Annotated in this window: 55 protein-coding genes and 1 pseudogene (2 of these 56 only partly in view); 29 read left to right on the top strand and 27 right to left on the bottom strand. The window is 54.3% G+C overall.

Annotated elements, in window-relative coordinates:
• Positions 1-511 carry the 3' portion of a response regulator transcription factor gene (locus F4555_RS11420; protein WP_115326059.1) on the top strand. 59 nt of this gene lie to the left of the window's left edge, so the window shows 511 of its 570 coding nt (coding positions 60-570); its start codon lies off the left edge, out of view; its stop codon occupies positions 509-511.
• A 118-nt stretch (positions 512-629) separates the two neighbouring features.
• On the opposite strand, the gene F4555_RS03950 is transcribed toward F4555_RS11420, so the two are convergent.
• Positions 630-2,474 carry an RNA polymerase sigma factor gene (locus F4555_RS03950; protein ID WP_115326060.1) on the bottom strand — a complete coding sequence of 615 codons (1,845 nt, stop codon included), beginning with the start codon at positions 2,472-2,474 and terminating at the stop codon, positions 630-632.
• Positions 2,475-2,570: 96 nt separating this feature from the next.
• Here F4555_RS03950 and F4555_RS03945 point away from each other — a divergent pair, with 96 nt between their 5' ends.
• On the top strand, positions 2,571-3,653 hold the full coding sequence (locus F4555_RS03945) for a polyprenyl synthetase family protein (RefSeq protein ID WP_004014938.1): 1,083 nt from the start codon (positions 2,571-2,573) through the stop codon (positions 3,651-3,653).
• A gap of 31 nt (positions 3,654-3,684) precedes the next feature.
• On the opposite strand, the gene F4555_RS03940 is transcribed toward F4555_RS03945, so the two are convergent.
• Positions 3,685-4,047, bottom strand: coding sequence for an Rv2175c family DNA-binding protein (locus F4555_RS03940; RefSeq protein WP_115326061.1), 363 nt, complete (start codon positions 4,045-4,047; stop codon positions 3,685-3,687).
• Positions 4,048-4,127: 80 nt separating this feature from the next.
• On the opposite strand from F4555_RS03940, the gene pknB reads away from it, so the two are divergent.
• On the top strand, positions 4,128-6,287 hold the full coding sequence (gene pknB, locus F4555_RS03935) for a Stk1 family PASTA domain-containing Ser/Thr kinase (protein ID WP_263475960.1): 2,160 nt from the start codon (positions 4,128-4,130) through the stop codon (positions 6,285-6,287).
• On the opposite strand, the gene F4555_RS03930 is transcribed toward pknB, so the two are convergent.
• From F4555_RS03930 to F4555_RS03920, 3 genes and pseudogenes are all read right to left on the bottom strand, one after another.
• Entirely contained in the window at positions 6,284-7,690 is a 1,407-nt protein-coding gene (locus tag F4555_RS03930) for a class II 3-deoxy-7-phosphoheptulonate synthase (RefSeq protein ID WP_004014935.1), read from the bottom strand. The two genes, pknB and F4555_RS03930, sit on opposite strands and share 4 nt — an antisense overlap.
• An 80-nt stretch (positions 7,691-7,770) precedes the next feature.
• Positions 7,771-8,970, bottom strand: a complete 1,200-nt coding sequence (locus F4555_RS03925) for a pyrophosphate--fructose-6-phosphate 1-phosphotransferase (RefSeq protein WP_036342295.1) — start codon at positions 8,968-8,970, stop codon at positions 7,771-7,773.
• Between the two features lie 55 nt (positions 8,971-9,025).
• Positions 9,026-9,718: pseudogene (locus F4555_RS03920) on the bottom strand (lysophospholipid acyltransferase family protein); the annotation flags it as partial.
• A 49-nt stretch (positions 9,719-9,767) separates the two neighbouring features.
• Between F4555_RS03920 and F4555_RS03915 the strand changes: the two are divergent.
• On the top strand, positions 9,768-10,100 hold the full coding sequence (locus tag F4555_RS03915) for a hypothetical protein (protein ID WP_004012489.1): 333 nt from the start codon (positions 9,768-9,770) through the stop codon (positions 10,098-10,100).
• 16 nt (positions 10,101-10,116) lie between these two features.
• Here the strand turns inward: F4555_RS03915 and F4555_RS03910 are convergent, their stop codons facing one another.
• The 6 genes from F4555_RS03910 to F4555_RS03885 all read right to left on the bottom strand — a co-directional run bounded on the left by F4555_RS03910 (position 10,117) and on the right by F4555_RS03885 (position 15,026).
• Positions 10,117-10,521 (bottom strand): DNA-binding transcriptional response regulator, encoded by a 405-nt coding sequence (locus F4555_RS03910; protein WP_004014933.1) that lies wholly within the window; start codon positions 10,519-10,521, stop codon positions 10,117-10,119.
• Positions 10,522-10,591: 70 nt separating this feature from the next.
• Positions 10,592-11,653: an FKBP-type peptidyl-prolyl cis-trans isomerase gene (locus F4555_RS03905; protein ID WP_004012491.1), complete on the bottom strand. Its 1,062-nt coding sequence runs from the start codon at positions 11,651-11,653 to the stop codon at positions 10,592-10,594.
• A gap of 20 nt (positions 11,654-11,673) precedes the next feature.
• A complete protein-coding gene (locus tag F4555_RS03900; RefSeq protein WP_004012492.1) occupies positions 11,674-12,558 on the bottom strand; it encodes an FKBP-type peptidyl-prolyl cis-trans isomerase in 885 nt (294 codons plus the stop codon).
• A 126-nt stretch (positions 12,559-12,684) separates the two neighbouring features.
• Positions 12,685-13,032: an iron-sulfur cluster insertion protein ErpA gene (gene erpA / locus F4555_RS03895; RefSeq protein WP_036342453.1), complete on the bottom strand. Its 348-nt coding sequence runs from the start codon at positions 13,030-13,032 to the stop codon at positions 12,685-12,687.
• Between the two features lie 201 nt (positions 13,033-13,233).
• The gene (locus F4555_RS03890; RefSeq protein ID WP_004012494.1) at positions 13,234-13,665 is read right to left on the bottom strand and encodes a hypothetical protein; all 432 of its coding nucleotides are present in this window, start codon (positions 13,663-13,665) and stop codon (positions 13,234-13,236) included.
• The gene (locus F4555_RS03885) at positions 13,662-15,026 is read right to left on the bottom strand and encodes a M20/M25/M40 family metallo-hydrolase (protein WP_004012495.1); all 1,365 of its coding nucleotides are present in this window, start codon (positions 15,024-15,026) and stop codon (positions 13,662-13,664) included. The genes F4555_RS03890 and F4555_RS03885 overlap by 4 nt, the downstream gene beginning before the upstream one ends.
• 66 nt (positions 15,027-15,092) lie before the next feature.
• Here F4555_RS03885 and F4555_RS03880 point away from each other — a divergent pair, with 66 nt between their 5' ends.
• The 3 genes from F4555_RS03880 (at position 15,093) to F4555_RS03870 (ending at position 17,121) form a co-directional block, all read left to right on the top strand.
• Positions 15,093-15,731: a DUF3043 domain-containing protein gene (locus F4555_RS03880; RefSeq protein WP_004014928.1), complete on the top strand. Its 639-nt coding sequence runs from the start codon at positions 15,093-15,095 to the stop codon at positions 15,729-15,731.
• A gap of 183 nt (positions 15,732-15,914) precedes the next feature.
• A complete protein-coding gene (locus tag F4555_RS03875; protein WP_039886085.1) occupies positions 15,915-16,397 on the top strand; it encodes a hypothetical protein in 483 nt (160 codons plus the stop codon).
• Complete coding sequence (locus tag F4555_RS03870; protein ID WP_231282793.1) at positions 16,390-17,121, top strand: hypothetical protein; 732 nt, start codon at positions 16,390-16,392, stop codon at positions 17,119-17,121. Before F4555_RS03875 ends, F4555_RS03870 begins: the two co-directional genes overlap by 8 nt.
• Positions 17,122-17,214: 93 nt before the next feature.
• On the opposite strand, the gene F4555_RS03865 is transcribed toward F4555_RS03870, so the two are convergent.
• Positions 17,215-17,850 carry a hypothetical protein gene (locus F4555_RS03865; RefSeq protein WP_255312908.1) on the bottom strand — a complete coding sequence of 212 codons (636 nt, stop codon included), beginning with the start codon at positions 17,848-17,850 and terminating at the stop codon, positions 17,215-17,217.
• 367 nt (positions 17,851-18,217) lie between these two features.
• Here F4555_RS03865 and F4555_RS03860 point away from each other — a divergent pair, with 367 nt between their 5' ends.
• The 4 genes from F4555_RS03860 to F4555_RS03845 all read left to right on the top strand — a co-directional run bounded on the left by F4555_RS03860 (position 18,218) and on the right by F4555_RS03845 (position 20,042).
• Positions 18,218-18,640 carry a transposase gene (locus F4555_RS03860; RefSeq protein WP_115326062.1) on the top strand — a complete coding sequence of 141 codons (423 nt, stop codon included), beginning with the start codon at positions 18,218-18,220 and terminating at the stop codon, positions 18,638-18,640.
• 110 nt (positions 18,641-18,750) lie between these two features.
• A complete protein-coding gene (locus F4555_RS03855) occupies positions 18,751-19,191 on the top strand; it encodes a DDE-type integrase/transposase/recombinase (protein ID WP_160151215.1) in 441 nt (146 codons plus the stop codon).
• A 9-nt stretch (positions 19,192-19,200) separates the two neighbouring features.
• Entirely contained in the window at positions 19,201-19,404 is a 204-nt protein-coding gene (locus F4555_RS03850; RefSeq protein WP_115326064.1) for an integrase core domain-containing protein, read from the top strand.
• Positions 19,405-19,565: 161 nt separating this feature from the next.
• Positions 19,566-20,042: a hypothetical protein gene (locus F4555_RS03845; RefSeq protein WP_115326065.1), complete on the top strand. Its 477-nt coding sequence runs from the start codon at positions 19,566-19,568 to the stop codon at positions 20,040-20,042.
• Here the strand turns inward: F4555_RS03845 and F4555_RS11640 are convergent.
• Positions 20,032-20,331 (bottom strand): hypothetical protein, encoded by a 300-nt coding sequence (locus tag F4555_RS11640; protein WP_487362596.1) that lies wholly within the window; start codon positions 20,329-20,331, stop codon positions 20,032-20,034. The genes F4555_RS03845 and F4555_RS11640 overlap by 11 nt on opposite strands.
• A gap of 74 nt (positions 20,332-20,405) precedes the next feature.
• Entirely contained in the window at positions 20,406-20,579 is a 174-nt protein-coding gene (locus tag F4555_RS03835) for a hypothetical protein (RefSeq protein WP_184076195.1), read from the bottom strand.
• Between the two features lie 810 nt (positions 20,580-21,389).
• Here F4555_RS03835 and F4555_RS03830 point away from each other — a divergent pair.
• On the top strand, positions 21,390-21,962 hold the full coding sequence (locus F4555_RS03830) for a hypothetical protein (protein WP_004012502.1): 573 nt from the start codon (positions 21,390-21,392) through the stop codon (positions 21,960-21,962).
• A gap of 215 nt (positions 21,963-22,177) precedes the next feature.
• On the opposite strand, the gene F4555_RS03825 is transcribed toward F4555_RS03830, so the two are convergent.
• Positions 22,178-22,882, bottom strand: coding sequence for a response regulator transcription factor (locus F4555_RS03825; protein WP_115326066.1), 705 nt, complete (start codon positions 22,880-22,882; stop codon positions 22,178-22,180).
• A 228-nt stretch (positions 22,883-23,110) separates the two neighbouring features.
• Here F4555_RS03825 and F4555_RS03820 point away from each other — a divergent pair, with 228 nt between their 5' ends.
• Complete coding sequence (locus F4555_RS03820; protein WP_115326067.1) at positions 23,111-24,139, top strand: quinone-dependent dihydroorotate dehydrogenase; 1,029 nt, start codon at positions 23,111-23,113, stop codon at positions 24,137-24,139.
• A 69-nt stretch (positions 24,140-24,208) separates the two neighbouring features.
• Here the strand turns inward: F4555_RS03820 and F4555_RS03815 are convergent, their stop codons facing one another.
• A complete protein-coding gene (locus tag F4555_RS03815; RefSeq protein WP_248613687.1) occupies positions 24,209-24,865 on the bottom strand; it encodes a hypothetical protein in 657 nt (218 codons plus the stop codon).
• A 107-nt stretch (positions 24,866-24,972) separates the two neighbouring features.
• On the opposite strand from F4555_RS03815, the gene F4555_RS03810 reads away from it, so the two are divergent.
• The 3 genes from F4555_RS03810 (at position 24,973) to F4555_RS03800 (ending at position 27,456) form a co-directional block, all read left to right on the top strand.
• The gene (locus F4555_RS03810; protein WP_004017925.1) at positions 24,973-25,896 is read left to right on the top strand and encodes a TrmH family RNA methyltransferase; all 924 of its coding nucleotides are present in this window, start codon (positions 24,973-24,975) and stop codon (positions 25,894-25,896) included.
• A gap of 238 nt (positions 25,897-26,134) precedes the next feature.
• Positions 26,135-27,061 (top strand): hypothetical protein, encoded by a 927-nt coding sequence (locus F4555_RS03805; RefSeq protein WP_115326068.1) that lies wholly within the window; start codon positions 26,135-26,137, stop codon positions 27,059-27,061.
• A gap of 140 nt (positions 27,062-27,201) precedes the next feature.
• Positions 27,202-27,456 carry a DapH/DapD/GlmU-related protein gene (locus F4555_RS03800; protein WP_004016891.1) on the top strand — a complete coding sequence of 85 codons (255 nt, stop codon included), beginning with the start codon at positions 27,202-27,204 and terminating at the stop codon, positions 27,454-27,456.
• A 79-nt stretch (positions 27,457-27,535) separates the two neighbouring features.
• Here F4555_RS03800 and F4555_RS03795 read toward each other — a convergent pair whose 3' ends face one another.
• The 4 genes from F4555_RS03795 to uvrC form a co-directional block, all read right to left on the bottom strand.
• A complete protein-coding gene (locus F4555_RS03795; RefSeq protein WP_115326069.1) occupies positions 27,536-28,315 on the bottom strand; it encodes an HAD-IIB family hydrolase in 780 nt (259 codons plus the stop codon).
• Positions 28,316-28,548: 233 nt separating this feature from the next.
• A complete protein-coding gene (locus tag F4555_RS03790; RefSeq protein WP_115326070.1) occupies positions 28,549-29,727 on the bottom strand; it encodes a methyl-accepting chemotaxis protein in 1,179 nt (392 codons plus the stop codon).
• Positions 29,724-31,001 (bottom strand): methyl-accepting chemotaxis protein, encoded by a 1,278-nt coding sequence (locus tag F4555_RS03785; protein WP_039886083.1) that lies wholly within the window; start codon positions 30,999-31,001, stop codon positions 29,724-29,726. Before F4555_RS03785 ends, F4555_RS03790 begins: the two co-directional genes overlap by 4 nt.
• 3 nt (positions 31,002-31,004) lie before the next feature.
• A complete protein-coding gene (gene uvrC / locus F4555_RS03780; protein WP_115326071.1) occupies positions 31,005-33,113 on the bottom strand; it encodes an excinuclease ABC subunit UvrC in 2,109 nt (702 codons plus the stop codon).
• Between the two features lie 81 nt (positions 33,114-33,194).
• Between uvrC and F4555_RS03775 the strand changes: the two genes are divergently transcribed.
• From F4555_RS03775 to F4555_RS03765, 3 genes are all read left to right on the top strand, one after another.
• Positions 33,195-34,643, top strand: a complete 1,449-nt coding sequence (locus F4555_RS03775; protein WP_115326072.1) for a leucyl aminopeptidase — start codon at positions 33,195-33,197, stop codon at positions 34,641-34,643.
• A 78-nt stretch (positions 34,644-34,721) separates the two neighbouring features.
• On the top strand, positions 34,722-36,122 hold the full coding sequence (gene lpdA, locus F4555_RS03770) for a dihydrolipoyl dehydrogenase (protein WP_004012518.1): 1,401 nt from the start codon (positions 34,722-34,724) through the stop codon (positions 36,120-36,122).
• A gap of 55 nt (positions 36,123-36,177) precedes the next feature.
• Entirely contained in the window at positions 36,178-37,812 is a 1,635-nt protein-coding gene (locus F4555_RS03765) for a biotin/lipoyl-containing protein (RefSeq protein ID WP_114990824.1), read from the top strand.
• A gap of 38 nt (positions 37,813-37,850) precedes the next feature.
• On the opposite strand, the gene F4555_RS03760 is transcribed toward F4555_RS03765, so the two are convergent.
• Positions 37,851-39,524, bottom strand: coding sequence for a protein kinase domain-containing protein (locus F4555_RS03760; RefSeq protein WP_244854367.1), 1,674 nt, complete (start codon positions 39,522-39,524; stop codon positions 37,851-37,853).
• A 125-nt stretch (positions 39,525-39,649) separates the two neighbouring features.
• Between F4555_RS03760 and F4555_RS03755 the strand changes: the two genes are divergently transcribed.
• From F4555_RS03755 to F4555_RS03735, 5 genes are all read left to right on the top strand, one after another.
• Positions 39,650-40,375 (top strand): DUF4191 domain-containing protein, encoded by a 726-nt coding sequence (locus F4555_RS03755; RefSeq protein WP_231282786.1) that lies wholly within the window; start codon positions 39,650-39,652, stop codon positions 40,373-40,375.
• A 106-nt stretch (positions 40,376-40,481) separates the two neighbouring features.
• Entirely contained in the window at positions 40,482-41,426 is a 945-nt protein-coding gene (locus F4555_RS03750) for a transporter substrate-binding domain-containing protein (protein ID WP_004014906.1), read from the top strand.
• Between the two features lie 61 nt (positions 41,427-41,487).
• Positions 41,488-42,396 carry an amino acid ABC transporter permease gene (locus F4555_RS03745; RefSeq protein ID WP_004012524.1) on the top strand — a complete coding sequence of 303 codons (909 nt, stop codon included), beginning with the start codon at positions 41,488-41,490 and terminating at the stop codon, positions 42,394-42,396.
• Positions 42,393-43,259, top strand: a complete 867-nt coding sequence (locus F4555_RS03740) for an amino acid ABC transporter ATP-binding protein (RefSeq protein ID WP_004014904.1) — start codon at positions 42,393-42,395, stop codon at positions 43,257-43,259. Before F4555_RS03745 ends, F4555_RS03740 begins: the two co-directional genes overlap by 4 nt.
• A 74-nt stretch (positions 43,260-43,333) precedes the next feature.
• Complete coding sequence (locus F4555_RS03735; protein WP_036383906.1) at positions 43,334-43,831, top strand: DUF4190 domain-containing protein; 498 nt, start codon at positions 43,334-43,336, stop codon at positions 43,829-43,831.
• Positions 43,832-43,914: 83 nt separating this feature from the next.
• On the opposite strand, the gene F4555_RS03730 is transcribed toward F4555_RS03735, so the two are convergent.
• The 5 genes from F4555_RS03730 to glgA form a co-directional block, all read right to left on the bottom strand.
• Positions 43,915-44,619 (bottom strand): histidine phosphatase family protein, encoded by a 705-nt coding sequence (locus F4555_RS03730; RefSeq protein WP_004012527.1) that lies wholly within the window; start codon positions 44,617-44,619, stop codon positions 43,915-43,917.
• A gap of 100 nt (positions 44,620-44,719) precedes the next feature.
• Positions 44,720-47,986: a bifunctional [glutamine synthetase] adenylyltransferase/[glutamine synthetase]-adenylyl-L-tyrosine phosphorylase gene (locus tag F4555_RS03725; RefSeq protein ID WP_004014901.1), complete on the bottom strand. Its 3,267-nt coding sequence runs from the start codon at positions 47,984-47,986 to the stop codon at positions 44,720-44,722.
• A gap of 12 nt (positions 47,987-47,998) precedes the next feature.
• Positions 47,999-49,342 carry a glutamine synthetase family protein gene (locus F4555_RS03720; RefSeq protein ID WP_004012529.1) on the bottom strand — a complete coding sequence of 448 codons (1,344 nt, stop codon included), beginning with the start codon at positions 49,340-49,342 and terminating at the stop codon, positions 47,999-48,001.
• 89 nt (positions 49,343-49,431) lie between these two features.
• Positions 49,432-50,220 (bottom strand): ABC transporter ATP-binding protein, encoded by a 789-nt coding sequence (locus F4555_RS03715; RefSeq protein ID WP_004016899.1) that lies wholly within the window; start codon positions 50,218-50,220, stop codon positions 49,432-49,434.
• Positions 50,220-51,446: a glycogen synthase gene (glgA, locus tag F4555_RS03710; RefSeq protein ID WP_004012532.1), complete on the bottom strand. Its 1,227-nt coding sequence runs from the start codon at positions 51,444-51,446 to the stop codon at positions 50,220-50,222. Before glgA ends, F4555_RS03715 begins: the two co-directional genes overlap by 1 nt.
• Before the next feature lie 139 nt (positions 51,447-51,585).
• Here glgA and glgC point away from each other — a divergent pair, with 139 nt between their 5' ends.
• The 5 genes from glgC to F4555_RS03685 all read left to right on the top strand — a co-directional run bounded on the left by glgC (position 51,586) and on the right by F4555_RS03685 (position 56,247).
• On the top strand, positions 51,586-52,824 hold the full coding sequence (glgC, locus tag F4555_RS03705) for a glucose-1-phosphate adenylyltransferase (protein ID WP_004014899.1): 1,239 nt from the start codon (positions 51,586-51,588) through the stop codon (positions 52,822-52,824).
• Between the two features lie 10 nt (positions 52,825-52,834).
• Entirely contained in the window at positions 52,835-53,884 is a 1,050-nt protein-coding gene (gene serB / locus F4555_RS03700) for a phosphoserine phosphatase SerB (RefSeq protein ID WP_255312910.1), read from the top strand.
• Between the two features lie 82 nt (positions 53,885-53,966).
• Positions 53,967-54,485, top strand: a complete 519-nt coding sequence (locus tag F4555_RS03695; RefSeq protein WP_211579579.1) for a thiamine pyrophosphate-dependent enzyme — start codon at positions 53,967-53,969, stop codon at positions 54,483-54,485.
• 163 nt (positions 54,486-54,648) lie between these two features.
• Positions 54,649-54,984 carry a helix-turn-helix domain-containing protein gene (locus tag F4555_RS03690; protein WP_004014897.1) on the top strand — a complete coding sequence of 112 codons (336 nt, stop codon included), beginning with the start codon at positions 54,649-54,651 and terminating at the stop codon, positions 54,982-54,984.
• A gap of 15 nt (positions 54,985-54,999) precedes the next feature.
• Complete coding sequence (locus tag F4555_RS03685) at positions 55,000-56,247, top strand: type II toxin-antitoxin system HipA family toxin (protein WP_004014896.1); 1,248 nt, start codon at positions 55,000-55,002, stop codon at positions 56,245-56,247.
• A 725-nt stretch (positions 56,248-56,972) separates the two neighbouring features.
• On the opposite strand, the gene F4555_RS03680 is transcribed toward F4555_RS03685, so the two are convergent.
• Positions 56,973-57,671: the 3' portion of a hydrogen peroxide-inducible genes activator gene (locus F4555_RS03680; RefSeq protein ID WP_004016904.1), read on the bottom strand. 246 nt of this gene lie beyond the right edge of the window; 699 of the gene's 945 nt are visible here — the last part of the coding sequence; its start codon lies off the right edge, out of view; the stop codon is at positions 56,973-56,975.

Here is a 57,671-nt window from a genome sequence, read left to right as displayed (position 1 = left end):
CGACGTAGTCCTAATGGACGTGGAAATGCCGAAAATGGACGGCATCGAAGCCACCAGGCAAATCAAGGAACGTTTCCCCAATCTAGGTGTCATCATGCTGACGAACTTCCGCCACGACACCTGGCTGAAAGAAGCCCTAGAAGCCGGAGCCGACGGATTCCTAACCAAGGATGCCCCAAGGGCAGACCTGTCCGCCGCCATCAAACAAGTCGCCAAGGGCGGACGTTTCATGTCCACCAAGCCACTCAACATGCTGATAGCCAACTACGAAGACCCCAACTTCACCCCCGACCCCAAGTACACCGCCGGGAAACAAGCCCTGACACCCGCAGAACGTGATGTCTGGCAAGAAGTCCTCAAAGGCAAAAGCAACGCCCAAATCGCCAAAACCCTACACAGCCAAGAAAGCACCATCAAAACCCACATGACCTCCATCATGCAAAAATTCCAAGTCCGCTCCCGCGCCGAACTCCTAGTATTCAGCGCCAAAAACGGCGCCATCCACGAATAATTGCGCTTGTCGCGATGTGAAACCTACGCCAAATTTCCCGACTAGCACCTCATGAACCTGCCGCAACGCAAGCAGACCACGGCAGTAGTCATAGCGAATCTAAAGAACCCAGACGGGGCTAGTTCAGGTAGTCGCGCAGGGACTGGGAGCGCGCGGGGTGGCGCAACTTCGACATGGTCTTGGACTCGATTTGGCGAATCCGCTCGCGGGTCACCCCGTAGCGATGCCCAATATCGTCCAGAGTCTTCGGCACCCCATCGTTGAGTCCGTAGCGCATGGCGATAACCCCCGCCTCGCGCTCGCTCAAGGTATCCAACACACGCTGCAACTGTTCCTGAAGCATTACGAAAGACACCGCGTCAGCCGGAACCACAGCCTCGGAATCCTCAATCAAATCCCCGAACTCGGAATCCCCGTCCTCACCCAGCGGGGTGTGCAGAGAAATCGGTTCACGCCCGTATTTCTGTACCTCCACGACCTTTTCCGGGGTCATATCCAGCTCGCGAGCCAGCTCGTCCGGGGTGGGTTCGCGCCCTAAATCCTGCAGCATCTGGCGCTGCACCCGCGCCAGTTTATTGATAACCTCTACCATGTGCACCGGCACGCGGATGGTGCGCGCCTGGTCGGCCATAGCACGGGTAATCGCCTGGCGAATCCACCAAGTAGCATAGGTCGAAAACTTGTATCCCTTGGAATAGTCGAATTTCTCGACCGCGCGAATCAAGCCCAGGTTGCCTTCCTGGATTAAATCCAAGAACAGCATCCCGCGCCCGGTATAGCGCTTTGCCAAGGACACCACCAGACGCAGGTTCGCCTCCAACAGGTGATTCTTGGCATTTACCCCGTCTTGCACCACCCAGTGCAGTTCCCGGGCGTGCTTCGGGGTCATCGAATCTTGTTCGGTTTTCAACAGGTGCTCGGCATAGAGCCCCGCCTCGATACGCTTGGCCAGATTGACTTCTTGTTCAGCGTTCAACAGGGCGACTTTACCGATTTGCTTCAAATAATCCTTGACCGGATCCGAAGTCGCCCCTGCCACCGTGACTTTCTGGGCAGGTTCGTCGGTTTCGTCTTTTTCCGAAATCACGAATTCGGCGGTTTTGGAGCCCTTCTTGTGCTTAGAGTCCCCTGAATAATCTGCTGTGTCGTCCTCGATATCGTGGTCTTGTTCGCCATCGGTGTCGTCGTCAAGGTCGTCTTCGTCACCTTCCTCGAAGTCATCCAGGTCGGTTTCTTCGATGTCTTCCTCGTCCAGTTCGACATCATCAGGTTCGCTATCCTCGTTTAATTCTTCTTCCTCGTCCAGAGGCAAATCTTTAGGAATCTCGGTATCCGCGTCCTTAGGCTTATGTCCGCGCCGCGTCGCTGTGGTCTTTCGCGCTGTAGTGCCCTTTTTAGAGGATGAGGCACCAGTTTTAGTGGTATCAGCCTGTTTCTTTCCCGCAGCAGTTTTCTTAGCTGCTGCCCCACTGGTTTTGGGGGACTTGCTGCCAGTTTCCTTAGCAGCAGAAGCTTTAGTGCCAGCCGCCTTGGCGGTTTTAGCACCGGAATTTTTCGTGGTTTTAGTACCAGCAGTCTTAGCACTAGCGGCCTTGTTACCTGCCGCTTTGGTGGTCTTACTACCGGACGCTGCCACTTTTTGGGCTGAAGTTCCGGATTTTGCGGTGGCGGTTTTAGTGCTACCGGTCTTGGAACTGGCGGTTTTGGGTGCCGTAGTCTTGGCGTTTGCTTTACTTTTCACTGCTTTCGCAGCAGCAGATTTCGTCGCCGTGGTCTTGGCGACAGAGGTTTTCTTGGCAGCAACTTTACTTGCGGTCTTAGCTGCGGTTTTCGCGGCTCCACCACTCGCGGTTATTGCAGTGGTGCCGGTGGTTTTGCTGGCAGTTTCCCTTGCTGTGGTGACCCTCTTTTTCTGGGTAGTTTCGCTTTGAACTTCGTCAGATTTTTGCTTTGTCGTAGACACCCCGAACCTTTCTCACGCTAAGTCATCTTCAACGTCCGAGGTTCAATTATAATTTTATGCTACCAGATTTTCATCTTACATGGTAAAATTTGCCACATGATTGAGGAAATTCCACTTGCCGACGAGATTCGTACTGGCGTAGGCCACCGACTCAACCACCCCTGGCAGCATTGCACTAGCGCAGCGCTGAGTGAAAAACAGCTCGATGATTTTTCCGATTCCACCATAGGTTTACTGTTACGCGGCAAGCGTTTTCGCGCTATCGGAGCCTATATCGGATGGATTGCGTCCGGCGGCACGGTCAGCCCTCAGATTCCCGGTTGCCTGTTGGATTTGGGGACTTGTCTGGAGCTGTTCCAGGCCTCTGCCATTGTCCACGATGACATTATTGATGAAGCCCGGATTCGTCGCGGTTTACCATCAGCTCAGATTGCTTTCATGACTTCCTCGCCGGCGGGCGGCCCGAAGTTTGGGGAATCGGCAGCAATTCTGTGGGGGGATTTACTCTTCGCGGCGGCAAACTCTTATTTCGCCAGCGCGGTGAAAGGCCTGGATTCCGCAAGACTCCAGGCACTGGGACAGCTCTACGTGACAATGCAAGCTGAGGTAGCCTACGGCCAGTACCTGGATCTTTTCGCGGAAAGTCGGGATTTAACTGCTGATGTTCCGCCTTCTAAGGAAAGCGCTATGGAGGTGATTCGCCACAAAACGGCACGTTATTCCGTGGTGATTCCAATTCTGATTGGAGCAGCCTTGGCTGGTGCCACCCCCGATTTACTGGTTAAACTAGAGGACTTTTCGACGCCGCTGGGGATTGCCTACCAGTTGCGTGACGATGATTTGGGGATTTTCGGCAGCCAGGAGTTAACTGGCAAGCCCAGTGGGGACGATATTTGCGCCGGTAAACGCACAGTGCAACTAGCGGTAGCTTGGGAAATGACTGATGACGAGGGTCGCGAATACCTGCAACGCTACTGGGGGGCTCCGGATTTGACCCCGCCGATTTTATCTAATATCCAAGCGATTATTACCGGTTCGGGGGCACGGGCGGCGGTAGCGAAGCTTATGAATCAGCATCTGAATCAGTCCCAGTTGATTCTCGATGCTCTCGATGTTCCGTTGGAGATTAAACAGCAGCTCTGTGCTTTTGGCTCGGCTTTGGTTAATCGCGAAAACTAGGGTTTTCCGTCGGGTTCATGAGGTGCCATCTTCACAGCGCCAATGCGCCCGCGATTCGTCTCACCGCTTTCTTTTTCCCAGTCAGCAGAGCTTGTAGCGGGGTCTCCCCCAGTGTCTCCTCGATCGAAAACAGCCAGCCTACTATCTCTGTATCTGTTAATCCGCAATCACGAAGCAAAGTAATAGTGCCTTTCAAAGTTTCAAGTGGCCCGACGTAATCTTCCCTTTTAACCAGGAATCCCCGGGGAATCATGTGTTTACCGTCAGTGGGGTTTTCTAAGGCTACCAGGGAGCCGTCTTTTGTCCAGGTGCGTATCTGTTTAGGTTCCACTTCTAGAAAAGCGGCGGCTTCCTTAGGTGTGAGCCATTCCAATTCCGTCCAAATATCATTCATGAAACAAAACTACGCTGAAAAGTGTTACTTCTCGGGGAGGGACACAGAAATCCGAGCATTTTTATCATAGACTTACCGGCGTGACGGAATCTCATGAACCCAGGTCTGCAGACCTCCCAACATCCTCCCGGAACGGCGATAGTGCCGATAAGCCCGCTAGTCAGGACAGAAACGCTGCTACCACGAAGATTCCAGCACCCGTTGTGCGGCCAAATCGCAACGGTAAACACCTGGCAGAAGATGATTCCGACGCTTTACCACCATTGACTGTTCCTCACCCGGGTTCCGTCGTGCCGGTTGGCGGCCAAGCCCAGCCGGACAGTCTGGTGGGAACCACGGTTGATTCCCGCTACGTTATCGAGGCGCGAATTGCGCGTGGCGGTATGGCCACGGTTTATCGGGCCAAAGACACACGCCTCGATCGTCCGGTGGCTTTGAAAATCATGTACCCCCACTTAGCTGAATCACAGGATTTCGTGGCGCGGTTTCGCCGCGAAGCTCGTGCTGCTGCTCGTTTGACCCACCCGGGAGTGGTCGCAGTCTATGATCAAGGCACCACCGAGGGCTCAAGCTATCTAGTGATGGAACTGGTGCAAGGCCCCAATCTGCGTACCTATTTGCGTTCCCAAGGCTGTTTGCCCCTAGGGGAAGCCCTTAGAATCACCACGGAGATTTTTGATGCCCTGGCCGCCGCGCACCGTAGTGGATTTGTGCACCGCGATGTCAAACCAGAAAACGTGCTTATCCCCAAGTCCGGTCCGGTAAAAGTGGCTGATTTCGGCCTAGCACGTGCAGCTTCCGAAGCTACCGCTGCCACTACGGGTTCTATTTTGGGAACAGTAGCCTATCTAGCTCCTGAAACCGTCTCGGGCGAGACTGCTGACGGACGCGTAGATGTGTATGCTACCGGAATCATGCTTTATGAACTGTTGGCAGGGGTACCGCCTTTCACTGGGGATTCCCCTATCCAGGTCGCCTATGCGCATGTACACAACGATTTGCCTCACATTCGCCAAACTGAACCGTGGGTTCCCGAAGCGGTGGACGAACTGATTACGAAGCTCACGGAAAGGGATCCGGCACACCGCCCGGTGGATGCGGCGGCAGGCAAGGCTTTGGTAGAAGATGTTCTGGCCGAGCTTAACCCCGAGGAACTGACTCTGCGAGGTTCGGCAAAACCAACGCTGGAAGATTCCGAGCCTATGGATGCGGTTATGGCAACCCCGACTTTAAACCAGGTGCCGTTAGCCATGACAGGAACCCAGAAAAAAAGATGGTTTGGTCGTAAGGCTAAGGGTACAACCCCGTTGGCACCTCATGAACCCGCCACCCCCACGAACCACCCCACGCAAGCCCACAGACGAGGCCGACTTATAGCACTCATAAGCGTTTTAGTGGTAATGCTGTGCGCTCTGGGTGCGGCATGGTTTTTCCTGTGGGGACCGGGATCGTATCGCCCCATGGTGGATTTGACTAACCAGCAGTGGTCGGGAGCTTCTAAGGCACTACAAGACAACGATATAGCTTTCCAGCGACAAGACGTTTTTGATGACGAGGTACCCGCTGGCAATGTAGTTCGCACCCAACCGGCCGCTAACCAGCCCTTGGGACGCTTCCAAAAAGCCACGATTTATGTGTCCAAAGGCATTGAGATGCTGCGAATGCCTGACTTGTCTGGGAAAACCGCGCCGCAAGCAACCGAGTTGGTAACCAAAGCACGTTTTACCGCCCCGCAAATCAGCGAAGACTACTCGGATACGGTGCCTCAAGGCACGGTGATTAGTCAAGACCCAGCTCCAGGCACCACCATCCCGCACAACACAGTGGTGAAGGCTGTTATCTCGAAGGGACGTGAACCGGTTACTGTACCACACCTGGTCGGGAAGACTCGGGATGAGGCCAATGCTTTACTAGCGCAATCCGGCTTGAGTTCCAATATTAGCGAGGATTACTCCGACACGGTAGCTAAAGGCTTAGTTATCAGCCAAAATACTAAGGGCGGTTCCACCGTTTATCGGCACGACGAGATTTCCTTCGTGGTGTCTAAAGGACCGCGAACCGTGGCGGTTCCCAATGTGCAACGTAAATCTCAAGCGGATGCCACCGCGATTTTACAAGGCCTAGGTCTGAAAGTCCGTGTTGAGCGAGTGTTCAATGTGGCGGGTATTGTTGCTGATACTAACCCCAGAGCTGGGACGGTAATCCCGGTGGGGTCAACTGTCACAATACGGATGATTTAGAAACCCATTTCAGGGAAATCCACCAGGTCAGTGTTTTGCAATCCGGGACGCAGTTTCGCCAGCATTTCCGCCACCATAAAAGCCAGCTCCAAGGATTGCTGGTGATTTAGGCGCGGATCTACCAGAGTCTCGTAGCGTTTCGCCAAGGCGGCTTCATCCACGGTTTCAGTACCACCCACGATTTCGGTAACATCATCGCCGGTCAACTCTACGTGAATGCCACCGGGAATCATCCCTTCGGCTTCGTGAACCTCGAAAAATGCGCGCACCTCGTCCAGAACCGTTTCAAAGTGACGAGTCTTATAGCCACTCGCAGTTTTCACCGTGTTACCATGCATCGGGTCACACATCCACACAATGGGTTTGCCCGTGGCTTTACCGGCACGCAATAAACCGGGCAGAATCTCGCGCACCGAAGCATTCCCCAGACGGGAAATCAGGGTGAGTCGTCCGGGGATACCCTCCGGGTTGAGTCGCTCTGCCAGGTGTGTTACGTCTTCTGCGGTGGCAGAAGGCCCCAGTTTCACTCCAATCGGATTTTTCACCCGCGAAAGCATTTCCAGATGTGCACCATCAAGTTGCCGAGTACGTTCCCCAATCCACACAAAGTGCGCTGAAGTATCGTACAAGTCCTCGGAAATAGAATCGACACGAGTCAAAGCGTTTTCATATTCCAAGAGAAGCGCCTCATGAGCCGAATAGAAATCCACTGTACGCATCGCATCGGCAGGCACCCCAGTTGCTTTCATGAACTGCATCGCCGCATCGATGGATTGAGCCAGGGCATCGAAACGGGCATAGGCTGGATTGTTCACAAACCCCTTGTTCCATTCGTGAACCCGGCGCATATCGGCATATCCACCCTGAGTAAAGGCTCGAATCAGGTTCAGCGTAGCGGCCGAATATTGGTAGGTTTCCAGCAGACGCTTGGGATTTGGGGTGCGAGATTCCCGGGTAAACTCGTGACCATTGACCGCGTCCCCACGATAAGATTCCAGGGTCACGCCATTACGAGTCTCGGTGTCAGCCGAACGCGGCTTGGCGTATTGCCCGGCCATCCGACCCATCTTGACCACCGGTAACCCTGCCCCGTAAGTCAAGACCACCGCCATTTGCAAAATCGTCTGAACCTTCAGTTTCAAGTGGTCGGCGGTGGATTCCGCGAAAGTTTCCGCGCAATCCCCGCCGGTCAGCACGAAAGCCTCGCCCTTGGCAGCCTTACCCATAAGTTCGCGCAGTTCATTGACTTCCCCAGCGAAAACCAGGGGTGGACGGCGTTTGAGTTCCACGCAGACTCGCTGGACTTCGACCACATCGGGATAAGCCGGCTGTTGAACGGCGGGACAGGCACGCCACGCCGCTTCGAAGTCTTGCAGATGAAGTTGTTCTACGCTGTGTTCCACGCTGATTATTGTCCTTGTACCCCAGTTGTAACTTGGTCCAGGCTACCATTGGTGGCCTGGACCAAGATTATCAGCAATCTCTAGATTTGGCCGATTTCAGACAGCAAGGTTTGGAACCATGGTGTGGTCACATCGAAAGGCTTGCCACCTTTAATCCGTTTGAAATCAATGCAGCTAAGAACATCGTGGTTTTCTTCGTCGTGCCCAATAACCCCAGATTTGCCAGCAAAAGCGCTCTGTACCGCCAAGTCCACCATGCCCTTTATCAGCAACAAATCCTGTTGATTAGATGGAGCAGAGCGTGCGAAGTATCCGGATTTTTGCACCAAAACCTTTTCGGCTTGCAAATCCGTGGCGAAATGCTTGGCGAAATACTGACCCGGGTTGATTTCATCAAGGCGCACATGCCCGAAAGCGTCGCGGTTAACCGTCTGTCCAGCCGCTTCCATCTCAGCCACAATATCCATCACACCCGCACCCTCGGACAGGAAAATATTGACATTTCCTACCCGATTCATAATCTCTTTGAGCCGTTTGGCTTCCGCTTTGATATCCATCTTCATTTCTGGGACATATACCCCGTGAATCTCCCAGTGGGAGCGATCCAAACCTACGCTGGGGACGAATTGCTGTTGATCCAACCACTCCCGGTAGAGCTTTGCGGAATAGGCGGTTAGCCAGCCACAATTTCGACCCATCACCTCATGAACGATGAGCATCCGGGGCGACACGCGCGACTCAGAAATAATGTGCGAGGCGTAAAGCGCAGTGTTTTCCGCTGCGGTATACGCACCCAGCGACTGGCGAATCGGTACCACATCGTTGTCAATAGTCTTAGGCAAACCCACCACGGTCAGGTGATAGTTATTGGTCTCCAGGTATGCAGCCAAGTCGGCGGCGGTAGTATTCGTGTCATCACCACCAATGGTGTGCAGCACATCAACCCCGTCCTTAACCAGACGATTGGCAGCAACCTGTAAAGCATCCTCCCCTTCCTTGATGAGGCCACGCTTGACTAAATCAGCGGTGTTGGTAAGCTTTACGCGAGAATTACCAATCGGGGAACCGCCGTAGTTCTGCAGGCGAACGGCATGGGCGCGAGCCTCGGCATCTATTACGAAATACTTGCCGGTCAACAGGCCGTGATAGCCGTGCTCGTAGGCAATAATCTCGACATTCGGGTCGGACTCCGTGTATCTCTCAATTAGCATTCCCACTGCCGTAGACAAGCAGGGCGCGAAGCCTCCTGCGGTCAGTAGCGCTACTCGTTTTAAACTCACTGTGTCACCTTTCTTTCTAGTGTTTTTCGGGTTTTCAAGCCTATTTTTAAGAGGCATCCTTGGAAGCCTTTTTGGCTTCTTCAAGCTTTTTCTTTACGTTCGCGGCGTATTCATCAACGTATTCCTGTCCTGACAGCAACATCAGCGCATACATGACCTCATCAGTGATGGAACGCAATGCGAAACGATCATTCTCCATCCCAATATAGCGGGAAAAATCCAGGGGTTTACCAACAATAACCCCGATTCGTTCCGGACGTGGCAGACGCTTGCCAATGGGCTGAGATTTATTCGTCCCCACCATCGCCACCGGAATAATTGGTGCCCCAGATTCCAAGGCCAGCCGGGCAATCCCAGTTTTACCACGATAGAGTCGTCCATCCGGGGAGCGGGTTCCCTCGGGATAGATTCCAAATAAATCTCCCCGCTTAAGTACCTCCAGGCCTTTATCCAGGGCGGCCTGGGAGGCTCGTCCCCCCGAACGATCCATAGGAATCACTCCCACGGATTGCATGAAGTGTTTCACCATCCAGCCTTTGAAGCCGGTACCGGTGAAATAATCAGATTTACCGACGAAGGTAATCTCACGTTTGGTCATGAGTGGCAAAAAAATGGAGTCTATAACGGCTAGATGGTTGGACGCGAGAATAGCCGGCCCCTCGTCCGGGATGTTTTCCCCACCGCGAATCCACGGTTGAAACAGTAAATGCAGCAACGGGCCCGCTACAAACTTTGCAAACCTGTACATTTTGAACCTCCGCTTGCCTGATTAGTAATTTCTGTATAGCTTGGGCATTATGTCTTTGTTTAAGAAAGGCCACCGGGATGATGTTCCCGACGATGATGAAATTGAACGCCGGTTCGAGGAACTAGCCTTGGCAACCCCGGAACTCGGTGGCGTGGGACCTCGCGACTGGTCTCCGGCAGAAGATACCGAGGGTTTCGTTCAGCCTGATCCCCCTCTGCCCCATTTACGTCCCTCCACAGTGAGAGGATGGGTTCTGCTGGTCATCAGCCTAATGGGTCTGTGCGTACTGGGCTTTGCACGCCCCGCTTTTTCTGCTGTCATAGCCTGTGTGTGTCTCCTGATTTTGTTATGGAGCTTGTACCTCCTGATTATCAAGAAATAGTTCGCACAATCTTCCATTAGTGCGCGGGTGCAAGCACTTTCTGGATGGCATCAACTACAGTGTCGGCGTGGAACGGCGCCTGAATACACTGCGCTGCTCCCGACCAGCGAGCTAGCCACTCGTCTTGGGGTCGCGCCACCAGCATAATAACCGGAGGAACTTTATCATGATGGTCATGTAACCAGCGAGACAGAGATTCCCCGCCTTCCTGGGTGGTCTCCGCATCCAAGACCAACGCCGCGAAACGGTTTTCTTCGAAGCTCAACTTCGCGGCCTTCGCGGTGGCTACTTCTAGCCAGTTAATCGGCGGCAAGCCAAAGGCTCCACTGATTCCGGCTGCGTCCATAATAGTTTCACGCGTGTGCAAATCACTGCTGAAAAGCATAATTTCGGCCGCATCGGGTTTAGTCTTCGCATCCATAGGCAACTCCTTCATATTGCTAAATTCATTCTAGCCTGGCCTGTCTTAGGAGCAAAAACCCCACCCTAGGTTATTTCGCGGGCGTGTTGCCTTTCTCCGAGAGGCTAATTGCATCGACAATATCAACAATCTGAACCACGCCGCGTTTAGCCGCTTCGTTTGGTGGTCCAACCAAAACCACACGGGAGCCTACTTTCTTGCCCACAGCCTTGGCATCTTCAGCTTTTACCCAAGTCACCGAACTGCCATTCGTCCAGGTGGATTGGGGGGCATCACCCCATGACCCATAGACCAGCACGTATCCTACTTGATCACCGGCTTCGATGGTGCGCCCCTGTCCTTCCATTGTCCACACAGTAACAGGCTGGGAGGGAATCTTGGCTCCCTCGACATATGCAGGTTGAGGTTCCTCACCAGGTTGGCAGTAAATCTTAAGGCCATCGGGCAATTTCGCGTCAGTAGGTTTAGACTTCGAAAGTACCTGGGTGTAGGCCGCCAACTGGGGTTCGTTCAAAACTGGTGGAGAGAACACAATATCAACTACAAAAACCAAGGTGTCACCGGCCAGCTTGGGCTTGCCAGCAATCCCCTTGCCCGCTGCCTTCTGGGCTTGTTCCTCAGGGGTGAGTTCCCCGTAGCCAAGCTTGGGAGGAATAACCAGCTCGACCCGATCGCCCACATGCGCTCCCGCTAATCCCCAACGCCAACCTTGCACCACTTCACGCAGGTTGAAAGTAGCGGTTTTGCCACGCTTCCAGGAACTGTCAAAGACTTTCCCGTCCCAAGTTTGCCCCACGTAGTTCACCACCACATCCGCATTGGCAGATACCTCGGAACCACTGCCTTTAATCAGGATACTGCGAATAAAATCATTGGACGGTGCCCCACTACCCGGGGCTATGGTCGGTTCCTGGCCAAAATCTTTGCCGGCCGTTGCCTCCGGGACGGGAGCATTTTCGGCGGGTTTGACTTCAGGGACTTCCCCGGATGAAGCCGGGGTAATTGTCTTGACGCAAGCCTTAGGCTTTGCCAACGGAGCATTAGATTCTTTATCGGCCTTAGAACACGCACTCACCCCTGCAATCAAAGGAATCAGCGCCAATACTGCCAGGAATTTCTTTGAGACTCGCATAAAATCCACTCCCTAAATCTTTAGCGTTTGGTGTCATATGAAGCCAAAATCTGCAGCAATGCCGCCCGCGGCTCGCTGGAAGAAGTAGCCGGATACACGACCAAAATCATACTTCCCAAGGGCAAGCCTTCGGCTTTGATGGAACCTGCCTCGATAGCGTACATCTTTGCGTTGCCCCAATCCCCAGGAGCGGTAGCCTTGCCCCAGTCCGCGCTGATTTGTTTCACTACCACGGACTGTCCCGGTTTGACGTTTTCACCGTTTCCTTGAGCATAGACGGTAGCATTTTGTTTCGTGGGGTATTCCCCCGCAGCGCTGGCATCTACCCCGAAATCGCCGTTTTCTGAAGCGTTCACGCTGACTCCTTGCGGCAAGGCTTCATTAGTCGGGGTAACTTGGAACTGACTGCCCGCATCCGGGGACACTGCAAGGCGAATATCAGCCACGTAGGTCAAAGTGTCGCCCTTCTTTACCCCAATAGATTCACTACCAAGATCACCATAGGCATCAGTGGGAGGCATTATCAGCATGAGCCGCTGTCCCACTTTCGCTCCACGCAAGGCCATCCATCCCTTAATCGGTGGGTCAGTCAGCGAGAAACCTCGTGGTTCGCCAGAACCCGCGATAGTCGAGTCAGGTAGCTGCGCTCCACCCCACACTTTGCCATAGTAATCCACCAAGACAAAGTCAGAATCCCCAACAGTTTGACCTTTACCGTCACCTTCGTCCAAAACCTTGGTCAAGATGGATTGAGGTGGCTTGTTACTGGGGAAATTTATCTCCGGGACGGTACCAAAGTTTGGGGAAGACACCGTAGGAAGACCATCTCCAGTTGCCTTTCCACAAGCGGAAAGCGTGAAAACAATGGTAGCGGAAGCCAACAGAACTGCGATTTTTCGAAACACGATACTCCCTAAATTGTTGCAACTCTTAAAATCTTTTCCATTCTACAGGGTAACTCTCAAGAAGTACCGCAATTTCGGCGCAGCTCGCCCTAGCTTTTCTTCCCTGAGTTACTTCCAAGATAGCTCTTAGTGAAAAGACCCTCCACAAGAACAGGTATTAGCCGCATTCGGGTTGTCAATCACAAAGCCCTGCTGCGCCAAAGTATCCTGGAAATCAATCGAGGCTCCGGCGAGGTACGGAACGCTCATCCGGTCTACCACCAGTTTCACCCCATCAAAATCCCGCACCGCATCGTCTTCCTCAATGACATCGTCGAACTCGAGCTGGTAAATCAGCCCGGAACAGCCCCCCGGTGCCACTCCAATACGCAGGTTCAGGTCATCGCGGCCTTCCTGTTCCAGCAGTGCCCGGATTTTTGCCACCGCCGCTTCGGTCAGGTTAACTTCGTGGGTCAAGGTTGCGGTTTCGCTCATAAATTTCCCTTCATTCAGATTCACTTCAGTTTTCAGTTTAGCCTGGTTTGGTTTGCCTTGCATTACCCGCAAGTGTTTTGTTCGCTGCCGGCACAGTCTAAAGCCGAAATAAAACCTGTAAACTGGCTGAATTCGGCTCGAAAGCAACCGGTTCCCCGAGTTTAGTTGAAAGCCGCTCTGCCTTTCAAAACTAGGGTATATTCAGTCATGATGCCAGGTTTGTCCCAAAATTTTACCCCAATCTTCGAGGCTACGATTGGGCTGTTCTGCTAACAAATACACGCCAGATAATCCGGATTCAGCCAGTTGCCGACGCGACAGTGGCGTGTCCATGGCAAGAGCCACCACCGGTTGAATTCCGTGACGCCAGACTTTCGAAACTACTAGGCTGGTCAAATCCCCCACCCCAGGTTCACCGGTAATTTCGGGAGTGAAAACCACGACCTGCTCAGCTCCAGAATCAAGTTTCAGGTGTCGCGGGGGTAAGACTGGTACGCCGGGTACGGCAACGCTGCCAGGTACGGCTATGGTTTGCATGGTTAGGATGTCATGAGGCGCTGATTTCAGCCAGCCCCTCATGAACCCGTCAAACCACGAGGCCACCGCTGGTACGGCGAAAACCTGAATTATCAACGCAAACCCGCCGCCGCCAGCCGCCCCAAAAATAGCGTCTCGGCTAAGGCTGCAGCCTGAAGTGCCGCCAAATCCTGGGACTCATTCTCAGAATGCGCCTGTGACAACGGGTCTTCCACCCCCGTAACCAAAATCTGGGCATGAGGGAACAGCTCCTGGAAAGTGGCGATGAACGGAATCGAGCCCCCCACTCCGATGTGTACTGCCGACTGGTCAAAAGCGTCAGTAAGCGCTCCTTGCATCAGTTTCATCGCGGGCGCTTCCAAATCAGCGGCGTAAGCCGGCCCGTATTCCCGCACGTTAACTGTAACTTCCGCCCCGAAAGGCACGTGAGCCTGGAGATAATCCGTCAGCGCCGCCCCAGCTTGTTGCGGATTTTCTCCCGGAGCTATCCGCATCGAAATCCTGGCGGTAGCCTCGGGCAACAAGACATTCCCAGAATGTTCCACGTCAGGACAATCGATCCCAATTACTGTTACCGTGGGTTGCGTCCACAGGCGGGCAGTCAAATCGCCCTCGCCAATCAGCTTCAACCCGTCGACCGCGCCGAGTTGCTCACGCAAATCCGCCTCGGGGTAATCCACATCAGCCGATAAGTCGCGCACCAATCCAGGCACCGCCACCACCCCGGTATCGGTGTGCAAAGTCGCTATCAGGCGACACAAGGATGTCAAAGCATCCAAGACGACCCCTCCGAACTGGCCAGAATGCACCGCGTGGGTCAAAGTGCGCACCGTCACATCCACAATTAGCACCCCCCGCAAGCCAGTAGTTAAGGCTGGGGTCTGGGCATCCCAGTTCGAAGAATCCGTCACTATAATCACGTCAGATTCCATGAAATCCCGGTGCTTTTCAAGGAAAGCGTGGAAGGTCGGGGAACCGACTTCCTCTTCCCCCTCTATGAACAATTTCACCGTCACCGGCAGGTTTTCACCCCAAGCTCGCAAGGTCGCCAGATGAACCGCGATTCCCGCCCCATCGTCGCTGGCACCACGCCCATAGAGTCGCCCGTCCTTTTCCACTGGCACGAAAGGACTGGTGTTCCACCCGGATTGGCCATCGGCCGGCATCACGTCGTGGTGGGCATAGAGCAGCACGGTTGGTGCCCCCGCCGGCCCGGGTTTCTCGCCAATAATCGCGGGGCGAGAAGTGCGCCCGGTTTTGGGGTCTTGCACCGTGGTGATTTTGGCTTCAAATCCGGCTTTCGCCAGTCTCCCAACGATGAATTCGGCACTTTTCACCATGTCCGCCTCGTGTTGCGGCAAGGCAGAGATTGCCGGGATTGTCACCAGTTCCTTTAGGAAATCCACGATTTTCGGGAAATCAGCGTTGATTTTATCTCGCAATGTTTTTTCGTCCATGTGGCTGAGCCTCCTTTGGGGAAAGGGTTTCAGGCCTCTCCCAAGTTGTGGAATAATCGAGTTATCATGAGTCTATTCAAAAAGAAGCCAGCAAGCGAAGCCGACCCCGCCAGTTCCAAGTCGACGGCGGGCGGTGGGGTGCCGAAAGTTTCCCGCCAAAAGAAAGGTCCGACTCCGTCGCGTAAAGCCCAGGAGGCCAGGAATTACCGCCCGATTGTGGGTGGGGACAAAAAGGCCGCCAAGGAACGTGCCCGCGAGGAATCCCGTCGCCGTATGGCGTTGGAAGAGGAAGGCATGCGTACCGGGCGGGAGGATTTACTGCCCTTGATGCACCGCGGTGCCGCCAGGCGTTTCGTGCGCGACTATGTGGATGGGCGTTACACCTTTTCCGAGTGGATGATGTTTGCGGTGCTGTTGGCCATGTTCGGTGGAATTATTGCCGTGTCGATTTTGACCCAAAACAAGATGCAGGCACTGGCTTTCCAGGTGAATACCTGGTCGATGATTGCGTCCTATGCGTTCTTGATTGTGGGTTGTGGCGAGGGAATTGTCCTTGCCCGTCGGGCGCGTACTTTGGCGGCGGCTAAGTTGGGCGAGGAAAAGATTCCCCGGGGCTTGCGTTGGTATGCCTTCTCACGTTTGGTGATGCCGCGTCGCTGGCGCCAGCCCCGCCCCCAGGTGACACGTTGCCGGCGCAAATCATGAGGTGCCATCTTCAAATCTGTGTGATATGTCGAGACAGAGATGACGCTAGAAAACTTAAATATGCTGTTACCAGCATGTTTGCAGATGTCTGATTTTTGGGACATTTTCATAGGTTTAGTTATCTCCTAGAGTGAAGCTGACGGCAGAGACATCGCCACTCAGAACGAATCGGAGGAAAAAATCATGAAAGCACGAATTCTTAAGCTGATGTCCGGTGTGACAGCGGCACTTCTTTTGACGCTATCTGTCGGTGTCACTACAGCGTCTGCGGAGAGTTCTTGGCAAGGGCAGGCAAGCAACACACCTGCAATAGTACGTACAATGAATTATTACGGTTCTCCAATTTTTGCGCCACCTTCCCCTGCTCCTTCCGGAAAAGTGAAAATGATTACTTTTAACGCAACATTTGCGAATGTACCGGCAGGAAAGCAGGTATTTGGTGGGATTTGCCCTGTTGGATATTCTGAGCGTTACTGTGCTGATATAACGGATAAAATATACGGGGCAGCAGCTGTAGGTTCAGTAACGTTGAAAGACTTTGGGCTGAGCAATTTGCCTGCATCAACCTCATTTTTCTTTGTATGGGGCATTGCCGACTCGGCGGATAACTTGGTTTCACCAAACATGGTGGTAAACAGACAACAGATGGTAGTTTTCTATGAGTGAAACACGTATGCTAAAAATCGGAGATTTCTCTAACTCTGTGGGAGCGAAAACAGGCGAAGTCCAGCTGTTACGTTCAAAGGGATTTACCCAAGAAAAGCTAATTCAGCAGTTTTCAAGCAAAGTAGATTTAGATAAAAAACAAGAGGTGCGACTCGGGCGTAAAGTATCAATCGATTACATGTACCAAAAGTTGCAGGAACATAACATAATAACAGAGGAAGAGAGCAAGAAGCTGAGAGAGACAGTACGTTCTAAAAAAGAACTAGCTGAGGAGATATACCGGAAATACGGACCAGGTGACGAATCTGCGAGTGCTAGTAATATGGCAGAAGGGGTATTGCTTAGCAATGGCATTATGGTAGATCCTGATGATAAGGAGGGCATTAGAAAGCTATCTATGCTATCTAGGAAGGATGTTTCCGCTGTAGAAAGAATTCTTGGTTGCGACTACTCCTCGGGGTGTGGAACCTTTCACCTCAGACAGTTGGCTAAGTGCAGGGAATCTGGCATAATTCAAGGGGAGCTAAGCCTTAAACATTTTTCGGTGATGAAATTTATTCTCAATTTAAATTCACAAGACGGATTAGAAGAACCAACGCTCATGAAGGAAAGGATTAAACGATTATATGAGGTGCTGAATTCGAACGAAATACATGATAGTTCTTCCATTTGGCAACCAAATATGAGCGAAAAGAATGAAGGTTTAGCTTCGATTAAATTCTAATAATTCATCTGAGAATAATCACTCTAATAACTCTAGTCAATGGTGGGGTGCAGGAAGTTTCCTACACCCCACCCCATTGGGTCTAGACTGTTCTTACTTGAGCTGATTTTGCGCAACACACGAATATCCCGAGTTAAGAAATTCCCTTGCGGGGGCGGTGTTTCCCGCTTGCAGCGGAGTAACGTTATCTTCCAGGAATCGGTCATAGTCAGGAAACATTTTTATGTCCTTGCTTTCTTTGAATCCCAGGAGTGTCTGGGTAGCTTTCTGCACTTCATCAGATTTTCCTGCTTCTTGGTTTTGAACCGCGCTCTTAAGCCAGGCACATTGCCATTGCACCAGCGCATCGGATTTAAAGTATCCAGGTTCATACCAAACTTCTTGTACCTCAAACTTGTTCTGGTTCGCAGTACGCTCTGTTTTCTGGGCTTGAACTTGTTGAAGCTGATCTTGAAGTTCTTTGAACGAATGCTTTGCTTCAAAAGTTCCTTCTGGTGGAAGAGTATATTCACGCTTTATTTCCTCCAGTTCCTGCTTCATTTGAAGCTTAGCTTTGCGAAGAGATTCATTCAAAGTTTCCTCAGCCTTTGCAAGAACTTGCAAGTTCTGAGAATCAACTGTTGGCACATCACGTGGAGATGCATTAAAATACGCTGCCGTACATAACCCTATTATACAAGTCGCTATGGATATGGCACCAGCTACCTTATAAGACGAAATGTTCTTCATAGCCTCACTCCTCTCTAGCTATGGTTGGTGGCATAACTAATTTTGCACAGAGTTCTATAGCTGCTATAATGAATATTTTCTTCTTGCTCATATTGTAGCTCCTTTTCGTTACCTTGGTTTGGCACATCTCGGAAGATGCAATTCCGTAACTCACATTATTACCGATTCCTCACGTTACATCCGTGCTTATTGCATCTACTTTGTTGCCAGTGGTTGTCTAGCCACCAGTTTCTATCATAGAGAAGCATGAAGAACCTGTAAATATCCCCAAAATAGGACATCAACAAGTCTTTAACGGTATGGGGTTACCCTTGTTTTGTTGGCACTTAGTTTGTCGGGTTTTGCTCGGCTGGAGAGATTGTGAACTATGTCTGCAAGGAAAAGATATACGCCGGAGTTTCGGCGTGATGCTGCCTCGCTGGTGATTGAGCGTGGTGAGACGATTGCCCAGGTAGCGCGTGATTTGAACGTGGGAGAGAGCCTGTTTGGCCGCTGGGTGAAACTAGAGCGGGAGCGCCGGGAGGCGGAAAGCAAAGGAGCGATGACTTCCACGCAGTGGGCTAAGGAAAACGCTGCGCTGCGTCGTGAAGTGGCTAGGCTGAGGATGGAGAATGAGTTCTTGGAAAAAGCCAGCGCCATCGATGCTTCCAAGCTCGATTCGAGAGTGTTTCGAGTTGATGGACGTGGAGAAGGCGAATTACCCGATTGCTTTGATGGCTCGCGTGTTGAAGGTTACTCGGGCAGGCTATTATGTGTGGCGTTCCCGGCGTGGGGTTCGCCAAGAACGTAACGGTAGGCGGTTTTCTTTCGATATGAGTGTGGTTTGGTTTTTCAACCAGTACGACCAGACGCACGGCGCTCCGCGTTTGACGGCGGTTTTGGCTCGTAATGGTATCCCTTGTGGGTAAGAAGACTGTGGCGGCCTCACTGCGCCGTCAGGGGCTGCGTGCGGTGAGTTCGCGTATGTTCCGGCATCCGCGTTCTAAGGATGTGGGGGAATGCGTGTATGAGGATTCATGCAACAGGCAGTGGGATAAAGGCTCTCTCGACAAGGTGTGGATTACGGATTTCACGTATCTGCGAAGTGGTCAGGGCTGGGTGTATCTCGTGGCGGTGCGTGACGCTCACACTAAGCGTGTTATCGGCTATGCCATGGGGGTGAGCCAGGTGACTGACCTGGTGAGGCAGGCTTTAAATATGGCGTATACGTGTCGGGGACGTAAACCCGCAGGGCTGGTGTTGCATGCTGATAGGGGATGCCAGTTCACGTCTAGGGAACTAGGTGAATATGCCAAGAAAGCCGGGTTGACTCTCTCGATGGGACGCACCGGGGTGTGTTGAGATAACGCGATGGCTGAATCGTTTTGGTCAACATTGAAAATCGAGTACTACTACCGGCATGCTTTCAGGACAAGAGAGGAGGTCTATGAAAGGGTTTCGGGCTGGATTGAAGGGTTTTACAACCGTAAACGACTGCATTCCAGTATCGGCATGATGCCACCCGTGGAATACGAACTCAAGATGAGTCAAACCGCCTGGAAACAGGCAGCCTAAACAACCAACCCGTCAACAACTTGCGGCCAACCCCAAACCCCTAAAACACCCTCAAATGTGAAGAGCCCCTAAACTTAGCAAGTTACAATAATTTGACTAAACACAGCGAGGTATATATAATTAAAGTTGTTTCGACAACTTTGAAAGAGTTGAGTGGAAATATGAAATCTGATAACAAGCTTGAACGCAAAATTAAACGTATTGATGGTGTTGTACGAAGCTTTGAACATGCCGGAATATTTGGACTGGTTCTGCTGGTTTCCATGCTGTTCATGCTGTTATCAATATATAGAGGTGCGGGAATTTTTGCTTTATTATTGTTTTTTCCACTATTTCTTATTGTTCCCGCAATCGCTCTTATCGTGTTGCGTAACCAGCAGCCGGTTAAACCGATTTTTGCTGTCACCTTACTGCCTGCACTTTGCTATCTAGTGATATCAGCCAACCAAATTATAGCTCCTTGGATTTTTTTTGGTTCTTTAGAATCTGCGTTCTCAGAATTTAGATTCAATATTTTCACTGAATACCCATTCTTAGGTATTCATGCTGCTATATTTTGGTTGGGCTACATGCTTAAGTTTATAAAACGAAAGCACGTAGCCCAACCAGAACAAGATGCGGCAGCTACTAGTAAATGAAAGCAGCCAACTCTCCACAAGCAGCTTCGATAATCTCTTCCGGCACATTTCCAGAGAGAACTGGTCGAATAATACCTCCTGGCAGGTTAGTCATGATGGTATGGAATTTCTGCGCAGCATCATTCTTGTTCTTTGCTCCTATGCTTTCCGCAATTCGCCTAAATCTACCACTCATTAGGGTAGAATTATTGTAGTATTCACGCAGGGTTTGTGAGAGTAGGTGTGGGTTGTTATCTGCGCCGTTTTCGAGTGTCTGCCCGATTAAGATGGCATCTCCGTCGCAGCACAAATCATCGCGGTTACAGCTATTACCTACGGATTCCCAGTTTCCTTCGTCGTTTTTCTTGTCAAGGGTTAATCCTTTTAGCCCAGACTGGTTGCTGCTAGGTGTGCCAGGTCAACGGCTTCACCCGTCTTGTCAGTCATAGACTGCCGCCACGCTCCGATATAGCGGTCTAACGCTGAAATAATCTTCGAAGCGACAGGGTCATACACCAAGCACACCGCAACACCTAGCACGTTTCTGGGAAATGTCAAGCATGGTTGCGAAATAAGCCTAAAAAGCTAACCAACCCCAACTTTACGTTGCAATACCAGACAAAAACCCCAAAATAAGACACATAATTCGGTTATTAACCCGTAATTAGTCCTGAAATTGTCATGCTATAGGAGAAGGAGGTGTAGAGCAGGTACATGTCGGCTGCGTCCAATTTTTGGGGTATTTACACACTCTGTTGTACCGCCTAGCGTTGTAGTTGTGGTCAGGGTGGCCACGAACTAAACCGAAAGAGGTATCAACGATGAAAAGAATCGCAGAAATCATCTCGGAGCCGCTGCTGCAGTACTACTGCTCGTCTCAGGAGGGATTGCAAGCTCTTGGGCAGCGGGAGACGGTGCCTGGATGGACGAAGTAACTGGTGGCCCGAGCATTTACCGAACACAGCAATACTACGACTCAAAACAGCTAACCCCATGGACAACAAACTTGACAGGAAAAATTACACGAATAAATGTCCGCGCAACCATAACTAATCCACCTAGGGTTGGACAAGGCCTTGCGGCTGGCCTATGCCCTGTTGGGTATTCGGAGTACCACTGTGCCGATATAACAAATATAGTGTACGGAGCGAGCGCAAACGGAGACGTTTACGATTTTGCTGGCTACCCAGCAGCAACTTCCTTCTACTTCAAGTGGGGTATTCCTGACAGTCGAAACCAACCGGTGTTTCCCGTAACCATAATTTCAAAACAGTCCATTAATGTGTTCTACGAATAAAGGAGGTCTATGTGATACGAGTAGACTCATTTCGCTCAACCACGACGGGCATTACGCCTAGTCTCAAATCTATGCAACAGTACGGATTTGAGAGTGTAAACAGCAACACAAACACTGCCAAGAAGTTTGCAATCCCAGGGAAAAAGGTTGATGTAACCTACATGCTAAAGAAGCTGGAGGAACGCGGCTTAATTTCTACCGAAGAACGCAAACATCTAGAAAGAGATGTTCGTAATCGTAATCAGATTGTAGACAAAATATCTGATTTAAAAGGGCCTGGCTTAGCTCTTAATGCAGCGTACAAAATGAGAGACGGTGTTTTGCTTCCAAATGGAATATTAACGTTAACGGACGATCCTCGCAAGGTACAAAGATTATCTCAGCTAACAGCAAATGAGGTTAAAATCATTGAAACAGCTGAAGGGTCAGATATGGGAATAGGCCAGGTAGGGATGCTTGCAACTACAGTGTCGATTTCAAAAGAACAGGGTATAATCAGTGGCGAATTGGGATTGAAAGATTTCAGCATGCTCAAATCCTGGTTTGAACACAATGGCAAGCCCGGTACAACTGAATTAATTGAAAGTCAGCAGATGCTAAAGAGACTCTACGATGAGTTATCGGACAGAAGCAGGGATATTTAGCTTTCAATAATTGGGTTGGTTCGCATTTTCTTAAATGCGAACCAACCCAGACTTTTATTCCAAAAAGAACAGCTAATTGACAGCTGTAGCCGCCTACTAGGAGCCGGTGACTTCAGAAACCAACTACACCCTTAAAAGCGAAGAGCCCGTTAACTGGCATTAATAAATAAACGGTCATAATTATTCCACCACAGATTAGTAATACAATCGGCAACTTAATTCATTCCTGTTCCACTATCTTGCTGAGATGCTGTGTTATTCATACCGAGGCGAATCATCTCTAAAGTGAGCTGGCCACGACGTATATTAAGTTTCTTCAAAATTCTTTTTATATAAGTAGTAACGGTGTGAAGAGAAAGACCAGTATCCTTGGCTATTTCTTTGTTACTGCGAGCCTCACCTATCAAATTAACGATAATACGCAAATGCTCCGGGAGAGCCTCAATTTTAGCCTTCAATTCCTGGTCACCGTTCTCAGGATTAGCGGAAACAAAGTAATCCATAACTAGAGATAGCGGTTTTTCGTCTAATATTTTACCACCCCGAAAAACCCGCTGGATGGCCGCTCCAATCTCGCGGAAATCAGTTTCTTTAGTCAGAAAGCCTCTAGCCCCAGCTGCCAAGGACTGTCTAAGCATGTCAGGTCTTTCAAAAGCTGTCAGCATCAAGATTTTCTCATCCGGATTGAGCTCTAGGGCAGACTTCGTAACCTCGATACCCCCCATACTCGGCATAGTTACATCCAACAGCACTACATCGTGGTCAATGGTTTCAATTAGACGCATGGCCTCGTCACCATCGCTAGCCTGCCCTACGATTTCAATGTTTTTCAGCCGATTCAACAAATCCGTCATTCCACGCAAATAGACAGCGTCGTCATCGGCGAAAATCACGCGAATCACACAGTCCTGGTCGCCCATGATAGTTCCTCGAGTTTAATGGCATTTCAACGCGCGGCATCACAGGTCAAAAGAGAACTCATTTAGTTCTGCTTCCCGACCGTGTTCTGCTACGTTACGTATAAATTTAACATAATCTCTAGGTCAAAATAGTTTCAAAACGTATCCCAAAAGTAAGGTATTCACAAACTCCCTGGTCGGATGCACCTTGATGCTCAATCTCACGGTTTCAGTTGGTAAGGTAGAGGCGTGTACAAGTTCTTTTTCCGCCATGTCCTGGTGCACCTCGATCCGGAGTGGGTACACCTGCGTGCCATTGATTGTTTAGAGCTAGCCGGGAGATTCCCCGTGGTGCGCCGTTTCGTCTCGCACCTCATGAAACGACCCGAAAAACACTTCACCTGGCCACTAGACTCTAGCGGGCGAAAAACTTTCGGGCCACTCGGCCTGGCCGCCGGGATGGACAAGGAAGCCCGCGCCGTACCCATGTGGGATGCCCTCGGTTTCGGTTTCGTCGAAATCGGCACCATCACTCCCCTGGCACAACCTGGCAATGAGCGTCCCCGCCTGTGGCGGATGCCCGCCGAGCGCGCCTTGCGCAATGCGATGGGCTTCAATAATGAAGGTGCCCGCGAGGCCGCGCGACGACTGCGCCGGTTGCGTGCCCATTACGGCGATTCCCTGATTATCGGGGCAAACATTGGGAAAAACAAAGTCACCCCACCCGAGAAAGCCCCCAGCGACTATCGCAAAGTCACCCGCAGCCTGGCCAAGCTGGTGGATTTCTTGGTAATAAACGTGTCCTCGCCGAACACACCGGGGTTGCGTGACCTTCAAGCCGTGTCCTCGCTAGAGCCGATTATCCAAGCCGTGCAGACTGAACTGACTGAACAAAATCTGGCGCAGTTGCCGGTGTTCGTGAAAATCGCCCCAGATTTAGCCAACGACGATATCGTGGCGGTCGCGAAACTCGCCGAACAGAGCAATCTCGCGGGGGTGGTCGCCACGAACACCACCATCCAGCACGACTTGGGACGGGGCGGAGTTTCCGGGGAACCCCTACGTGAGCGCGCCTTGGAAGTCGTGACCTTACTGCGCAAGCACCTGTCCCCAAAGAAGACCATTATCGGGGTGGGGGGTATCACTACCGCCGCCGATGCCCAGGCGATGCTAGACGCGGGGGCGAACCTGGTCGAAGGGCTTTCCGCTTTCATCTATGAAGGACCAGGGTGGGCGGCGCGGTTAAACCGACAGCTCGCTTCTGCGGCTCATTCATGAGGTGCTAGCCTCATTTTTGGCATACCCGGAACCGTCCCAACCCCGTCCGGCGCATAGCGCCAGTCGCAATCAGTCCCACCAGAAACGCCAGTAGGTCTGGTCACTGTAATACGGGGAAATCTCGTCCGGAGCCTCCAGGGCATCCAGATTCAAGTTATCCAACGCCTTATAGACAGCGGCTTCGTCCGGGTTTTCCCCATCCAATCCCAAGACTTTCGGGGTGACATAAATCGCGTCACTGCTGATTCTTTCGTCGAAACGCTGCGGGCCAATCAGGTAGCCACCAAAAAGGACTTCACCGGAATGTTCAGCCGTAAGCCTCAAAACATAGTCCAGACTCGGCCCGTAGTTTTGCCGGTCAGCCAAGGCCGTCTCCGGCAGACGTGCCAGCAGTTTTGCAGCCAACCAGGCATCGCCACCGTCATAGGGCAGATAGTCAATCATTTGCTCCGGTTTCACTCCTGGGAATTCCGTCACCATATCCATCCAGCCCCAGTCGGAGTACTGCAAAGTCAGCGAAGCCACGCCGCTGAGCACCGACCAGCCACGTGAACCATAGATGCCGTCTTCGTGGTGCTCCAGGCCAATCAACTCGCCCAAGTTATTCAATACGATCGTGCGCGCCATCAGGCAACGCTCACAATCACAAGTAACTTCATGATGCAAAGGTGCCTCGAAACGGTGTTTCTTCAAGCCTTCCAAGGCCTCTAATACTGGTGTGGTCATCGGTTTTCCTTTCTGAACTAAAATCATCCCAACTGCTTTCCATTGTTTTCTAAACCCCGCCACCAGGCACCCGACAGATTTTTACCCTGTGAATAAGCCGTCTTTTCATGTCCCTGTGGAAAACCCACAAAACTCCGGGCGACCTTGCACAACTTGGCAAATCCCGAAATTTTAACGACAATTTAACCGTGCTGATTCCCCTCGAAAACCTCTCGGAATACCCCGAACTCCTGGGCGACTATACGAACCTCAAGGACGTGAATCTGCGCCGCAGCTTCGAGGCGGAACATGGCCTGTTTTTGGCGGAATCAAACGAGGTCATTATGCGGGTGTTGCGCGCGGGATACCGGCCACGATCCCTGTTGGTTACCCCGCATTGGTTGGAAATCTTGGCTCCGGTTTTGGCTAGCACCTCATGCACCCACGGCGACCCGGAGGGCGGGCCGATACCGGTGTTTGTCGCCACGGAAGCCGTGTTGGAACAACTCGTGGGGTTCCATCTGCATCGCGGGGCGATTGCTTCGATGGAGCGCCCGGCGCTGCCCGACCCCGCAGCGATTCTGGCGCAGTCGCGGCGGGTCTTGGTGCTAGAGGACCTGGTGGATCACACGAATGTGGGAGCGGCAGTGCGTTCGGCGGCAGCCTGTAACTACGACGCGATTCTGGTCACGCCTTCGTGTGCCGATCCGTTGTATCGCCGGGCGGTGCGGGTGTCTATGGGGACGATTTTTCAAGTGCCGTGGACGCGGCTGAAGCGCTGGCCGGATGCGGATTTGTTTCACGCGGCGGGATTCGAGCTTGCGGCCTTGGCCTTGCGCGACGATGCCGTTGACCTGCGTGATTATGCCCGGAAACTGGCCGGTGATTCGACCCGAAAGGTCGCGTTGGTGGCCGGGGCGGAACGGGACGGGTTGAAACGTTCCACTGTGGCTAAGGCTGATTACGTGGTGCGCATTGAGATGGCTCACGGGGTGGATTCCCTGAACGTTGCGGGTGCGTGTGCGGTGGCCTGTTGGGCGACTGCACAGTAATCCCTGGTGTTCATGAGGCGCTGACTCCTCAAAATCCACCCACCAGATTTCCAGGCACTTCCAGATCATTGCCACTGCCCAAACGCAATCAAAGAGTGGAATACAACTGCGAACGCGCGAGTTTCAAACGGCGAGCCGCCTGAAACCTTAGCTGAAAATCCCGGATGACACCTCATGAACCTGACGAAACCAATACGCAACGAAGCCACCCCTAACGCACTACACATAGAATTGCACAGTGGAACAGACACAACCCTTCGATTCAATCGCGGAAGCCGGGGCAGCAGCGAGTGCGGTAACGGCAACAGGCAAGGCAGCATCCGGTGAAACTGAGGCCAGTGAGACTGAGACAATAGGCGGCACCGGAAAGGCTCCTAGCGGGTGGCAAGCAAAGCGGATTGGCTGGTTTAACGTTCGGGGGATTTTTTGGATTTCCCCGATAGCAGCGGGGGTGCTATGGGGACTGGCCGTGTTAGCCATGACCCAGGTGCAGGCGATATTCCCCCAGTCCGCTGGGTTCAATTGGCGGGTTCATGATGGCTTGCTGCTGGTGATTTTGGGGTTGCCACTGCTGGCGCTGCTGGGAATAGTTATAACGGCGTTTCACCTCGCCGTGAGATTTCGCCGCGTATGGCTGAAAATTATTTCCGTTCTGGCTGGAGTGACACTGCTGGTATTTTTGTGCCTGGCCGCGTTCGCGGCGTTAATCGAATACGCTTTCCACGCTAGAGAACCCCAGGCCGCCGATATTTGCCCGACAGGGCACGTTTGCGAGTACACCAGCCCCTGGGATCCCAACGATGGCTTCGTACGGGTGTACCGCGAGAGCCTGCTATTGCGTTATTACGTAGACCGGCTCGACCCCTTCGGGAACCTGCTGACAGCAACCAACCATGAGCTAAAGGTCGCGGACTATCCACCGGCCTGCACCATAGAAAACACCAACTATGCGGTAGTAGTTATCGACAAGGCCGGACCAGCTAATCACAACATTCTGGCTCGCCCCCAAGACGGAATCTGGCAACAGGTCGCTGACCTACCAAACGGCGGCTACTGCGTAGCCTGTCGTTTCGATGCTACCTCTCGCACCCTGGTTCTCACCTTCCAAGACACCAATGGAAACCACACCGTCCAGACTATCCCTTATCCCGAACAGACCCCTTAGCTTCCAGATTGCCGGAATGCTCGCCAGCTAAGAACGCTGCGGATTGTGGGCAAGTTCACATTCCGGGAACAGCGGTGGCCATCCCGGATGGCGCCTCATGAAAACGCGGTGAGGCGACGCAACGAAGCAGCGCCGAGCACATGACGCATTACAATACGCGAGGTGCTGCCCCCCTGAAAGCCACACCCCGCCGCGAAGGCTGGGAAGGCGGTACCCCCATCACTATTGGCAACAAGGTGCGGCTGGGCGCGAATGTCCTGGTGCTACCCGGCGTGACGATTGGAGATAACACTGTCGTCGGGACAGGTTCGGTGGTAACACGCAACCTGCCGGCCAATGTAATTGCGGTGGGTAACCCGGCGCAAGTTTATCGCGACCTACCCACGGACACATAAGCGCTTTTTAAGGTAATGCGCCAGGTAAAGTCGCAGTTCACGGGCTTACTCCAGGGCGACTTGTCAAGCGTTCTTGACACTATGTGTCCATTAACAGATTCTCAATCCAGGACAAAGTTTCTTCCCATCCCGCGACCACCTGGCAGGCCACCCCGGTGGACACCACGGGATAGTCATTGCCTTCCGGTACCAGCTGATCGCCCACAAACAGTGCCTGGGAAGCCTGCAATCCCGTCTGCGCCAGTAACGCGCGCATCCCATAAGCCTTGTCAATCCCCTGGGCAGTCACATCCACCGAAGTTGTTCCTCCGACTTGCACCGACAAATCCGGCAACTGCCGCTGCACCAAAACCGCCAAAGCGCGTTTCTTGGATCCATCCGGATCCCAAGCCGTCTTTGCTTCCAAAGGGGCACGTTGACCCAAGGCCGAGAAAGTAATCTGGGTTCCTCGGTCTTCGATGATTTCCCCCCAAGGATTCGCTTCCCATAACCTCAGTTCCCGGGCGGCCGCCTCCAAGGTGCGAACAGCCGCCGCCCGCTGGGCATCACTGAGGGCTTCGACATACAGCGCCTGGGGTTGCCCGTCATTATCCAGGCGATAGTACTGGGTGCCACAAGTCGGCAACAGGTGCAAATTCCCGGCGACCTCCCCCAATTTCAGGCCAGACAACAACTGTGTTTGAAACTGGGACAGCAGCCCGCCACTCATGACCCCCACCGAAAAACGCGACAAGAGACGTTCCAAAGACCGCGCCATCGCCGGAACTATCGGGGACTTAGAAGGCGCCAGGGTACCATCCAAATCGAAAGCCACCAGGCGTAGCTGTGACACATCCACCGACCCGAAACTACATTCCATCACTCCAGTTTAGCCCATGCCCCGGGAATCTTTTCACCCGGCTTCATCCCAGGTTTGGCAAATTACTGTCCCCGCCCGGAGGCAAATACGGGAGGCGGGTCGCGCCCAGGATTTCGCGGGCAAAAGCTATAAGCCCGAGGATTAATATGAGACAAGCGGGAATCAGCGAGGAATCAGCGAGGAATCAGCGAGGAAAATAACAGCGGGAGGAAATTTCAAGGGACAGGCAGAAATCAGACCGTGAACTGTGCCACCCGGGCGTTCAAAGCCGCCACATCCCCAGCCAAAAGGGACATGCGCTCTTGGAAACGCGAGGATTCCGCGTGGGATTCCTCTACCAACGCAGATAAATCACTGGCCTGTGCCGCGACTTCCGCCGCCACATCCCGCACCGCCGAGATCCCCTCGTCACTGCGCCCCAAGGATTTTTCTTGGGAGGACAATGCCGTACTCGCCTCTGACTGCCCCGAACTTAACGTTTGCATCTGGGTGTTCAATTCGGCGATTTTTAACACGCTTTCACCGGCTTGTTTTTGCAAATCCGCGACCTGAGTCAGAACTTCCTCGGTGGTTTCCGCCGTCTGGGAAGCCAAGTCTTTGGCCTGGTCAGCCACCACTTTAAAGCCTTTAACCGCCGACCCGGAACGTGCGGCTTCAATCGTGGCATTCAAAGCCAGCATATTAGTTTCCCCAGAGATCAATCTAATGCCTTCCATCAGATTGTAAATCTTGTCCACCGCGTCCTTCAGTTCCGCAACCGCTGTGTTCAAATCCCCCGCTGCCGTCAGACCTTCCGCACGCAACTGGGCGTTACCCGCCGCAATTCCCGAAAGCTTCGCGATGTCTCCCGCGACAGCGGTACCGTTTTCAGTCAGGGACTCCGTCATTGAATTCAGGTTCACACTCGTAGCTGACAAAGTCCGAGTGGACTCAAAGACACTCTCGTTTTCGGCCTGAATAATGGTGGTTTCTCGATTGGCTTGGTGGGCAAAATCCTCGATGTGCCCCACCCCGTCGCGCAACTGCCCCACCAAATATTGCAAGGCATCCATCGCCTCGTTGACGGACTGAGACAGCGACCCGATTTCGTCGTAAGAAAACACCTTGGCTCTTTGAGTCAAAACTCCGGCCGCCGAGGCTTCGAGAACCCGAGACACCGCCGCCACCGCACGTTGAATGCGGGCGCGCATCACGAAACCGATAACAGTGCCGACGATAGCTAAAACCACCATCACTGCCACTTGTTCCCACAGTTGGTTGACAATCGCTTGTTTTTGCGCCTCGGGATCGGTAACGGATCCCAATCCTGCCAAGCCAAGCAGCAATAAGACAATCATCAACCCCGAAAACCCATAGCTAAGATAGGCCGTGAGCTTGAACTGTCCAGTGATACCGAGTTTCAGGCTTTTCATGGCTCAATCCCCCGGTATCCGGTAGCGTCTTCGGTAACGCCCGGCGTTGCCGACATGATACCCGACTGCAAGCACAGCGTATCAATCAGGGTGTGAACCGCTTCGATGTCCTGGTTCATATCCGTAACCTCGTCGGTGAGGTTTTTCAGGCTGGCTGCAATGGATTGGGACGCCGCTGTGATACTAGTGATTTCGCCAGCCAAGGTTTCTGATTCGGAAAAAGCCTGGGCACAAGACTGTTCCATCGCGCACACTATCGCAGCTTGGTCGGTGATAGCCTGGCTGGATTCATCTTGGGAAGAGTTAATAATCGACAACTTTTCGTTGACGGTCTGGGTAGCCCCCACCGCGTGGTCGCATCGTGTCTGAATCTCGGCGGAAGCCTCGGTGACAGCAGTCGCCGAGACACTGGTTTGCACCGCCAGTTCCTTGATTTTCCCGGCCACCACCGCGAATCCGGCACCAGTTTCCCCCGCTTTGGCCGATTCAATAGTAGCGTTGAGAGCCAGCAAACTGGTACGTTCCGCGATATCCGCAATCTTTTCGACGGCCTGGACGATTTCCCCGGATTCGCGCTGAAATTCGGTAATCATCGCCGAGATTATTTCCACTTCCATAATTTCGCCGCGCCCAACCTCTAAGGCCTTATTGGCATAAGCCGCAATGTCACGCCGAGATTGCGAAATATCACCCGCGACCTCGGTAAGCCGTTTCGTGACGCGGCTGAGCTCTTGGGAGTGTTGGTTTACCTGGGTAGCTTTGGCATTGACTTGTTCCCCGGCAACGCTGAGCTTTTCCAGGGATTCACGCAGTTTTATTTCTTTGGCCGAGACTTCTCGGTAAACCTGGCTGGTGTCGGTCAACAGCGCACTCAAGGCTTGGCGGGTCTGGTTCATCTCAGCGGCAAGGTCGGCCAGTTCGTCATTCGTTACTCCATGAGCCGCCACCGTGAAATCACCTTGCGCCATCATTCGCGCCGATTGCGCTACCGAGGCCGCTGCTGCGGTGATAGAGCGGGAAATAAAGCGAATCAGCCACCAAGATGTCACACCACCCACAACCACCGCAGCTACCAGGCTAAGTATCACGGCTGTCCAGTTGACATCCAGGGTGGTTCCCCTATCGACCCGAGAGTACAGGCTCCACAAGACAGTTAAAGACACCAAGAACACCAATCCGGGAGTGAGCAGCACTCCAACCCCGCTGACAAGATTCTTGGCAAGCAGGTTAAACCGCAAGTTGTTTAAGCGCAGCTTTCCGGAAGTGTTTGACATAATTTAATTCTTACCAGGTTCCAGGTTTTCTTGCAGATATTTTACTACTTGTGTTGCTAAAATTCGGCCGAAACCGGGGACTTTACTGATATCTTCGGCGCTAGCGCGACGGATTTGACGCAAAGAGCCAAAGTGTTTCAACAAGGCTTTTTGTTTGACCGGCCCCAATCCGGGAATCCCATCCAAAACCGAGCGAGTCATGGCTTGGCCGCGTTTCTTGCGATGCGCGGTAATGGCGAAGCGGTGTGATTCATCACGCAAATACTGCAGCAGGTACAGGGCGGTAGAGGTACGCGGGAAAATCACCGGGAAATCGGAGTCCACTGTCCAGACTTCCTCCAGGCGTTTCGCCAGTCCCACCACCGGGATATCCCAGACTCCCGCCGCATCCATCGCGGCACGCGCGGCATGAACTTGGGGCAGAGCCCCGTCCACCACCACCAGGTCAGGTCGATAGGAAAACCGCCTGGGTTCGCGGATTTCCCCGGAGGGGTCGCCGCTCAAGCCCTCGCCGGGATTGGGGTTGGCACCTCGTGCAGCCGCGTCACCAACGTCCCCCGCGACAGACGATTCCCCGACGTACCGCGCCGCCGGGTCGCCTCGATCGGTTACGGCGGGTTCGACTTCATGAGGTGCTGGCGTTTCTTCCTGGATAAGTCGCTCAAAACGCCGCCGCAATACTTCGTTCATGGCCTCGGTGTCATCGGCCGCCCCCTGACCCTGCGAGCCTCGCACCGTGAATTTACGGTAAGCATTCTTGCGGGGGGCTCCGTCTTCGAACACCACCATCGAGCCAACCTGAAAAGTGCCCTGAGTATGCGAAATATCATAACACTCCACGCGTAGGGGCGGATCAATCCCCAAAGCCCTCCCCAGCTCGTTCAAAGCCAGGTTACGTTGCGTCAAATCACTGGCTCGTCGAGTCTTGTACAGCCGCAACCCGTCTACCGCGTTCAGTTCCACCCGCTCTACGGCCTCACGTTTCATCCCACGTTGGGGGCGACGAATCGTGACCTTAGACCCACGCAAACCCGACAACCACGCTTCCAGCGAGGCCGGGTCGGCGGGAATAACAGAAACCAGGATTTGTTTGGGGATATAGGTCGTGTCGAAATGCGCCACATCCGTCGCAGAGCTCGGTTCGCGCAACTGCGCTCCCCCACTTTGAGCCAGTTTCGCTGCAACTTGCCCATAGATTTGTTCCAAAGCGAAGCTCATCAGCTCCGAGGTATCAACGTCTTCTTCAATGGTGGAAATCCAGCCACGCTGACCGCGAATCCGTCCGGCTCGCACATAGAACACTTGCACCGAAACTTGCAGTTCATCGGCAGCCAGGGCGAATAAATCCGCATCCGTGTCCGTGTCCATCACCACCGCGTTCTTCTCTAAAACCTTGCGCAAAGCTTCGAGCTGGTCGCGTTTTTTGGCGGCTTCTTCGAAACGGAAGGCCTTGGATTCCGCCCACATCTGGTTTTCGAGGTCACGCAGCAAGCCTGCTTCATGACCCGACATAAAGTCACAAACCCGATTAGCCAACTCGCGGTGTTCGGCGGCACTGATTCGCCCGATACACGGCGCGCTGCACCGGCCAATATAGCCTTTTAGGCACGCCCGCCCCGCCGCGCGTGCCCGCGCGAACACTCCGTCAGTACAGGTACGCACCGGAAACACGGTTTCCAACAAATCCGAGGTTTGGCGAATCGCCCACACGGCCGTGTAGGGGCCGAAATACCGCACTCCCCGTTGATGCGCCGAACGTAGCACTCCCATCCGGGGGAATTCCTGGTTCAGGGTAACCGCAAAATACGGATAGGACTTGTCGTCCTTGAACATAACGTTGAATTTGGGGTCGTATTCTTTAATCCAGGTATATTCCAGGGTCAAAGCCTCAACTTCGGAACCGACCACTACCCAGGAAACCGATTCGGCGGTGGCGACCATTTTTGCGGTACGCGGATGCAGTTTTGCAGGGTCAACAAAATACGAGGTCAAGCGGTTACGCAGATTTTTTGCCTTGCCAACATAGATAACCCGCCCGTGGGCATCACGCCAGCGGTACACCCCGGGTGCGGTGGGGATTTCGGCGGGTTTCGGGAAGTTTTCGGGGCGCATCAGCCGATACCCCGTTTCAAGCTATCAAAAAGCGCCGGGCGAGGCGCTGCAAATACTTGGATTTCCAAGTAAGCTTCGAGCATGAGCATTATTGACACTTATTCCGGTTCCCTGTCCGACTGTACTTCCCCCCTCATTCTAGGGGTTAGCGTGGATAAGGACGGCCACATAGCTGTTCCTACCTGTCCCGCCTTGCAGGATTTTGCCCGCTCTGCCGGAGTGAAAGGCAAGGCTGGCGAGGCCTGGCGCACCCCCACCCCGCATAATTTCCAGGCTCCTTTCGTGATTTTTGCTGGCCTGGGCGATTTATACGCCGATTGCGGCGCCACCGAGGTGCTGCGCGAAGCCGCAGGGGCAGCCACTCGCTTAGCCGAAGCCAAAGAACTTGTTTTGTCACTGCCCGCCCGGAGCCGCGAAGAAACTGCCGCGATAGCCGAGGGTGCCTTGTTGGGCGGATATCGTTTCGATAAGTACTTGACCAAAAAGCCCCAGCGTCTGGAACGGATTTTGCTGCCTAGTGAAGCCCCCGCGCTAGATGCTTATACTCGCAATCGGGTAGAGGTTATCGCCAAGACCGTGGCCGATATTCGTGATTTGGTCAACACCTCTCCCTCCGCGCTCTATCCCGAGACACTGGCGAAGTGGATGGAAAGCGCCGCCAAAAACCTGCCGGTAAAGGTGAAAATCTGGAATTATGCGGCTTTGAAAGCCGAAGGTTTCGGCGGGATTGTCGCGGTGGGACGCGGCTCGAAGCGCAAACCAGTTTTGGTCAAAATGACCTATGAACCCGCCGAATACCGGGCACACATCGCTTTGGTGGGCAAGGGAATTACCTTTGATTCCGGTGGATACGCTTTGAAACCCCCCAGTTCCATGGTAACTATGAAGGCGGATATGACCGGGGCTGCCACCATGGGTAACACGGTTTTGGCGGCAGCGCGGCTGCAGCTGCCAGTGAAGGTCACGGCCTGGTTGACTTGTGCGGAAAATATGGTCAGCGGGGGTGCGACCCGTAATGATGACATTATCATTATGAAAGATGGCACCAGTGTTGAGGTTAACAATACTGATGCCGAAGGCCGCTTGGTTATGGCCGACGGCATCGCGATGGCACTGGCACAGAAACCGGATTTGCTGGTGGATATGGCGACTTTGACCGGAGCGCAGGTAGTGGCTTTAGGGTCGCGAACTGCCGGGGTGATGGGTTCCGCCAAGGATGAGTACTTCGCTGCCGCGAAGCGTGTTGGCGAGTTGGCGTGGCCGTGCCCCTTGCCGGAGCATCTGGCCGAGGATTTGAAGTCCGAGGTGGCGGATATGCGTAACTCAGGGACTAAACGCGAAGGCGGGATGCCTTTGGCCGGTTTGTTCTTGCGGCATTTCATCAAGGATGCCTACTGGGCGCATGTGGATATTGCGGGTCCTGGTTTCAACAGCGGTTCGGCCTGGGGATGCACCCCGAAAGGCGGCACCGGCTACGGGCTTCGCACCTTGGTGGATTTGTTGGAGAATTTCCGCAAGCCCTCTGCCTAGAGTTTCGGTGCATCACCCCACCCAGCTATGTCATAATATTGTTGAGGTAATCCCCTCGGCTACGTTTCGGTGGGGTTCATGAGGTGCCATCTAAAAACATGGGAGTTTACTTTGAGTGAAGATTTGTTTGACATTGTTGTTCTAGGCGGCGGTAACGGCGGATATGCTTGCGCTTTACGCGCCGCTAACCTGGGGATGGCCGTGGCCTTGGTAGAAGCCGATAAGCTCGGTGGCACCTGTCTGCACCGGGGATGTATCCCCACTAAAGCGCTGCTGCGAGCGGCGGAAGTAGCCGATACGGTTCGGGAAAGTACCGCATGGGGGGTAACCGCCACTTTTTCGGGTGTCGACATGCTGAAAGTTAAGGAGTTTCAGTCCGAGGTAATCGACAAGATGTACCGGGGTTTACAAGGCCTGGTTAAAGCCCGCCATGTCGAGCTGGTTTCGGGGCGCGGATACTTGACCAGTCCAGATACCATTACCGTAGGGGATCGGGTACTGCGCGGGAAACATATAGTGTTGGCTTCGGGTTCTTTCACCAAGAATCTGGGGATGCACTTGGGGACGCGGATTATTGGCTCGGAACATGCCTTGTTCCTCGACTATGTTCCTGGCTCCGTAGTTATTCTGGGCGGTGGAGTTATTGGGGTGGAGTTTGCCTCGCTGTGGAAATCTTTCGGGGCAGATGTCACGATTATCGAGGCACTCCCCCACCTGGTTCCTAACGAAGACACGGATGTGTCCAAGGGCTTAGAAAAAGCCTTTAAATCACGCGGGATTAAGATTTTAACCAATACCCGTTTTGCGGCTGCCACGGAAGATGCCTCGGGCGTGAATGTCAGTACCGAGGATGGCCAGCAACTTCGAGCCGATTACCTGCTGGTGGCGATTGGACGCGCCCCCAACACTGCCGATATGGGATACGAGTCTCAAGGTATCTCCTTGAATCGCGGCTTCGTGACCACTAATGAACGGCTGCACACGGGAGTAGGCAACATTTATGCGGTAGGAGACATTGTGTCCGGCCCGCAACTAGCGCATCGAGCCATGATGCAGGGAATTTTCGTAGCCGAAGAAATCGCCGGCCTGCACCCCCAGGTTGTACCAGCTGATAATATCCCCCGGGTCACCTTCTGTGAACCAGAAATCGCCTCGGTAGGGCTCACAGAAGAAAAGGCCAAAGAAATTTACGGAGCCGAGAATATTGAAACCGCCAAATCTAACATGCTCGGTAATGCGAAGTCTCAAATGCTGCGTGCCACCGGTTTTGTGAAACTGGTGCAAGTAAAGGGCGGGTCGATTGTGGGATTCCACGCCTTGGGGCAGCGCATGGGTGAACAGATTGGCGAGGGACAGTTGATGGTGAACTGGGAAGCCGAGGCCACTGATTTGGCCTTCCTGACCCACGCCCACCCCACTCAAAACGAGATGATTGGCGAAGCTGCAATGGCTCTGGCCGGAAAACCGCTGCACGGCTAAGCCTGGCAAGGTATCTTAGAAATTAGAAAACCGATTCCAAAAGAGGGAAACCTAGATGTCTGAAATTGTTGCAATGCCGGTTTTAGGTGAATCTGTAACCGAAGGTACCGTTACTACCTGGTTAAAACAGGTTGGCGAAGTTGTCGCCCTCGATGAGCCTTTGTTGGAAGTTTCCACCGACAAAGTCGACACCGAGGTTCCCTCGCCGGTAGCCGGAGTGTTGTTGAAAATCCTGGTATCCGAAGACGAAACCGTAGACGTGGGCACCCCCTTGGCGGTGGTGGGCTCTGCCCTGGAGCTCGAAGCGGAACCTAGTGAACCAGCGGCTCCCGTCCCGGCTCCCACCGTCCCGAATCCCGAAATTCCCTCCACTGTCACCATAACCCCCGAAGGCAAGGCTTCGGTGGAGTGGTCTTATCCAAGTGTGCCACCGATACCTCCCAAAGCTGCGAAATCTCCGGTCGTATCACCAGAATCCACCCCCCAGCCGACTCCACCGGTGCTATCGCCGATACCACCGGTTACACCGGAACGTAGCACCACCCCCACCGACGCGACAGCACCGTCCACCCCACCGGCTCCCCCAGTAGCTCCAGCCGTGGAACCGCCCCGCGATGCTAGCGTCACCGGCGGGTATATCACCCCCATTGTGCGGAAACTCGCCGCCGAAAAAGGCGTGGATTTGAGCCAGGTTACCGGCACCGGCGTGGGGGGACGGATTCGTAAACAGGATGTCTTGGATGCGGCAGGCGTGTTCCCGCAGGATTCGACCAGACCAGCAACACCGCCCTTGACTCCCCCACCATTGCCGACTCCTCCGGTGATGACAGCGCCAGTTTTGCCCGCTGTGCCAGCAATTCCGCCAACATCTCATGAAGCCGCATCCCCATCGACACCGACGCCTCCGGTACCAACGATGTCCCCTGCAGTCTCGACACCACCCACGCCACCGGTGCCATCTACACCGTTGTTGCCGGCATCCCCGGCGACTCCGGTGGTTCCAGTGATTCCGACAGCTGCACCCCGCACCGCCACCGGAGAGCTTGATGTCGCCCGACTAGCACAACTCTTTGCGGAGGTCGCGGCCGCCTTCGACCAAAACAAAACCACTGTAGAACCAACCGAGACTCCTGTACCAGCGTCGATTCCTGCGGCAACCAAATCGGGCTCAGATCTCCCCTCCGCACAGCCGGTGTCGCACGCGGCTCCGCCGGCACCTCCCGTGCCGCCGGCACCACCAGTGCCACCAATGCCTCCCGTGCCGCCGGCACCACCAGTACCGCCAATGCCACCCGTGCCACCAATGCCACCGGCCGTGTCAACCACCCCGGCACCGCCCGCCGCGCCGCTGGCACCTACCGCGCCCCCGGCAGCTCCAGTCGTCCCGTTTGCCCCACCGGCAAGCTCGGCGGCTCCCACCCCGATAGAGCCGCCGAATGTCTCCGCGCCAAACGGGGAAGGAAATCCGATTGTGATGCCAGCTTTGGGTGAATCCGTTACCGAAGGCACCGTAACCACCTGGCTGAAACAAGTGGGCGACGCGGTGACAGTGGATGAACCCCTCTTGGAGGTCTCTACCGACAAGGTGGACACGGAAGTGCCCTCCCCTATCTCTGGAGTAATCAGCCAGATTTTGGTGAAAGAAGACGAAACAGTGGAAGTCGGTGCGATTTTGGCCTATGTTCGGTAACCGCTAGCCATCCTGGCTTAGCCACTTAGTGGCACGACTCACCGCAGTCGCACCACGCTAGAAATTCTCCACGGATGCTTCATGAGGAGCATCTCTTGTTGAGCATCGGGAATAGCCACAACCTGGTGTTGATTCCCAATTCGGTCAGTTTGAGTATAAGCGCCTTGAGCCAAAGTTACCCGCAGCCGCACTTGGGTTTTATCCGCACTGATTATTTCGGCGCTTTTAACCACTGTGGCCAACCCGTTAATCCTTGTTTGACTGGATTTCAGACGGGACAATAAATCCGCATCTGCCTTTTGAGCCACCGAAGCGGGTACCGTCAGATTCGCCAGCTCCCGGGCATCCCCGGATGCTAGCGCTTTGTCCCGCAGGGATAGCAACTCTTGGAGCACCGCAGCGGCTTCGGTGTTATCAGTAATCTTGCCGGTTTTCAACAAATCCCCCGTAGCAGAAGCTTCGGGTCCGGCCGGAGGCAACAGGTTTTCCGGTGCCGAGGGTGTCTGGGGTAAAGGTGTCGAATCTTGGGGGGAATTGTTCCCGGATTTGTCTTCCGCCTCGGACTCTGTTTCAGAGTTCGTTTCAGACTTCGCCCCAGATTCGGTATTACGTTCCGGCTCGGGCGTGGTTTCGGACTCAAGTTCTTGGGCGGATTCACTTTTATCCGCTCCCCCCGAATTCGAAGTCAAAATTTCCCCAGGACGTGGTAAGGCTGTGGCGCTGGATGCACCAGTTGCTGTCAATTCTTTCGTCTCTGGCAAAGCATCCGCCGCTGGCAGCAAACGTGAAACCAACAGCACCGCCGACAAGACTGCCGCCGCTCCTCCCAACGCCGGAATCGCGATTTTCAACAGCTTATGGCCGTGTGCAGTATAGTTGTCCGCGCCCTGATTGCGTCGGTTGCCCCGATAATCACGGGTTTGCGCACTGCGGCGGGAGCGGCGCGGACTCGATGCCATGCTACAGTCCGGTTCCAGCGAACTGGGAGGGTGCTCCAGGGTCGTAGCGACATCCCTACCGGCGGCACGCATTTTCGCGGTGGTCAGCTCGTTGGGTGTTAACAGATCGATTCCTGCTGTCGGCAAACTCTGCCACGCCTGGCAAAGTTCCGACACAGAGGGACGCTGGATAGGGTCGGGGTGCAAGGCTCGACCTAAAAGTTGGGGATCCATCCCCAAAGCGAGCATCATCTGAGCAAAAGCAAATACTTCCTCCCGGACACTGGTATTTTTCCCGCATTCGGAACGAGATTCTTGAAAAGCTAGGGTGGTGCCCTCGGCGCTGCCCAAAACATCCACCCACAGCACCCGGCCGTGGGCAGTCACCACGGCATTAGCGGGGGAAATATCACCGTGCAACAAACCGGCTTGGTGTAAATCCGCTAAGCCTTGCGCCAAAGACCGCCCGATAAAGCCCAGCTGCTCGGGGGTGAAACGCCGCCCGGCGCGCAAAATCTCGAGGTTTTGTCCCTCTAAGAATTCAGAAAGCACCACGAAACGCCCATCCGTGACCTTGCGTAGTTGTTCAATGCGCAAAACATATTTGCTGGCCATTTTTTGCAAGGTGGCAATGCGTTCTTCCACTCCCGGCGGCAGTTGTGCCCCTAAGACTTGCAGCGCGAAATTACGTCCTTGTTGGTCTACCGCGCGCCAAATCGGCCCCTTAGCACCAAAACCAACAGGTTCATATAAAACATAACCATCAAGATTCATAATATAATATATATCGCAAATCAGCATCTAACACCAGTAGTTTTTTACAGCCTGTGGAAAACTCTTTTTTCGCCAGTTACCGCAAAGGTTTCGACCTGACACGTTTTGCGCATAAGATAGGCGTGATGGCTAAGAAAACTGAGAAACCCGCAACGGGGAGCTCCAAAGGTTCCTCGACCGGTAAAAAACGCAATTTCATCCAGAATCTCAAGGATTCCTACACGATTGTAAAGCGCAGCTTTCCCTGGGTGACCTGGGCAATCTTGGGAACCCTCGTGGTGGTGATAGGCGCCAACGTGGTCTATATGATTTTGACCAAATCTTGGATTTGGGGGGCAATCACTATCGTGATGTTGTTGATATTGGTGCCGATGGCCTGGTTGTCGCTGCTGATTTCCAAGGCCATGTTGCGCCAGATTGAGAGGGTGAAAGGCTCGGTTGGGGCACTGTCTCAGATTATTCGCCGCTCTTGGGTGCCAGAAACCGAGCCAGTGGCTTTCAATAAGGAACAAGACCTGGTGTGGCGCTTTGTCGGTCCGCAAGGAATTTTGCTAATCAGCGAAGGCCCGCACAGCCGCGTGGCTAAATTACTTGCCGACGAGACGAAAAAGACTGCTCGGGTGGCTTCCCAGGTGCCCATTCACACGATTGAATGTGGTTTCGATGACGGCCAGGTGCGTCTAGAAAAAGTGTTGAAAACTGCATATAAATTCCCCAAGGCACTGTCTCGCAATGAGGTTCCGGCCGTAGTGAAGCGGCTGAAGGCCTTGCATCGTAAGGACGGCTTACCTATCCCCAAGGGGATTGATCCCACCAAGATTCGACCCAATCGTCGGGCTTTATACGGCTAGATTTCTTGCCTCAGTGGGTTCATGAGGGGACAGTCTTAAAATTTGCATAATTTTTCATATCGTTGTAAATTTATACTCGTAAATGTTAGCGATATAAGGAGACATCATGCAAAAACTCGTCATCACCGCCGCTATTGCTGCCTGTGCCCTAGCCCTGACCGCTTGCGGAACGCCAGCCAGCGACACTGGAAAGCCCGGCGACTCCAAGGATTCTGCTGGCCAAAGCCCGACTGCCACCACCGAAGAATTCGATTTTTCGACAATCAAACCCGACCCGGAAGTCGTCAAACTAGTTCCCAAAGATGTCAAGGAACGTGATGTCTTGCGCAACGGGGCATCCACCGACTACGCCCCCTTGGAAATGCTCAAAGAGGATGGCACCACCCCCACCGGTGCCGAAGTGGACTTAACTAAAGCCATTGCTCTGACAATGGGACTCAAAGACGGTACTACCACCACCGAAACTTTCGCCGCCCTACTGCCGAAGGTCGGTTCCACCTATGATATTGGTGCCTCCGGTTTTACTGTTACCGCCGAACGTATCAAGACCTATGACATGTTGGCTTTCAAAAACATGGGAACCCTGTTTGCTGTCAAGAAGGGCAATCCCAGCGGTTTCAACCCCGACGACCCCTGCGGGGCTACCGTTGGGGTACAGACCGGTTCCTACCAAGAAGAAGACGTCTTACCCCGGCTGAACAAGGAATGCCTCGCGGCCGGCAAACCCGAAATCAAGATTCAAAAAGAAGACCTGGTGAATATGGTTATCCCCAAGGTGATTTCAGGACAATACGATGCCGTTATCGCCGATGACCCGGTTACGGCCTACAACGTCAAGAAAGCCGAAGGACAGCTTGAAACTGTCGGGAAAATCTTTGACACCACTCCCCTGGCAATAGTGGTGAATAAGAAGAACCAGGATTTATCCAAGGCAGTAAAGGCTGCGATGGATTCTCTGATGAAATCCGGTAAATTCAAGGAAATCATGGCCGTGTATGGCGCGGATGGCGACATATACCCCGAAGTCAAGCTGAACCCTGACACGAAATAAAGACCCGGACGCAAGAGACTTTACGCCTGTTTAGACTGGCACCTCATGAAAAGAAACGATTATGAGTGACATACTGGAACGCAACCACCCACGCCCGGTTTTCCGGCCGGGGCGCCTCATCAGTGTCGTCCTGGTAGCAGCGCTAGTGGTGCTGATTATCAACTCGCTGATTACCAACCCAAACTATCACTGGGACAAGGTGTGGGAATATCTGTTTCATCCCACGATAATTCGCGGTATCGGCTTCACCCTGGTGCTGACAGTGGCGGCGATGTTCATCGGGGTGGTGTTGGCCGTGACCATGGCGATTATGCGTCAATCCCCCAACCCGGTGCTGAAATCCGTGGCCTGGTTCTATATCTGGTTCTTCCGGGGCACCCCGATTTACACCCAGCTGATTTTCTGGGGACTGCTGCCCACGCTCTATCCCTTCGTTGGAGTGGGAGTGTTTAAAATCGACATAAACGTCGTGTGGAATGTGCTGTGGGCAGCCATCCTGGGGCTGGGCTTGAATGAAGGAGCCTATCTGGCCGAGATTGTGCGCGCCGGGCTGAACTCGGTCGACCCAGGGCAGTGGGAAGCCGCCACCGCCCTGGGTATGAAACGCAGCCTGATTATGCGCCGCATTATCTTGCCCCAAGCCATGCGTGTGATTGTGCCCCCCACCGGTAACGAGACAATTTCCATGTTGAAAACCACTTCCTTGGTTTCAGCAATACCTTTCACGATGGAGCTGACTTTCGCTGCCCAAGCCCTGGGACGCCAGATTTTCATGCCAGTGCCGATGCTGATTAGCGCCGCGATTTGGTATTTGGTGGTGACCTCGATTTTGATGGTCGGTCAGTTCTATCTCGAAAAACACTTCGGTAAAGGATTCAACCACGGCGGCTCTGCTCGCGTGAAACGCCGCGTGAAAGAATCAGATCGAACCCAGGCTAATCCCGGAGCATTTTTGGATGTGACACCATGAGTAAAAATACTAAGACAATACCGGTACCACCCGATGTGGCTGACACGATGGTTTCCCTTAGGGGGGTACACAAGTACTTTGGACATTTACACGTTCTTAAGGGAGTTGACCTCGACATTCGCAAAGGCGAGGTTTGCGTGTTGATTGGACCGAGCGGATCGGGGAAATCCACGGTGCTGCGCTGTATTAACCAGCTGGAGGAAATCAGCGCAGGTCGAATTTACTTCGATGGGCAACTATTAGGTTTAAAAGAAACCCCAGCGCCAAGTTCGGCCTGGCAACTGTATTGGTGTCAACGTACCGGGGCTTTGACCGGGCATGACACGGTTTTACATCAGCTTCCTGACAAGGTGATTTCCACCCAGCGGGAACGCATCGGCATGGTGTTCCAACGTTTCAACCTGTTCCCACACAAAACTGCCCTAGAAAATGTGATGGAGGCACCGGTTCATGTAGCCGGGATTGACCGAACTACAGCACGAAAAGAAGCCCTGGATTTGTTGGCGCAAGTAGGTTTGGCTGACCGCCTAAACCACTATCCTGCCCAGCTTTCCGGTGGCCAGCAGCAGCGCGTGGCGATTGCCAGGGCTTTGGCAATGAAACCTGAGCTGATGCTCTTCGACGAACCAACTTCTGCGCTGGATCCGGAACTGGTAGGGGAAGTACTGCAAGTAATGAAGGATTTGGCACACAGGGGTATGACCATGATGGTGGTCACCCACGAGATTGGTTTTGCCCGGGAGGTCGGACATAAGGTCGCCTTTATGGATGGCGGCCAGATTATCGAAATGGGCTCCCCCACGGAAGTGCTAGATCACCCCCAGGAAGCCCGCACCCAAGAGTTTATTTCTAAAGTGCTGTAGCCTGTTCCCGGTAGTTACTGTTACACTCTTAAGTAATAGAATGAGTAAAATCTACCTGAGCTGGAGGTTTGTTAATGTCTAATGAGAATCCTTTCGCATCCCCAACCCCTGGTGCCCCAGTGGATAATGGTGGCACTTCGGATATTTCCCAACCCCAACAGTACAACCCCGTGGGACAAAGTTTTCCTACCGCGCCAGTACAACCGGGCACCAGCACCCCGACGATGATGACTGGAGTCCAGAAAACCACAAATGGTCTGGCGGTCTCCTCGCTAGTGCTGGGGATTACGAGCATACTCATTCCCTACTTGGGGATATTGCTCGGGCTGATTGGTGGCATTCTGGGCGGAATAAGCATCTCTAAAATTACGAAGAATCCCGGATATCCCGGCAAAACCATGTCAATTGTTGGCACTGTTCTGTCCGTGATTGGTTTCATCCTCTGGGTCGCGATTACTGCATTCGTGGTGTGGACAATTTTGCAATTCGCACAGGCGGTCAGCGATCCCTCGTCTATCTCCGATCCCGAAATCGCTAAACAAATAGAACAGTGGAAAGAAAGCCAACAGTAAACGACTGCTTTCTCTCAAAACATGGTAACGGTGACTCCGCTTATGCGAGGTCACCGTTTTATCATCTCTAGTGTTAGAACTTGTTAGTGATAAATCATACTTTCGAGAATCTCGCGGGTTTCCTTAGAGGTGCGCAAGGTGGTATCCCCGGGGATTACCGGCCAAGATTCGGGCGTCTGGTCGGACCACAGTTTCAAGTCCCACCCGGCCTCCGGATTACCTTCCGCCACAGTCATCGAGGCATTTTGGCAGGGGAACTGGGCAATCAGCTCGTAGGTCAAGCCCCGCAGCCGCTGCACTCCCCACACGCGCATAATGGCACCGTGAATTACCGCCACTACCGTGGCATCATCAGCTAAGCCTTCGGTCAGTCGCGCAATCCCCCGATCGAAACGCGCCAGGGTTTCGGTACCGTTTTCCGCTCCCGGCATACGTCGTTCCATGTCCTGACCCGTAGCCCAGGCCACGGCGGTATGCAGATACACATCGGTATATTCCTTGGCGGTTTCCATCTCCATGTCTCCGGCCAGAACTTCACGCAAATCCTCGTCTGGTACTACCTCAAGACCGTAGTGTTTGGCCAGGGGGGCAGCGGTTTCCTGGGCGCGTCCAATAAAGGAAGCGTGTATCCGCGCGGGTTTCACCCCCACCAGACGCTCGTATTTCTCTGGCAGCGCGGCGGCTTGCGCTAGTCCAGTTTCGTTTAGAGGTGCCCCGGGATAGGCCGTGTCCAGTGCTCCCGTCAGGTTCGAGTTGGTTTGTCCGTGCCGTATCAGTACCAGCCGCATCTGTTCTCCGTTTCATGAGGTGCTTGTCGAATACCCCCTAAGGTTACCGAGATGCCATCCTGGTCTCAAGTAAGTAAATACTTGACAGGGAATTTGGGGTTTATTCATAAAACACCTTTTCCACCACGGCACGAGCCAACCGGGCGGTGCGCATCCAGTCCTCCAGGAGGTCTTGCTGGAAGCCTTCAGGATAACCCAACAGGGCAGCGGTGGTGACTAGCAACCTGTCGGTGGCCACCACGTCGAGTTTCTTACCGCTGGTACGCCCCGAACCCAGCACATTCGCCGCCCGGATTTTCGAGGCCAACAGCCACGCTTCGTCTAGAATCTGGGCATCCGGCGGAGCGACTATCCCCGCAGCACAGGCGGCTTGCAAGCCTTGCCGGGTCGAGGTGGTGCGCAAGGTGGGATGGTCTTTCGCGAAACACAGTTGCAACAGCTGCACCACCCATTCCACATCTGATAATCCCCCCGGCCCCAGTTTCACTTGACGTGAGGCCAGTGAGCCGACCGAACGGGAGCGAGTGACACCAAAAGTCTGGGTGCCGAGCCGTTCGCTTTCCATCCGGGCTTTAAGCCGACGGATGGATTTAATTTCCTTTTCATCCGGAGGTTGCTCGTAGCGAAAGGGATTAATGATTTCTTGAAAGCGGATTTTTAGCTCCGCGCTGCCCACAATCGGATTGGCTCGCAACAGAGCCTGGCGCTCCCAGATTTCAGCCCAGCGCGCCATGTAATCACCCAAAGTGTCGAGGTCTTTGGCGGCCGGCCCGGCCTTCCCTTCGGGGCGTAAATCCGTGTCCACCACCCACGATCCGAGTTCCACTCCCCCCAGGATTTCTCGAATCATCGCCACGATTTGCTGGGCTTCCATGGCCGCCGCCGGGACGGCCTCAGGGTTGGAATCGTGGGGCTGATAGTAAAACACCACATCCGCATCGGTGGGATAGCCGCTCTCACCCCCACCGAAACGTCCCATCGCTACTATCAAGTACTGGGCATATTTACCACAAGTAGCCAAGCCTTGGACTGGCACCTCATGAACCCCGGGGTCACCCCCAGAGGAAACCGCACCCGATGCCGGCACCGCACCAGCTCCCGTACCGAGGCGACGTAAAGCCAAATCCAGGGCACCAGCCAACACAGCCTCGCCCACTGCCCCCAGCCGCAGCGAAACCCGCAGCGGGTCGATTCCCCCCAACACATCCACGATGGCACAACGCAGCAATTCCCGCCCGCGAATATCGCGCAAACGCTGGGCACAAAGACCCGGGTCAGCCTGGCGTTCGAAGGACGCTAGGATCTCGGTCTCGAGTTCTTCGCGGCTGCGCAATGCCAGTTCCACGTCATCATCCAGCCAGGCCACCGCCTCGGGATTCTCCGGCAAAAGCCCAGCCACCAGCGGCGAAGACGACAACAAAGTCGTCAAGCGTTTCGCAGCCGTCCCGGAATCCCGCAACAGGCGCAGATACCAGTGAGTATCCCCCAAAGCCTCGGAAACCTGACGGAAAGCCAGCAAACCATCATCGGGATTCACCCCATCGGCGAACCAGCCCAGCAAGACGGGCAGCAGTTGCCGTTGAATCGCGGCGCGACGAGTCACCCCCTGAGTTAAAGCCTCGATGTGTCCCAAGGCGCGCAACGGATCACGGTAACCAATCGCCTTTAGCCGGGAAGCGGCGGCCTCGCGGTCTAAAGAAGCCTCGCCAGCACTGAGTTTCGCCAAGGCCGGCAGTAAGGGTCGGTAATAGATTTCCTCGTGCAGGGTGCGCACCCGGGCGCGCACCGTTTCCCACTCGGTCTTCAGCGCCAATTCAGCGACGAAACGTTCGGGATCAAGAGAATGCGCCACGCGCCGCAGCTCCATCCCCGTAGGAAACAAATGCGTCCGCCGCATCCGCCCCAACTGGGCGCGGTGTTCCAAAACTCGCAGAAAACGGTAGTGATTGGCCAGCTCCTCGCCTTGATCACGACCGATATACCCGCCAGACACTAAGACGCGCAAAGCCTCCAGGGTGGCGGCGACTCGGAGGCTTTCATCCACTCGACCGTGCACCAGTTGCAACAGTTGCACGGTGAATTCCACATCACGCAAACCCCCAACCCCAAGTTTGATTTCACGCCCCGCCTTTTTGGGATCGAGAAGTTTCTCGACCCGACGGCGCATCGCGCGAGTTTCCTCTACGAAGCCCTCGTGTTCCACGGCCTGCCACACGAAGGGTTGGATAGCCGCAAGATACGCCACCCCCAAAGCTCGGTCGCCGGCGGCGGGGCGAGCCTTCAGTAAGGCTTGGAATTCCCAAGCCTTCGCCCAGCGCTCGTAATACTCCCGGTGTGATTCCACGCCGCGCACCAAAGCACCATCCTTGCCTTCGGGACGCAGAGCCGTGTCCAACACCCACAGGGCAGGTTCCTCTAGGGTGGCCGAGCACAGCGAACCCAAAGCCACCGCCATGTCGGTGGCACGGCTCAAAACCTGGTGGGTGGCCAAGGATGAGGGTTGTCCCTCTCCGTTCCCCGATTCTCCACCAAAAACACGCGGCTCGGCAACATAAATCACGTCCACATCGGAGATATAGTTCAGCTCTCGCGCCCCGGCCTTCCCCATCGCAATCACGGTGAAAGCGACCTCGCCGTGAGGGTCGAGGTCGCGGCGCACCAGCGCCAGGGTGGCCTCCAAGGCCGCGTCCACCAAAGCAGAAATCGCGGTAGCGGTAGGTTCGAACTGGGTCTTTGCACTGGCCAGATTGTCGCGGGCTAAGTCTGCGGCCGCAATTTGCGCGAGATTCGCATAATAGGCACGGCGCAGTGCTAACACGTCCGCCGTTTCCCCCGCCACCCAACACGGGTTTTCCGCATCTCCCAGATTGCGCGCTGCCACCGCTTCTAGCAGCCGGTGCGAGAAGGTTTCAGGTTGCGGTTCGTCTTCCAACGTGGCAATCACCCCCGGGTGAGCCGCTAAATAGGTGCCGAAAAACTCGGAGTAGCCCAGCAGCCGCAAAGCCCGCGTGCCTATTCCTCGAAATTCGACCGATTCAACGGTGCCCTTACGCCTGGAATCCGAGATGGCACCTCGTGAAACCGTATCCCCCGCAACCGGCAAACCTGACGCAACCGAGGCACCCACTGTCGCAGACGCATCCGCCGCGCCTGACCCGCCTGAAGTGCCTGAAGTGCCCTCTAAAACCCGCGCCAAATTCAACAAAGCTAAATCCGGGTCGGCCACCCGTCCCAAGGATTCCACCAAAACCGGGATATCCAGCTCCGGACAGCGCGCCACAAGGTCTTCCAACAGGGTCTTGCCCCGGGAGACCTCGCGAATCCCCGCCGTCAAAAGCGCTGTGGTCAGCGAATATTCCCGCGCCATGGGCACCCCTGCCTATTGCAGATGCAACAACTGACGTCTTTCCTGCAAGGTTACCTGGTGGCGATAGTCCTCCCATTCGGCGTGACGCGCTCGCAACACGAAATCGAAGGCTTCCTCGCCTAAAACCATGGGCACCAACTCGGATTCCACCAGGTAATCCAGCGCATCCGCCAAGGAACGCGGCAACACCGGAATCCCGGCCGCGCGGCGCTCCGCATCACTCATTTGCCACACATTGTCTTCGGCTTCCTCGGGCAGCTCCAGGCGCTGTTCAATACCGCGCAGCCCGGCCTCGATGATCAAGGCGAAGGCCAGATACGGATTCAAAGAAGGATCCGGAGCGCGGTATTCCACCCGGGTGGAAGTGTGAATCCCCGGTTTGTGATCCGCCACGCGAATCAGCGCCCCGCGATTGTGATGTCCCCAACAAATAAACGCCGGTGCCTCGCTGCCGCCCCACAGGCGTTTATACGAATTCACATGCTGGTTGACCACCGCCGAAATCTCTTTGGCATAATGCAGCAGCCCCGCTGTAAATTGCCGCCCCACAATCGAAAGGTGATAGTCCGCCGCCGGGTCATAAAACGCATTGCGATTGCCTTCATGCAAAGAAAAATGCAGGTGCAAGCCGTTTCCGGGGTATTCAATCACGGGTTTGGGCATGAAAGTCGCCAACAATCCCTCGGCCAAAGCCATTTCTTCAACAATCGCCCGCAGGGTCACGAAGTTATCCGCACATGACAGGGCATCGACGGAACGCAGGTCAATCTCGTATTGTCCAGGTCCTATCTCGTGGTGGGTGAATTCCACGGAAATCCCCAGTTCCTCTAGGACTTGCACGGCGCGGCGACGGAATTCGTTACCGACCGAGCCTGACACGTGGTCGAAATAGCTCCCGTCGTCTATCGGAATCAGTTCTTCCTCCACCGAGGCGGGGGGTCGGAACAGATAAAACTCGATTTCGGGGTGAATATAGGGCACAAAGCCCAGCCGTTCCGCTCGTTCCATGGTTCGTTCCAGGATGTAGCGCGGGTCGGCGTGTGACTGGGTACCGTCGGGGTTGAATACGTCGCAAAACATGCGCCCCACAAAATCCGCAGAATTTTCCCCAATCGGGGGCACCACTTGGAAGGTGTTCGCGTCGGGAAACAGCAGCATATCCGATTCGCTGATACGCGTGAAGCCCTCGACCGAGGATCCGTCGAAGGCCACACCCTCGGTAAAAGCGCGCTCCAGTTCGCCAGGCGTGATGGTCACGGATTTCTGGATTCCTAGAATATCGACGAACACCAGGCGGACATGCCTCACGTCACGCTGGGCAACTTGGCGGATTACGTGTTCTTGTTGGGAGTCCATGTGTTTCCTTTCGGTGGTGTTTGGGGTTTTCGCCGGCTTGGTTGCGTTTTCCGCCTGGAGTTTTCTTCGGCTTCATGAGGTGCCAGCCCTCAAGCCGAGCTTAGTTTGGCACTGTAGCGTCCCCGGGATTGGGTTACGTCCAGTTGCAAATCATACATTTGGCTCAACACCGCGCTGGTCAACACCCGGTTTATTGGCCCGGCAGCAAAAACTTTCCCGTCTTTCAACGCCAAGACATGCGTAAATCCGGGCGGGATTTCTTCCAGGTGATGCGTCACCATCACCATCGCCGGAGACTTGGGGTCTCGAGCCAGTTCCGCTAGTCCCTCGAGCAGTAATTCCCGCCCCCCCAAATCCAAAGCCGCAGCCGGTTCATCTAGAATCAGCATCTCGGGGTCAATCATCAGAGCCCTGGCCACCATGACCCGTTGTTTTTCACCCTGGGACAGGGTGTCGAAACGACGCTGGCGCAGGGTGGTGACCTCGAACAGTTCCATCAGGGAGTCCGCCCTAATTCGATCAATGTCTTCGTAGGTTTCCCGTCCGGAAGCGGTCACTCCCCACACGGCGGAAAGCACCACTTGGGACACGGTTTCGGTGCCGGGAATCTGGGCGGCTAACGCTGGCGAGGAATACCCCACCCGCTGACGGATTTCCGCGACTTCCACCCGCCCCAGGGCTTCATCAAGAACCCGTACCGAGCCCTGGGAGGGGTAAATTCTCCCGGCCAGCATATCTACCAGAGTCGTTTTTCCCGCCCCGTTTGACCCCAGAATCACCCAGTGTTGTCCCAGGGAAATCGTCCAGTTTATGTTCTGGAGTATAGTGGTGTCCCCGCGCCACAAACTGACATTTTCACACTTGACTATTTCTGGCATCAGGAGCGTCCCGCGAGAATGCTTTCATACATGGACACCGTTTTATCCCCAATTGCTTCCCAGGTAAAATACTCGGAGGCACGTTTCTGGCCGGCCGCCCCAAACTTGGCAGCTCGGGCAGGGTTACGCAGCAGTTCATTGATGCGCTCGGCCATGTCGTGTTGGAATTTCTCGGGGTTAATTGGTGTGCCGGTGCCGTCATTGACCTGTTCCAGGGGCACCAGATAGCCGGTTTCCCCATCCACCACTACATCGGGAATCCCCCCGGTATCAGAGGCTACCACTGGCAGACCCACCGCCATCGCTTCGAGGTTCACTATCCCCAGGGGTTCGTAAACCGAGGGCGTAACAAACAGGGTAGCGCCACTAAGCAACGCCACCAGCTCCTGTCGATTCAGCTTGTCTGATATCCACACTACGCCTGGCATCTCGGCTTGCAGCTCATGAACTAGCCCCTCTACCTCGGTCATAATCTCTTTGGTGTCCGGTGCCCCGGCGCACAGGATTACCTGAGTGTCGCGTGGGACTTCCCGTAGGGCACGCAGCAAATGTGGTACGCCCTTTTGTCTAGTGATACGTCCGACAAAAGCAACGGTGGGGCGGCCTTCGGTCAGGCCATATTCAGCCCACACCTGGCGGCGATATTCGGCCGTCACTTTAGTGGCATCCCAAGAGGAAAGGTCGATTCCGTTGTGGATTACATGCACGTTTTCGGGGGAAACCGCTGGGTAGCACCGTAAAATGTCGTCCTTCATCGCCCGGGACACAGCCACGATTCCGTCGGCAGCCTCGTAAGCGGTTTTCTCGCACCAAGAGGACAGCCGGTATCCCCCACCCAGCTGTTCAGCCTTCCAGGGACGCAGCGGCTCCAGAGAGTGCGCGGTAATCACGAGGGGAATGTCATACATCAGCTTCGACCACAATCCCGCCATATTCGTGTACCAAGTGTGAGAGTGAACCAAATCCGCACCCTCAGCTTCAGTGACGAAACGCAAATCCATCCCTAAAGTGCGCAGCGCCGCATTGGCATCGTCCAGGCCGCCGGGATAGTCGTATCCGGTAACCCCCGTTTCCCCGCCGGGCTCACCAGGATTTCGCGGCCCGTCGAAACAGTGAACACGCACTTCAACGCGATTTCGCAGCACCTTTGCCAGTTCTTCCACATGTACCCCGGCACCGCCGTAAATGTGGGGCGGGTACTCTCGAGTCATCAGGTCAACACGCATTTTTACCCCTCGCAATCAGATATTTTAAACGCCTAGCTCAGTGCCACAGCTGCCCTCCCTCCTAACCTACCTTAAAAATAATTTAAATTTGGCTCGGAAAAGTCCCCAAAGTCCCGAAATTTTAACATATGCTAGGTTTGTGGCAAATCCTAAAGTACTCTCGATTATTTTGGCCGGGGGCGAAGGCAAACGCCTCATGCCCCTCACTGAGGATCGCGCTAAACCTGCGGTTCCTTTTGGCGGTCACTACCGCTTAATTGATTTCGCACTGTCTAATGTGGTCAACTCGGGTTACCACCGAGTGGTTGTGCTGACCCAGTACAAATCCCACTCCCTGGATCGGCATATTGCTACCGCGTGGCACATGTCGAATATCCTTGGCAACTACGTGGCTCCGGTTCCCGCCCAGCAGCGCACCGGAAAACACTGGTACATGGGGTCGGCTGATGCCATCTATCAGTCACTGAACATCATCAAGGATGATGACCCGGACTATGTGCTTATTATCGGGGCGGACAATATTTACCGCATGGATTTCTCCCAGATGGTCGACGCTCACATTGCTTCGGGGCTGCCCGCAACGGTGGCGGGGATTCGCCAGCCATTGGCACTGGCCTCGGCTTTCGGGGTGATTGAAGCCGACGAATCGGACAGGATTACCGCTTTCCGTGAAAAACCCCAGGATGCGGTGGGTTTGCCGGACGCACCCGACCAAGTACTAGCTTCGATGGGTAACTACGTGTTCACCACTAAGGCCTTGCTTGAGGCCATGGCGCAGGATGCCAAAAACGAGGATTCCAACCACGATATGGGTGGTGATATTGTGCCGTTTTTTGTCGAACACGGCGAAGCTAACTGTTATGACTTCATCAGGAACCAGGTTCCTGGTGCCACTGACCGTGACCGGGACTATTGGCGTGATGTCGGCACGATTGATGCCTATTTTGAGGCCTCGATGGATTTGATTTCGGTGCATCCCGTGTTCAACCTGTATAACCCGCGCTGGCCGATTATGACTAATACCGGCGGTCAGATGCCTCCGGCGAAGTTTGTTTACGGGGATGATTCCCGCATGGGGCACGCTATCGATTCCTTCGTGTCTAACGGCGTGATTATTTCGGGGGCGCGTTGTGTGCACTCAATCCTATCCCCTGGGGTGCGGCTGAATTCCTGGTCGCATGTGTCGGATTCAGTGTTGATGAATGGGGTGGTTTTGGCGCGTCGTGCTCGGGTGGATCGCGCGATTCTGGACAAGAATGTCTATGTGGGCGAGGGCGTCACCATCGGGGTTGACCTGGAAGCGGATCGTCGCCGTGGTTTCATAGTCAGCGACGGGGGCATCACCGTGGTTCCCAAGGGAACGCGGGTGGAAAACTAGAATAGTATCCGTGACTATATCTGTATCTGGCTTACTGCGTTTTACTTGTGCGTGGGACGGCAGTCGGGGTGGGGTGTCTCCGTCAGCCCCGTTGTTGTCTTCGGATTCTCCAGCTCTGTTATCCCCGTCGGTCTGGGCGCGTTTGGTTTCGCGCGTCACTGGTTTCGGGCTTCATGAGTTGCAAGTCGACCCCCCCGGCAAGGTCGGGGATGTGTGGCGTTGCTCGGTTTCAGCAATGGCGCCTCATGAAGTGGAACACGCCGCACGAAACCGCTGGACGAGAGACCTCGAAGCCGAGCTGGGGTCTGGCGACACGACCATTGACGACACAACTACCGGCGAGGGAACCCCAACAAGCTCGAATCGCCTTGCAGGTGGCGCCTCGGGATTCGCGGTGGCGGTGACAGTCGGGGAAATGGCTAGGTTAGGTCCGGCTTTAGTGGTGATGGATGCGGATTCGACCCTGTTTGCTGGCGAAGGCATCGACTTGGTGGCGGCTCAAGCCGGGGTTCAACAGCAGGTCGCGGCGATTACAGCGGCGGCGATGCGCGGGGAGCTGGATTTTGCGGCTTCGCTGCGTGCCCGGATGGGGGCTTTGGCGGGGCTGTCGGTGGACGTGTTGGAGGCGGTGCGTGAAGAATACGCGTTTTCACCAGGCGCCAGCCAGATGATTGCGGCTTTTCGTCGCAATGGCACCCGGCTCGGGGTGGTTAGCGGTGGTTTTGTTGAGCTGGTAGAGGAAAAGGCGCGGGCGGCCGGGGTGGATTACGTGCTGGCGAATCGTTTTGAGGTGGCCGGCGGGGTGCTAACGGGGCGACCTTTAGGCGAGATTGTCACTGCCGATTCCAAAGAACAAGCCTTGGCTGATTGGGCTGGACAGCTTGGTGTTCCGGTTGAGCGCTGCGTGGCAATGGGTGACGGGGCGAATGACCTGAAGATGGTGACCCGTGCCGGTTTGGGCATCGCTTTTTGTGCCAAGCCAGCGCTGGCTGATGTCGCCGATGCGCGCCTTCCCTTTCCGAATCTGGCGGCGGCGGCCGCACTGTTGCTACCCGCTTAGAGCGCGGATTTTTACCCCTTATTGCCGCGTACAACCGCCGGGTGGCATATCCGGAGCAACTGCCGAAACTGGTCGATGAGGCCTGCCAGGTGGGATTGGAGCGAAGAATACTTATCCCGACCGGCAAGTGTGGAACATCATTGGTGACGGGGCTTTTCCGATGACCTATCCCGATGTGGTTACTAATGTGCATCACAAACTGCCGGTGATAAACGTGGTGTTCACGAATCTGGAATACGCTTTCATCAAGAATAAGTACGAGAACACCAACAAGAACCTCTTTGGTACTGACTTCACCGATGTGGACTATGCCCAGATTAGCGAAGCCCAGGGAGCCAAGGGATTCACGGTCTCGCGGATTGAGGATATTGACCGGGTGATGCAGGAAGCCGTGGCCGCCAATAAAGCCGGTCATACCGTGGCTGTGGACTGCAAGATTACCACCGACCGCCCGATTCCGGTGGAAACCCTGAAACTGAATCCGAAGCTGTTCTCGGAGTCAGAAATCAGTGCCTACCGCGAGAAATACGAGGCCCAATACCTGGTTCCCTTCCGCGAATTCCTGGAAGCGGAAGGCCTGGAATCCCAGTACATCAAGTAAGCTCGGCGTGCCCGGGGCTGAGTCAACAGTTCCTTTACTTGTGTCCGTAACAAACATCACATATCAGGCTTTTATAATACAAACCCCAAGTTTTAATGCAATACTTTGATAGTATCAAGCGTGTGAATAATAGAGTATTGCATGGAGTCGGGGGTGGTGCCTTATGGGGCGACATAAACCGATAACGGAAGCGGCAACGAAGGATGCGCTGGCGATTCTGGGTGGCCAGGTGCGCACCGCGCGAACGAACCAACAGTGGTCACGCGCCCAGTTGGCGGCCTTGGCGGGATGTTCGCCGCGCACGATTGCTTCGCTGGAAACCGGCTCGCCCACGGTTAGTATCGGCACTGCCATTGAGGTGATGCGGGTGTTGGGGATTCCGCTGTTCGGCACCGATGACCCGGTGAGCTTGGCACGCCTAAAGGCATCCACAGAGCGCTACGTAGCCTTGCTGCCGGCGCGGGTACATGCGAAAACAAAACTCGACAACGACTTCTAAGGCCAGGTGATGGGAATGGCGGCGCAATCGATAGCAGTGTGGGTGTGGCTTACGGGTGCCACGCGGCCGGTGGTGGCAGGTAGGCTCGCTCCCAGCCCAGAGGGACGCTACAGCTTTGTTTATGGCAAAAGCTATCTGGATCACCCGCTGGCTTATGCCTTGCAACCGGGATTGCCGCTAGAAGAAAGGGAGTTCATTGCCCCACCGGGCTTGGAAATGCACGGAGTGTTTCGGGATGCGCTGCCTGATGGATGGGGGCAAAACGTGATTGACTACCAGCACGGTGGTCAGCCGCAATCCTTGGAAACCTATATGTTGGAATCGGGGTCGAACCGGTTTGGGAACCTGGATTTTCAAGCTTCGCTCAGCCAATATGTGCCCCGCCTGGAAGATACTGATGTGCAGGCTTTGGAGGCTGATATTCAGTTGCTGCTGTCCCAGCGCCGGCTTTCCCGCGCGGCTGGGCTGGCGTTGGTGCATGGGACTTCGATTGGGGGCGCGAAGCCGAAAATCGCTACTGCCCGCGAGATTATCAAGCTATCTACCAGCGATACGGGGATGTCTATTCGACGCGAGGCGTTCGCGACTTTGCTGGCCACGCGAATGGGTGTGGAGGCTGCGAAAGTTCGTCTGACCAGTCTGAATGGCAGGGATGCCTTGGTGGTGCAGCGGTTTGATCGCGATGCGACGGGCGGGCGGATTCCGGTGCTGTCTTTGCTGACTCTTTCCGGGGAATCAGAGCTGACCGCACGTTACACCTCGTATCGACAGTTGTATTCCCAACTGGTGCAACACGGCGGCGGGGTCAGCGACGGTGCCGGTGGTGTTAGCGACACTGGTGATTTCGGGAACTCAGTGGGGGAAAAGATTTTCCGGCGTATTGCCGCCAATATTATGCTGGGGAATAACGACGACCACGCCCGCAACCACGCTGTATTTTGGGATGGGGCGCATATGCGTCTGACCCCAGCTTTCGACATCGAACCGGTGCGCGGCGCAAGTTGGGATTCCAACCAGGCCATCAGTTTCGGCGCAGATGGCCAACGAGAATCGCGCCTCGACGTGTTGATTGCAGCGTCTTGCTGCTACGGGTTATCCAAGGCTGACGGGCAACACATTATAGAGCAAATACTGGCAGCGGCTCGCGACGCTTTTACCGAGGTGTTCGATGAAACCGAACTGAGCCCCGAGCTGACCGCCGGGATGTTTCACCCCTCAATCTGGGAAAACCACCCGCTGCCCTCCCCCGCAACAGATTCCTAAATGTCCGTGGATGTTTAGCTGCGCGAGAGCCGGGGATCGAACGCACACATAGTCCTGTGACCTGGGATTTCGCTTGAGGAGGTTTACAATGCGTTTCGTTAAATGTCTGCGGGTGGGGTTACCCCCAAGTTTCGTGGTACAAACAATATGAAGTACGCCGGTAACTTGCAATTCACACCTATCTGTAGTATAGCGATGGGCGTGGGCATTAACAATGCATCACAACGACTGTGGTTGTGGTGACTAGCCATAAGGAAAATCTTATGAAAAGGAAGCATATTACCACACTTTTATCCACATTTGTTGCAGCAAGTTTGACTTTTCTGCCAGCGTCATCAGTCGCCACCGCTTCCGAATGGGAGACAAAAAAAGAAACGATATGCGAGACGCTTGAAGTGGCCAATTGCGCAGAAACTGTGGACTACAATCCCGCTCCGATAGTCATAGAGGGGGTTCAATGCGCGTGAAAGACGGCCTGGAACATCATGCGATATCGGGCACACTCGCTGGTGCTAAAAACCGGTATCAAACCAAAGACTGGTGGCCATACCATGACATGTATCTTAATTGGGGTTCTAGCTGATGGAGTTGTACTCATTCCAAGCGGACTGTGTTTTTTTGCTTGCGCCGCGTTTACCGTATTCCTTTCTATAGTACGCGATACAATTAATAGCACAGCTAACAATGAAGTTCTTCACATTTAACTAATGTTACATTCTTTCAAATCACGAGTTGGATAAAGTGATTGTATTCATCTGATATGTCCGCAGTGGAGCCGTAGCACTAGGTGTGAAAGCGCGGCGTATCAGGGCGGCGAAATCCTCCAATACGGGGTTCAAGCCGCTGCTGGTTCGCCAAAACAGGCTGATGTCGCGCCCGGGTTTCGGGTCGGCGAACTCGCGCAATACCATTCCCTCCGGTTGGTCAATCGGAGGGCAAGCAGCCAGGCGCGGGACTAGAGTGACGGCTTCACCCAAGGCCACCAAATACCGCAATGTTTCCAGGGAAGTTGCCGCGAATTGGGAAGACAGCGCGCCCGCCGCGCGGCAAACCTCTTCGGTTTGCCCCCGCAAACAGTGATCTTGGTTCACTAGAGTCAAAGTGGTTTCTTTCAAATCCTCCATATGCACTTCCCCAGGCTGCTCTAACTCGCTACCAGCAGGCACCGCCAGTAAGAAATCCTCGCGGAACAAAGGTACCTGGGTGACACCCCGATGCTCGAAGGGCTCGGCCAAAAGAATCGCATCCACTTCTCCACCGATCAGATTCTCTTTCAACACTGGGGAACGGCATTCCACAAAACGCATCCGCAAACGCGGACGCTCCCGACGCAGCAGCGGCAACAAATGCGCCAGAAAATACTGGCACAGCGTCGGGAAAATTCCCAAAGTAATCTCACTGGCTCCCGAGTCGGCTTGAGCCGC

The sequence above is a fragment of the Mobiluncus mulieris genome (genome assembly GCF_014204735.1).
In the GTDB taxonomy this organism is placed as follows: Bacteria; Actinomycetota; Actinomycetes; order Actinomycetales; family Actinomycetaceae; genus Mobiluncus; species Mobiluncus mulieris.
This window is presented reverse-complemented; position numbering and strand designations above follow the sequence as displayed.

Coding starts and splice junctions, on each gene's coding strand:
- F4555_RS03945 (WP_004014938.1), top strand. CDS start 2,571: ATGATTGAGGAAATTCCACTTGCCGACGAGATTCGTACTGGCGTAGGC.
- F4555_RS03940 (WP_115326061.1), bottom strand. CDS start 4,047: ATGAATGATATTTGGACGGAATTGGAATGGCTCACACCTAAGGAAGCC.
- F4555_RS03915 (WP_004012489.1), top strand. CDS start 9,768: ATGTCTTTGTTTAAGAAAGGCCACCGGGATGATGTTCCCGACGATGAT.
- F4555_RS03910 (WP_004014933.1), bottom strand. CDS start 10,521: ATGGATGCGAAGACTAAACCCGATGCGGCCGAAATTATGCTTTTCAGC.
- F4555_RS03905 (WP_004012491.1), bottom strand. CDS start 11,653: ATGCGAGTCTCAAAGAAATTCCTGGCAGTATTGGCGCTGATTCCTTTG.
- erpA (WP_036342453.1), bottom strand. CDS start 13,032: ATGAGCGAAACCGCAACCTTGACCCACGAAGTTAACCTGACCGAAGCG.
- F4555_RS03885 (WP_004012495.1), bottom strand. CDS start 15,026: ATGGACGAAAAAACATTGCGAGATAAAATCAACGCTGATTTCCCGAAA.
- F4555_RS03880 (WP_004014928.1), top strand. CDS start 15,093: ATGAGTCTATTCAAAAAGAAGCCAGCAAGCGAAGCCGACCCCGCCAGT.
- F4555_RS03875 (WP_039886085.1), top strand. CDS start 15,915: ATGAAAGCACGAATTCTTAAGCTGATGTCCGGTGTGACAGCGGCACTT.
- F4555_RS03870 (WP_231282793.1), top strand. CDS start 16,390: ATGAGTGAAACACGTATGCTAAAAATCGGAGATTTCTCTAACTCTGTG.
- F4555_RS03865 (WP_255312908.1), bottom strand. CDS start 17,850: ATGAAGAACATTTCGTCTTATAAGGTAGCTGGTGCCATATCCATAGCG.
- F4555_RS03860 (WP_115326062.1), top strand. CDS start 18,218: ATGTCTGCAAGGAAAAGATATACGCCGGAGTTTCGGCGTGATGCTGCC.
- F4555_RS03850 (WP_115326064.1), top strand. CDS start 19,201: ATGGCTGAATCGTTTTGGTCAACATTGAAAATCGAGTACTACTACCGG.
- F4555_RS03845 (WP_115326065.1), top strand. CDS start 19,566: ATGAAATCTGATAACAAGCTTGAACGCAAAATTAAACGTATTGATGGT.
- F4555_RS03830 (WP_004012502.1), top strand. CDS start 21,390: ATGCAACAGTACGGATTTGAGAGTGTAAACAGCAACACAAACACTGCC.
- F4555_RS03825 (WP_115326066.1), bottom strand. CDS start 22,882: ATGGGCGACCAGGACTGTGTGATTCGCGTGATTTTCGCCGATGACGAC.
- F4555_RS03815 (WP_248613687.1), bottom strand. CDS start 24,865: ATGACCACACCAGTATTAGAGGCCTTGGAAGGCTTGAAGAAACACCGT.
- F4555_RS03810 (WP_004017925.1), top strand. CDS start 24,973: ATGTCCCTGTGGAAAACCCACAAAACTCCGGGCGACCTTGCACAACTT.
- F4555_RS03800 (WP_004016891.1), top strand. CDS start 27,202: ATGACGCATTACAATACGCGAGGTGCTGCCCCCCTGAAAGCCACACCC.
- F4555_RS03795 (WP_115326069.1), bottom strand. CDS start 28,315: ATGGAATGTAGTTTCGGGTCGGTGGATGTGTCACAGCTACGCCTGGTG.
- F4555_RS03790 (WP_115326070.1), bottom strand. CDS start 29,727: ATGAAAAGCCTGAAACTCGGTATCACTGGACAGTTCAAGCTCACGGCC.
- F4555_RS03785 (WP_039886083.1), bottom strand. CDS start 31,001: ATGTCAAACACTTCCGGAAAGCTGCGCTTAAACAACTTGCGGTTTAAC.
- uvrC (WP_115326071.1), bottom strand. CDS start 33,113: ATGCGCCCCGAAAACTTCCCGAAACCCGCCGAAATCCCCACCGCACCC.
- F4555_RS03775 (WP_115326072.1), top strand. CDS start 33,195: ATGAGCATTATTGACACTTATTCCGGTTCCCTGTCCGACTGTACTTCC.
- lpdA (WP_004012518.1), top strand. CDS start 34,722: ATGAGGTGCCATCTAAAAACATGGGAGTTTACTTTGAGTGAAGATTTG.
- F4555_RS03765 (WP_114990824.1), top strand. CDS start 36,178: ATGTCTGAAATTGTTGCAATGCCGGTTTTAGGTGAATCTGTAACCGAA.
- F4555_RS03760 (WP_244854367.1), bottom strand. CDS start 39,524: ATGAATCTTGATGGTTATGTTTTATATGAACCTGTTGGTTTTGGTGCT.
- F4555_RS03755 (WP_231282786.1), top strand. CDS start 39,650: ATGGCTAAGAAAACTGAGAAACCCGCAACGGGGAGCTCCAAAGGTTCC.
- F4555_RS03750 (WP_004014906.1), top strand. CDS start 40,482: ATGCAAAAACTCGTCATCACCGCCGCTATTGCTGCCTGTGCCCTAGCC.
- F4555_RS03745 (WP_004012524.1), top strand. CDS start 41,488: ATGAGTGACATACTGGAACGCAACCACCCACGCCCGGTTTTCCGGCCG.
- F4555_RS03740 (WP_004014904.1), top strand. CDS start 42,393: ATGAGTAAAAATACTAAGACAATACCGGTACCACCCGATGTGGCTGAC.
- F4555_RS03735 (WP_036383906.1), top strand. CDS start 43,334: ATGTCTAATGAGAATCCTTTCGCATCCCCAACCCCTGGTGCCCCAGTG.
- F4555_RS03730 (WP_004012527.1), bottom strand. CDS start 44,619: ATGCGGCTGGTACTGATACGGCACGGACAAACCAACTCGAACCTGACG.
- F4555_RS03725 (WP_004014901.1), bottom strand. CDS start 47,986: ATGGCGCGGGAATATTCGCTGACCACAGCGCTTTTGACGGCGGGGATT.
- F4555_RS03720 (WP_004012529.1), bottom strand. CDS start 49,342: ATGGACTCCCAACAAGAACACGTAATCCGCCAAGTTGCCCAGCGTGAC.
- F4555_RS03715 (WP_004016899.1), bottom strand. CDS start 50,220: ATGCCAGAAATAGTCAAGTGTGAAAATGTCAGTTTGTGGCGCGGGGAC.
- glgA (WP_004012532.1), bottom strand. CDS start 51,446: ATGCGTGTTGACCTGATGACTCGAGAGTACCCGCCCCACATTTACGGC.
- F4555_RS03690 (WP_004014897.1), top strand. CDS start 54,649: ATGGGGCGACATAAACCGATAACGGAAGCGGCAACGAAGGATGCGCTG.
- F4555_RS03685 (WP_004014896.1), top strand. CDS start 55,000: ATGGCGGCGCAATCGATAGCAGTGTGGGTGTGGCTTACGGGTGCCACG.